Origin of the sequence: Cruoricaptor ignavus, assembly GCF_900141665.1 — a bacterium.
In the GTDB taxonomy this organism is placed as follows: Bacteria; Bacteroidota; Bacteroidia; order Flavobacteriales; family Weeksellaceae; genus Cruoricaptor; species Cruoricaptor ignavus.
Genome location: NZ_FQYI01000005.1, coordinates 57672 through 115342 on the forward strand (window position 1 = coordinate 57672; position 57671 = coordinate 115342).

Annotated in this window: 58 protein-coding genes (2 of these 58 cut by a window edge); 39 read left to right on the forward strand and 19 right to left on the reverse strand. The window is 46.4% G+C overall.

What is annotated here, in order from left to right:
• Nucleotides 1-319 carry the start of an AMP-dependent synthetase/ligase gene (locus BUB43_RS06255; RefSeq protein ID WP_073179355.1) on the reverse strand. 1457 nt of this gene lie to the left of the window's left edge, so only the first 319 of its 1776 coding nucleotides appear in the window; the start codon lies at nt 317-319; the stop codon falls past the left edge of the window.
• Between the two features lie 125 nt (nt 320-444).
• On the opposite strand from BUB43_RS06255, the gene BUB43_RS06260 reads away from it, so the two are divergent.
• Genes BUB43_RS06260 through BUB43_RS06270 form a run of 3 tightly spaced genes read left to right on the forward strand, consistent with a single transcriptional unit; the run spans nt 445 to nt 2432 of the window.
• A complete protein-coding gene (locus tag BUB43_RS06260) occupies nt 445-1587 on the forward strand; it encodes an acyl-CoA dehydrogenase (RefSeq protein ID WP_073179551.1) in 1143 nt (380 codons plus the stop codon).
• A 2-nt stretch (nt 1588-1589) separates the two neighbouring features.
• Nucleotides 1590-2027, forward strand: coding sequence for a hypothetical protein (locus tag BUB43_RS06265; RefSeq protein WP_073179357.1), 438 nt, complete (start codon nt 1590-1592; stop codon nt 2025-2027).
• Between the two features lie 54 nt (nt 2028-2081).
• On the forward strand, nt 2082-2432 hold the full coding sequence (locus BUB43_RS06270) for a MerR family transcriptional regulator (protein ID WP_073179359.1): 351 nt from the start codon (nt 2082-2084) through the stop codon (nt 2430-2432).
• A 3-nt stretch (nt 2433-2435) separates the two neighbouring features.
• On the opposite strand, the gene BUB43_RS06275 is transcribed toward BUB43_RS06270, so the two are convergent.
• A complete protein-coding gene (locus BUB43_RS06275; RefSeq protein ID WP_073179360.1) occupies nt 2436-4028 on the reverse strand; it encodes a peptide chain release factor 3 in 1593 nt (530 codons plus the stop codon).
• 57 nt (nt 4029-4085) lie between these two features.
• Here BUB43_RS06275 and BUB43_RS06280 point away from each other — a divergent pair, with 57 nt between their 5' ends.
• A complete protein-coding gene (locus tag BUB43_RS06280) occupies nt 4086-4949 on the forward strand; it encodes a CPBP family intramembrane glutamic endopeptidase (protein ID WP_143154052.1) in 864 nt (287 codons plus the stop codon).
• Between the two features lie 30 nt (nt 4950-4979).
• Entirely contained in the window at nt 4980-5555 is a 576-nt protein-coding gene (gene rdgB, locus BUB43_RS06285) for an RdgB/HAM1 family non-canonical purine NTP pyrophosphatase (protein WP_073179363.1), read from the forward strand.
• 12 nt (nt 5556-5567) lie between these two features.
• Here rdgB and BUB43_RS06290 read toward each other — a convergent pair whose 3' ends face one another.
• The gene (locus BUB43_RS06290; RefSeq protein WP_159430231.1) at nt 5568-5888 is read right to left on the reverse strand and encodes a hypothetical protein; all 321 of its coding nucleotides are present in this window, start codon (nt 5886-5888) and stop codon (nt 5568-5570) included.
• Between the two features lie 47 nt (nt 5889-5935).
• Between BUB43_RS06290 and BUB43_RS06295 the strand changes: the two genes are divergently transcribed.
• Together BUB43_RS06295 and BUB43_RS06300 are read left to right on the forward strand one after the other, a co-directional pair.
• A complete protein-coding gene (locus tag BUB43_RS06295; RefSeq protein ID WP_073179366.1) occupies nt 5936-6859 on the forward strand; it encodes a ribonuclease Z in 924 nt (307 codons plus the stop codon).
• Nucleotides 6856-7623 (forward strand): TIGR02757 family protein, encoded by a 768-nt coding sequence (locus BUB43_RS06300; protein ID WP_073179368.1) that lies wholly within the window; start codon nt 6856-6858, stop codon nt 7621-7623. Before BUB43_RS06295 ends, BUB43_RS06300 begins: the two co-directional genes overlap by 4 nt.
• A 9-nt stretch (nt 7624-7632) precedes the next feature.
• Here BUB43_RS06300 and rsmA read toward each other — a convergent pair whose 3' ends face one another.
• Nucleotides 7633-8409 carry a 16S rRNA (adenine(1518)-N(6)/adenine(1519)-N(6))-dimethyltransferase RsmA gene (gene rsmA / locus BUB43_RS06305; protein ID WP_073179370.1) on the reverse strand — a complete coding sequence of 259 codons (777 nt, stop codon included), beginning with the start codon at nt 8407-8409 and terminating at the stop codon, nt 7633-7635.
• A gap of 75 nt (nt 8410-8484) precedes the next feature.
• Between rsmA and BUB43_RS06310 the strand changes: the two genes are divergently transcribed.
• From BUB43_RS06310 to BUB43_RS06340, 7 genes are all read left to right on the forward strand, one after another.
• Complete coding sequence (locus tag BUB43_RS06310) at nt 8485-9384, forward strand: cell division protein FtsX (protein WP_073179372.1); 900 nt, start codon at nt 8485-8487, stop codon at nt 9382-9384.
• 5 nt (nt 9385-9389) lie between these two features.
• Nucleotides 9390-9683, forward strand: coding sequence for a DUF3098 domain-containing protein (locus BUB43_RS06315; protein WP_073179373.1), 294 nt, complete (start codon nt 9390-9392; stop codon nt 9681-9683).
• Between the two features lie 6 nt (nt 9684-9689).
• Nucleotides 9690-10505 (forward strand): undecaprenyl-diphosphate phosphatase, encoded by an 816-nt coding sequence (locus BUB43_RS06320; protein WP_073179375.1) that lies wholly within the window; start codon nt 9690-9692, stop codon nt 10503-10505.
• 204 nt (nt 10506-10709) lie between these two features.
• Nucleotides 10710-10967 carry a DUF6364 family protein gene (locus tag BUB43_RS06325; RefSeq protein WP_073179377.1) on the forward strand — a complete coding sequence of 86 codons (258 nt, stop codon included), beginning with the start codon at nt 10710-10712 and terminating at the stop codon, nt 10965-10967.
• Nucleotides 10964-11362, forward strand: coding sequence for a PIN domain-containing protein (locus tag BUB43_RS06330; protein ID WP_083541181.1), 399 nt, complete (start codon nt 10964-10966; stop codon nt 11360-11362). Before BUB43_RS06325 ends, BUB43_RS06330 begins: the two co-directional genes overlap by 4 nt.
• A 22-nt stretch (nt 11363-11384) precedes the next feature.
• Entirely contained in the window at nt 11385-12095 is a 711-nt protein-coding gene (truB, locus tag BUB43_RS06335; RefSeq protein WP_073179378.1) for a tRNA pseudouridine(55) synthase TruB, read from the forward strand.
• A 26-nt stretch (nt 12096-12121) separates the two neighbouring features.
• A complete protein-coding gene (locus tag BUB43_RS06340; protein ID WP_073179380.1) occupies nt 12122-13798 on the forward strand; it encodes a formate--tetrahydrofolate ligase in 1677 nt (558 codons plus the stop codon).
• A 1-nt stretch (nt 13799) separates the two neighbouring features.
• Here the strand turns inward: BUB43_RS06340 and BUB43_RS06345 are convergent, their stop codons facing one another.
• On the reverse strand, nt 13800-15416 hold the full coding sequence (locus BUB43_RS06345) for a ComEA family DNA-binding protein (protein ID WP_073179382.1): 1617 nt from the start codon (nt 15414-15416) through the stop codon (nt 13800-13802).
• A gap of 220 nt (nt 15417-15636) precedes the next feature.
• Here BUB43_RS06345 and rpsA point away from each other — a divergent pair, with 220 nt between their 5' ends.
• Nucleotides 15637-17442, forward strand: a complete 1806-nt coding sequence (rpsA, locus tag BUB43_RS06350; RefSeq protein WP_073179384.1) for a 30S ribosomal protein S1 — start codon at nt 15637-15639, stop codon at nt 17440-17442.
• A 95-nt stretch (nt 17443-17537) separates the two neighbouring features.
• Here rpsA and rplS read toward each other — a convergent pair whose 3' ends face one another.
• The 3 genes from rplS to BUB43_RS06365 form a co-directional block, all read right to left on the reverse strand.
• On the reverse strand, nt 17538-17891 hold the full coding sequence (gene rplS, locus BUB43_RS06355; RefSeq protein ID WP_073179386.1) for a 50S ribosomal protein L19: 354 nt from the start codon (nt 17889-17891) through the stop codon (nt 17538-17540).
• A 154-nt stretch (nt 17892-18045) separates the two neighbouring features.
• Nucleotides 18046-18552 carry a helix-turn-helix domain-containing protein gene (locus BUB43_RS06360; RefSeq protein ID WP_073179552.1) on the reverse strand — a complete coding sequence of 169 codons (507 nt, stop codon included), beginning with the start codon at nt 18550-18552 and terminating at the stop codon, nt 18046-18048.
• A gap of 111 nt (nt 18553-18663) precedes the next feature.
• Nucleotides 18664-19707 carry a TerC/Alx family metal homeostasis membrane protein gene (locus BUB43_RS06365; RefSeq protein WP_073179388.1) on the reverse strand — a complete coding sequence of 348 codons (1044 nt, stop codon included), beginning with the start codon at nt 19705-19707 and terminating at the stop codon, nt 18664-18666.
• Nucleotides 19708-20120: 413 nt separating this feature from the next.
• Here BUB43_RS06365 and BUB43_RS06370 point away from each other — a divergent pair, with 413 nt between their 5' ends.
• Nucleotides 20121-21164 (forward strand): M14 family zinc carboxypeptidase, encoded by a 1044-nt coding sequence (locus tag BUB43_RS06370; protein WP_083541183.1) that lies wholly within the window; start codon nt 20121-20123, stop codon nt 21162-21164.
• 34 nt (nt 21165-21198) lie between these two features.
• On the opposite strand, the gene BUB43_RS06375 is transcribed toward BUB43_RS06370, so the two are convergent.
• A complete protein-coding gene (locus BUB43_RS06375; protein WP_073179391.1) occupies nt 21199-22971 on the reverse strand; it encodes an aminopeptidase P family protein in 1773 nt (590 codons plus the stop codon).
• Between the two features lie 180 nt (nt 22972-23151).
• Here BUB43_RS06375 and BUB43_RS06380 point away from each other — a divergent pair, with 180 nt between their 5' ends.
• The 7 genes from BUB43_RS06380 to BUB43_RS06410 all read left to right on the forward strand — a co-directional run bounded on the left by BUB43_RS06380 (nt 23152) and on the right by BUB43_RS06410 (nt 28873).
• Complete coding sequence (locus tag BUB43_RS06380; protein WP_073179393.1) at nt 23152-23739, forward strand: ParA family protein; 588 nt, start codon at nt 23152-23154, stop codon at nt 23737-23739.
• Nucleotides 23740-23789: 50 nt separating this feature from the next.
• Nucleotides 23790-24011, forward strand: a complete 222-nt coding sequence (locus BUB43_RS06385) for a hypothetical protein (protein WP_073179394.1) — start codon at nt 23790-23792, stop codon at nt 24009-24011.
• A 40-nt stretch (nt 24012-24051) separates the two neighbouring features.
• Nucleotides 24052-25182, forward strand: a complete 1131-nt coding sequence (locus BUB43_RS06390; protein ID WP_073179396.1) for an oxygenase MpaB family protein — start codon at nt 24052-24054, stop codon at nt 25180-25182.
• Nucleotides 25183-25272: 90 nt separating this feature from the next.
• The gene (locus tag BUB43_RS06395) at nt 25273-25782 is read left to right on the forward strand and encodes a pyridoxamine 5'-phosphate oxidase family protein (RefSeq protein WP_073179398.1); all 510 of its coding nucleotides are present in this window, start codon (nt 25273-25275) and stop codon (nt 25780-25782) included.
• An 11-nt stretch (nt 25783-25793) separates the two neighbouring features.
• Nucleotides 25794-26783 (forward strand): SDR family NAD(P)-dependent oxidoreductase, encoded by a 990-nt coding sequence (locus BUB43_RS06400; RefSeq protein WP_073179400.1) that lies wholly within the window; start codon nt 25794-25796, stop codon nt 26781-26783.
• A 72-nt stretch (nt 26784-26855) separates the two neighbouring features.
• A complete protein-coding gene (locus BUB43_RS06405) occupies nt 26856-28115 on the forward strand; it encodes a putative DNA modification/repair radical SAM protein (RefSeq protein WP_073179401.1) in 1260 nt (419 codons plus the stop codon).
• Nucleotides 28115-28873, forward strand: a complete 759-nt coding sequence (locus BUB43_RS06410) for a TIGR03915 family putative DNA repair protein (RefSeq protein WP_073179403.1) — start codon at nt 28115-28117, stop codon at nt 28871-28873. The genes BUB43_RS06405 and BUB43_RS06410 overlap by 1 nt, the downstream gene beginning before the upstream one ends.
• A gap of 27 nt (nt 28874-28900) precedes the next feature.
• Here BUB43_RS06410 and BUB43_RS06415 read toward each other — a convergent pair whose 3' ends face one another.
• On the reverse strand, nt 28901-29488 hold the full coding sequence (locus BUB43_RS06415; protein WP_260200475.1) for an SRPBCC family protein: 588 nt from the start codon (nt 29486-29488) through the stop codon (nt 28901-28903).
• Between BUB43_RS06415 and BUB43_RS06420 the strand changes: the two genes are divergently transcribed.
• From BUB43_RS06420 to pafA, 3 genes are all read left to right on the forward strand, one after another.
• Nucleotides 29465-30493 (forward strand): nucleoid-associated protein, encoded by a 1029-nt coding sequence (locus tag BUB43_RS06420; protein WP_073179407.1) that lies wholly within the window; start codon nt 29465-29467, stop codon nt 30491-30493. The genes BUB43_RS06415 and BUB43_RS06420 overlap by 24 nt on opposite strands.
• A gap of 89 nt (nt 30494-30582) precedes the next feature.
• Complete coding sequence (locus tag BUB43_RS06425; protein WP_073179408.1) at nt 30583-31509, forward strand: malate dehydrogenase; 927 nt, start codon at nt 30583-30585, stop codon at nt 31507-31509.
• 63 nt (nt 31510-31572) lie between these two features.
• Complete coding sequence (pafA, locus tag BUB43_RS06430) at nt 31573-33228, forward strand: alkaline phosphatase PafA (RefSeq protein WP_073179410.1); 1656 nt, start codon at nt 31573-31575, stop codon at nt 33226-33228.
• Nucleotides 33229-33379: 151 nt separating this feature from the next.
• Here the strand turns inward: pafA and BUB43_RS06435 are convergent, their stop codons facing one another.
• The 7 genes from BUB43_RS06435 to BUB43_RS06465 all read right to left on the reverse strand — a co-directional run bounded on the left by BUB43_RS06435 (nt 33380) and on the right by BUB43_RS06465 (nt 41644).
• A complete protein-coding gene (locus tag BUB43_RS06435) occupies nt 33380-35158 on the reverse strand; it encodes an acyl-CoA dehydrogenase family protein (protein ID WP_073179412.1) in 1779 nt (592 codons plus the stop codon).
• A gap of 24 nt (nt 35159-35182) precedes the next feature.
• Nucleotides 35183-36361 carry a thiolase family protein gene (locus BUB43_RS06440; RefSeq protein ID WP_073179414.1) on the reverse strand — a complete coding sequence of 393 codons (1179 nt, stop codon included), beginning with the start codon at nt 36359-36361 and terminating at the stop codon, nt 35183-35185.
• A gap of 27 nt (nt 36362-36388) precedes the next feature.
• On the reverse strand, nt 36389-38794 hold the full coding sequence (locus tag BUB43_RS06445) for a 3-hydroxyacyl-CoA dehydrogenase/enoyl-CoA hydratase family protein (protein ID WP_073179416.1): 2406 nt from the start codon (nt 38792-38794) through the stop codon (nt 36389-36391).
• Between the two features lie 7 nt (nt 38795-38801).
• Nucleotides 38802-39257 (reverse strand): MarR family winged helix-turn-helix transcriptional regulator, encoded by a 456-nt coding sequence (locus BUB43_RS06450; protein ID WP_073179418.1) that lies wholly within the window; start codon nt 39255-39257, stop codon nt 38802-38804.
• A gap of 123 nt (nt 39258-39380) precedes the next feature.
• On the reverse strand, nt 39381-40097 hold the full coding sequence (locus BUB43_RS06455) for an ABC transporter ATP-binding protein (RefSeq protein WP_073179419.1): 717 nt from the start codon (nt 40095-40097) through the stop codon (nt 39381-39383).
• Nucleotides 40097-41083, reverse strand: coding sequence for an iron ABC transporter permease (locus BUB43_RS06460; protein ID WP_073179421.1), 987 nt, complete (start codon nt 41081-41083; stop codon nt 40097-40099). The genes BUB43_RS06455 and BUB43_RS06460 overlap by 1 nt, the downstream gene beginning before the upstream one ends.
• Nucleotides 41084-41644 (reverse strand): TlpA family protein disulfide reductase, encoded by a 561-nt coding sequence (locus BUB43_RS06465; RefSeq protein ID WP_073179423.1) that lies wholly within the window; start codon nt 41642-41644, stop codon nt 41084-41086.
• A 70-nt stretch (nt 41645-41714) separates the two neighbouring features.
• Between BUB43_RS06465 and BUB43_RS06470 the strand changes: the two genes are divergently transcribed.
• From BUB43_RS06470 to BUB43_RS06525, 12 genes are all read left to right on the forward strand, one after another.
• Nucleotides 41715-42842 (forward strand): ferredoxin--NADP reductase, encoded by a 1128-nt coding sequence (locus tag BUB43_RS06470; RefSeq protein WP_143154053.1) that lies wholly within the window; start codon nt 41715-41717, stop codon nt 42840-42842.
• The gene (locus BUB43_RS06475; RefSeq protein ID WP_073179424.1) at nt 42839-43465 is read left to right on the forward strand and encodes a SanA/YdcF family protein; all 627 of its coding nucleotides are present in this window, start codon (nt 42839-42841) and stop codon (nt 43463-43465) included. The genes BUB43_RS06470 and BUB43_RS06475 overlap by 4 nt, the downstream gene beginning before the upstream one ends.
• Nucleotides 43466-43508: 43 nt before the next feature.
• Entirely contained in the window at nt 43509-44138 is a 630-nt protein-coding gene (udk, locus tag BUB43_RS06480; RefSeq protein ID WP_073179426.1) for a uridine kinase, read from the forward strand.
• The gene (locus BUB43_RS06485; protein ID WP_073179428.1) at nt 44125-44478 is read left to right on the forward strand and encodes an FtsB family cell division protein; all 354 of its coding nucleotides are present in this window, start codon (nt 44125-44127) and stop codon (nt 44476-44478) included. The genes udk and BUB43_RS06485 overlap by 14 nt, the downstream gene beginning before the upstream one ends.
• Nucleotides 44479-44517: 39 nt before the next feature.
• Nucleotides 44518-44808, forward strand: a complete 291-nt coding sequence (locus tag BUB43_RS06490) for a DUF6364 family protein (RefSeq protein WP_073179430.1) — start codon at nt 44518-44520, stop codon at nt 44806-44808.
• Nucleotides 44783-45190 (forward strand): PIN domain-containing protein, encoded by a 408-nt coding sequence (locus BUB43_RS06495; RefSeq protein ID WP_143154054.1) that lies wholly within the window; start codon nt 44783-44785, stop codon nt 45188-45190. Before BUB43_RS06490 ends, BUB43_RS06495 begins: the two co-directional genes overlap by 26 nt.
• 6 nt (nt 45191-45196) lie before the next feature.
• Nucleotides 45197-46351 carry a class I SAM-dependent methyltransferase gene (locus tag BUB43_RS06500; protein ID WP_073179434.1) on the forward strand — a complete coding sequence of 385 codons (1155 nt, stop codon included), beginning with the start codon at nt 45197-45199 and terminating at the stop codon, nt 46349-46351.
• A gap of 46 nt (nt 46352-46397) precedes the next feature.
• Complete coding sequence (locus BUB43_RS06505; RefSeq protein ID WP_073179436.1) at nt 46398-46679, forward strand: hypothetical protein; 282 nt, start codon at nt 46398-46400, stop codon at nt 46677-46679.
• Between the two features lie 57 nt (nt 46680-46736).
• Complete coding sequence (locus BUB43_RS06510) at nt 46737-48116, forward strand: dipeptidase (protein WP_073179437.1); 1380 nt, start codon at nt 46737-46739, stop codon at nt 48114-48116.
• 107 nt (nt 48117-48223) lie between these two features.
• Nucleotides 48224-49222: a T9SS type A sorting domain-containing protein gene (locus tag BUB43_RS06515; RefSeq protein WP_073179439.1), complete on the forward strand. Its 999-nt coding sequence runs from the start codon at nt 48224-48226 to the stop codon at nt 49220-49222.
• A gap of 59 nt (nt 49223-49281) precedes the next feature.
• Nucleotides 49282-50262 carry a T9SS type A sorting domain-containing protein gene (locus tag BUB43_RS06520; RefSeq protein ID WP_073179441.1) on the forward strand — a complete coding sequence of 327 codons (981 nt, stop codon included), beginning with the start codon at nt 49282-49284 and terminating at the stop codon, nt 50260-50262.
• A 60-nt stretch (nt 50263-50322) separates the two neighbouring features.
• A complete protein-coding gene (locus BUB43_RS06525; protein WP_073179442.1) occupies nt 50323-51024 on the forward strand; it encodes an SDR family oxidoreductase in 702 nt (233 codons plus the stop codon).
• An 83-nt stretch (nt 51025-51107) separates the two neighbouring features.
• Here the strand turns inward: BUB43_RS06525 and porV are convergent, their stop codons facing one another.
• A complete protein-coding gene (gene porV / locus BUB43_RS06530; RefSeq protein ID WP_073179444.1) occupies nt 51108-52298 on the reverse strand; it encodes a type IX secretion system outer membrane channel protein PorV in 1191 nt (396 codons plus the stop codon).
• 25 nt (nt 52299-52323) lie between these two features.
• Nucleotides 52324-56286, reverse strand: coding sequence for a type IX secretion system sortase PorU (gene porU / locus BUB43_RS06535; RefSeq protein WP_073179446.1), 3963 nt, complete (start codon nt 56284-56286; stop codon nt 52324-52326).
• 157 nt (nt 56287-56443) lie between these two features.
• Here porU and gldJ point away from each other — a divergent pair, with 157 nt between their 5' ends.
• Nucleotides 56444-57671, forward strand: partial view of a gliding motility lipoprotein GldJ gene (gene gldJ, locus BUB43_RS06540; RefSeq protein ID WP_073179554.1) — the 5' portion only. 374 nt of this gene lie beyond the right edge of the window; 1228 of the gene's 1602 nt are visible here — the first part of the coding sequence; its start codon is at nt 56444-56446; its stop codon lies off the right edge, out of view.

Sequence of the window (57671 nt, forward strand, 5' to 3'; positions counted from 1 at the left end):
CCCCGGAATCATTGAAAATATATTCATACTCGTCCCGGGAGATGGTGGGGTAAATGGGCACCGTAACGGCACCTATCTGCAGGATTGCGAAGTCCATCACGGCCCACTCATTACGCGATGCGGAAGTAATTAGCGCAATTTTGTCGCCCGGTTTTATCCCCATTTTTAAGAGGCCTCTGGAGGTGGCATTGCCTATGTTTATAAACTGCTTCGTGCTGAGCGTCTGCCATCTGCCGCGATATTTCGAACCGAACATCACCTCTTGGGGAAATTTTTCTGCCTGAAAATATGGGATGTCAAAAAGCCTTTTTGGAGTCATATAAATTATTTTCGATAAAATTAAACTTTTTTGCAAAATATGCAAAATGTCATAAAACCATACCGGCACAGCAGGCGGTGGAGATTTGGGGGAAAAGCCTTACATTTACCAAAATTTTTTTGAAAATGAACTTTAATCTTTCCGAAGAGCAGCTGATGATACAGCAGGCTGCACGGGATTTTGCCCAGAACGAACTGTTGCCAGGCGTCATAGAGCGAGACAGGGATCAAAAATTCCCCCAAGAGCAGGTAAGAAAAATGGCGGAGCTTGGCTTCCTTGGGATGATGGTGGACCCGAAGTACGGCGGTGCAGGGCTGGATGCCATCTCCTATGTGGTGGCGATGGAAGAAATCGCTAAGGTGGATGCTTCCGCAGCGGTGATAATGTCGGTAAATAACTCGCTGGTGTGCGCCGGGCTGGAAAAATACGCCAGCGAAGACCAAAAAATGAAATACCTGGCGCCGCTAGCTAGCGGGGAGGTGATAGGCGCATTCGCACTTTCTGAGCCTGAGGCCGGCTCGGACGCTACTTCGCAGAAAACCACGGCGGAAGATAAGGGCGATTACTACCTGCTGAACGGCACAAAAAACTGGATCACCAACGGTGGTACGGCGCAGTACTACATCGTGATAGCACAGACAAATCCTGAAAAAAGACACCACGGCATCAACGCGTTCATCGTGGAGAAGGGCTGGGATGGTTTCCAGGTAGGGCCGAAGGAAGATAAGCTCGGCATCCGCGGGAGCGACACGCATTCCCTGCTCTTTACCGATGTGAAGGTACCTAAAGAAAACAGAATCGGGGAGGATGGTTTCGGTTTTAAATTCGCAATGAATGTGCTGAACGGCGGCAGGATCGGCATTGCCTCCCAGGCGCTTGGCATTGCGGAGGGAGCCTATCAGCTCGCGTTGAAGTACGCTCAGGAAAGAAAATCCTTCGGGACGGAAATTATAAACCATCAGGCGGTAGCTTTCAAACTTGCAGATATGGCTACAGAAATAGCCGCCGCAAGGATGCTGGTATGGAAGGCAGCAGCGGAAAAAGATGAGGGCAGGGATATCTCCGAGAGCGGTGCTATGGCGAAGCTTTACGCATCGAAAGTGGCGATGGATACTACCGTGGAAGCCGTGCAGATCCACGGTGGATACGGCTATGTGAAGGAATACCATGTAGAGCGGATGATGCGTGATGCGAAGATTACGCAGATCTATGAAGGTACTTCGGAAATCCAGAAAATAGTAATTTCAAGAGCAATTCAAAAAAAATAAAAATGGCAGCAACAATTTACACAGATAACCTTGAGCCGGAAAAAAAGTCTGGAAACGGCTTCAGGAAAACGCTCATCTGGCTTAGCCTAGTGGGGCTACTGATCCTGGGTGGCTGGATTTGGTACAAATATTATTTTGTCTTTGGCACCGGGGTAAAATCCGGATACCTGAACTATGCTGTTTACAAAGGCAACATCTTTAAAACCTACGAAGGAAAGTTGATTCAGCAAGGCTTCTCCGCAGGAAGCGGAAGGAATACGCAGATAGGCGGTGTGCAGAGCAACGAGTTTGAATTTTCGATTGAGAACGAGCAGATTTTCAAGCAGTTAGAAGGTGCAAGCGGAAGATATGTGGACCTGCATTACAAGGAATACCACGCAGCGTTGCCTTGGCGCGGAAACACACGCTATGTGGTGGACGAAGTTCGAAATATGAAGTAAAAATATTGATCAAACCGCACGGGAAAATGGTGCGGTTTTTTTATTTTCGCATTAATGAAAATTAATCTTCCGGATAAGCTCTATTATTCCATCGGCGAAGTGGCCGACGCATTTAAAGTAAATACTTCGCTGATACGGTATTGGGAAAAGGAATTCCCGATCATCCGCCCGAAGAAAAATGCGAAGGGCAACCGCTATTTCACGCCGGAAGATGTGAAGCATTTCCAGATGATTTACCATTTGGTGAAGGAAAAGGGCTACACTTTGGACGGCGCAAGAATCGCACTGACAACCAATGAACGCATCCCTGAAACCATTTCGGTAATAGACCGGCTGCAATTCGTAAAAGCAGAGCTGAACAAGCTCAAAGAAATGCTTGTGGAAAAGGTTGAAGAAACGCCATAAACCTTAATCCCTCCACTCACTAATAAAATGCAGTTTCACATTTGGAAACTTGTCCTGCGTCATTTGGATGGTGAAGGCGGAATCTGCAAGAAATACAAGCTGCCCGAATTTATCGCGAGCTAAAAAACGCTGCTTTAGCCGTGCAAATTCTTTAAACTCCTCCGATTTTTCATCGGCTTCTACCCAGCACGCTTTGTGGATGGAAAGCGGCTCATAGCTGCATTTTGCACCGTATTCATGCTCCAGACGATATTGTATGACTTCATATTGCAGCGCACCAACTGTGCCGATGATTTTGCGGCCGTTCATTTCCAGCGTGAAAAGCTGCGCCACACCTTCATCCATCAGCTGATCGATTCCCTTGGCAAGCTGCTTGGCTTTCAGCGGATCATCATTATTAATGTAGCGGAAATGCTCCGGCGAAAATGCAGGGATTCCCTTGAAATGCAGTTTTTCTCCAGCCGTCAAAGTATCGCCGATGCGGAAGTTTCCCGTGTCGTGAAGCCCCACGATGTCGCCCGGAAAACTCTCATCCACCACCTCTTTTTTATCCGCGAAAAACGCATTCGGCGAAGAAAATTTCATCTTCTTGCCTTCCCGAACCAGCAGGTAATTTTCATTTCGGCGGAAAGTCCCTGAAACTATCTTTACGAAAGCCAGCCTGTCCCGGTGCTTCGGATCCATATTGGCGTGAATTTTAAACACAAAACCGCTAAAGTTCTTCTCCACCGGCTCTACGGTGCGCTCTTCCGCTTCCTTTGGCTGCGGCATCGGTGCAATTTCGATGAAGGCATCCAACAATTCCCTCACGCCAAAATTATTAAGCGCAGAGCCGAAAAACACCGGCTGCAAATCGCCCCTCATATATTCTTCCCGGTTGAAAGGCGGGTAAACTGTTTCCACAAGTTCCGCTTCTTCGCGCAAAGTGGCTGCCGCTTTTTCGCCGATGAGTTCATCAACCTTGGCATCGTTCAGGTCGTCGATTTTTACGGATTCGCCTACTTTTTGCTTTTTTTCTTCCAGGAAAAATTCGATATTTTTCTCCCAAAGATTATAGATGCCTTGGAACTGCGCACCCATACCAATCGGCAGAGAAAGCGGCGTGACGGTGAGCCCAAGTTTCTGCTCCACCTCGTCCAGCAGATCGAACGCATCCTTTCCTTCGCGGTCCAGCTTGTTGATGAAAACCAGCATCGGAATTTTCCGCATCCTGCACACCTGTACCAGTTTTTCGGTTTGCTCCTCCACACCTTTTGCCACATCTATCACCACGATTACGGAATCTACCGCCGTCAAAGTTCGGTAGGTATCCTCCGCAAAATCTTTGTGGCCGGGCGTATCTAAAATATTGATTTTGTGGCCTTTATATTCAAAAGCAAGAACGGAAGTTGCCACGGAAATTCCTCTCTGCCGCTCGATTTCCATAAAGTCGGAAGTTGCGCCTTTTTTGATTTTGTTGGATTTCACGGCGCCTGCTTCCTGAATGGCACCTCCAAAAAGCAGCAGCTTTTCGGTGAGCGTGGTTTTTCCGGCATCAGGGTGAGAAATGATGCCGAAGGTTTTGCGTTTTTTTATTTCCTGTAGAAGGTCTGCCATCGTTTAATTTAAAACCGCAAAAATCGTGATTTTTACTGAACCGTAAAAGTTTTATATTTGCCTGAAATCCACCAGCGGATGCTGAAAAAATCGTTTCTGCCCGAATATATTTTTGATTTAAAATCGTTCCTGATAATGCTTGCAGGGATGTTTGCCGCAAGTCTCTTTCCTGCGCTGATAGCCGGGATCTGCCTTCTCGTGTTTCAGAAAGATTTGCAGACGGAGCCGTTTTTCATGATCGTCCTAAACAGCAGCGGGCTCCTTGGTGCTATCTTCGCCTTCGATTTTTTCTCATGCAGACCGGCTATAGGCGAAGCATTAAATTTTAATTTAAAACCTTCAAAACCAGAAGTTTACCTTGTCATTTTTCCGATGATGCTCGGGATGATGCTCATCTCCGAATTCCTAGTCTCGCTGGTGCCTGTCACCGGCCCGGTTTTTGGAAAATGGTACGACACCTTCGCCCGCGCAATGGAGATGGTCTCAATGGACACACCCACAATGCTAGTGATGACGGTCGGTTTCGCGCCGGTATTGGAAGAAATTATTTTCCGGGGGATTATTCAAAAAGGTCTGCAGAATAAAGGCTGGCAACCAATTTCCGCAATTATATTTTCTTCGCTCCTTTTTGCCATTATTCACGGAAATCCCTGGCAGGCGATAGGGGCGTTTCTGCTCGGCTTCGTCCTCGGCTTCGTGTACTGGCGTACGGGTTCGCTGCTGAATTCCATCTTGTTGCACGCCTTTAACAATCTGGTTTCCTGCCTTTTAATTCTCAGTTCAAATTCCGAAAGTTTTGAAATTGCTTTTAACATAGAAGGCTGGAAGTTATTTTTTGCAGGATGTTTAATTTTTGGTGTCGCATTTTATTTTTTTAATAAACTGCCTGCTGAAGATTCAAGGGGACAACAATTTGTTTAAAGTTTTCTAATTTTTAATTCGAAAAAAAGATTGATGAAATCTATCCTTATCGCCACGCACAACGAACACAAGAAAGATGAAATCCGCCAGATTTTGGGCGATGATTTTTTGGTGAAAAGCCTCTCGGATTTTGAGCTTCACGATGAGATTGTGGAAGACGGAAATTCGTTTGAAGACAATGCCCTAATCAAGGCGAAATATTGCTTCGAGAAAACTGGAATCCCAAGCATTGGCGATGATTCTGGATTGGTGGTGGAAGCGCTTGACGGAAGGCCTGGGATCTATTCCGCAAGGTATGCCGGCGACCACGATTTTGATAAAAATATCGCGAAAGTTTTGGAAGAAATGCAGGGGAAAACCAATCGAAATGCATATTTCATAACGGTACTGTGCTATTTTGATGAAAACGGCGCGCAGTTTTTCGAAGGTAGAGTTTACGGCGAACTTTTAACGGAAAACAAAGGCCATAAAGGTTTTGGCTACGACCCGATTTTCGTTCCAGAAGGCTGTGACAGGACTTTTGCCGAAATGCAGCCCGAAGAAAAAAACGCCATCAGCCACAGAAAAAGGGCGTTTGATAAGTTGATTGAGAAATTTGGAAGTTGAGAAATCAGGGATTTAGCGAATAAAATTAATTATCGCTAAAATCGCACCGATAATGGTGATAACTTGCCCCAAACCTACCATCACAATAAATTTCAGCGTATCATTCTTGTTGTCCGCCATTTCCTTTCTCAGCTGGGTCATCTCAGAATGAAGGTCATTTTTTGTCACAAGAATGTTAGATTTTTCGTCGAACTTCTGGTCAACGGTCTGCTCAATTCTCGAAACAAATTCCCGCGCTTTCTCAGCATCCGGAATAAATTCCTGAGTAAGTTGGAAAAGTTTTAAACTTGTTGCTGCATCCATCGCCAAGCATTTATGCAAATATAATGACAAAAATCAAAACTTTGTTTCGTAAATTTACAGCCTTTTAACAAAAAATTTTGAGCGCCTTTCTCACGATCCTCGGTTTTAATTCTGCGATTCCCACCGTCAATTCTTCGCCCACAGCACAGCTGCTGGAAATGGAAGAGCGCCACTTCCTCATCGATTGCGGCGAAGGCACCCAGGTGCAATTGCGGAAAGCAAGGGCGAAATTTTCGAAAATCAACCACATTTTCATCTCGCATCTTCACGGCGATCACTGCTTCGGTTTGCCAGGTTTAATTGCAAGCTTCAGGCTTCTGGGCAGGGAAACGCCGCTGCACATCTACGGTCCGAAAGGCATTCAGGAAATGCTGGAAACCATCTTCCGAATCACCGAAACGCAGCGCGGTTTTGAGGTGGTTTACCACGAACTTCAGGGCAGAAATTCCGAAAAGATTTTCGAAGACAAAAAGGTGGAAGTCTTCACGATTCCGCTCAATCACCGCATCTATTGCAACGGCTACCTTTTCCGCGAAAAGCCGAAGCCAAGGCATCTGGATATGCAGGAAATTGCCAAGTATCCGGAAATTCAAGTCTGCGATTATCAGAATTTGAAGGACGGTAAAGATTTTCTTCTGAGCGATGGCTATCTGCTTAAAAATGAATCACTTACAAAAAAACCAGACCGCTCCGTTTCCTACGCTTTCTGCAGCGATACCCGCTATTCTGAAAGCATCATCCCCATAATTCAGGATGTGGATGTGCTATACCACGAAGCCACTTTTCTGCAGGAACTCAAGGAAATGGCAGATTTTACAGGGCATTCCACAGCGCTGGAAGCCGCAAGAATTGCGCGGAAAGCGAATGCCGGCAAACTGATTCTCGGGCATTTTTCGAACCGATATCCCGATAGAAGCGTTTTCACCGATGAAGCCCGCGAAATTTTCCCGAACAGCTTTCTGCCAACGGCTTTGGAACGCATTGAAATTTTGCCGAAATGAATTTCGATGGGCTGAAAATTTTCCTCGATGAAAAGGCGGATTTCTACAATGTTCCTGATTTTATAGAAAACGACCCGATCAGCATTCCGCACCGTTTTTCGCAGAAACAGGACATCGAAATTGCAGGTTTTTTAGCGGCCACAATTTCCTGGGGAAACCGAAAATCGATTTTGAAATCAGCGGAAAAAATGCTGAATTTTATGGACAATTCGCCGTATGATTTCGTGCTGAATTTTAAGCCAAAAGATTTGCAATCCATTGAAAACCAGAGTATTCACAGAACTTTTAACGGTGAAGATTTTGCGGAATTCCTAAAAAATCTGCAGCGGCTTTACCGTGAAAATTCTTCGCTTGAAAACCTGTTTATCCTGGAAGAAAGTGAGGCTAATTTTTACCATTCGCTCGAAAGATTCCGCAATGCGTTTTTCGCTGAAAATCAGCAGCATAGAAGCAGGAAGCACATCAGCTCCACTTACAAAAATTCTTCGGCAAAGCGGATGATGATGTTTTTGCGATGGATGGTTCGCCAGGATAAAAAAGGGGTGGATTTCGGTATCTGGCAAGAGCTTTCACCGAAAAACTTATCGATTCCGCTGGATGTTCACACCGGAAATATTTCCCGAAAATTAGGACTGGTTTCCCGAAAACAAAACGACTGGAAAACTGTGGAGGAGCTGGATATGGCCATACGCAAAATGAACGCCGATGACCCTGCAAAATACGATTTCGCGCTGTTTGGCCTGGGCATTTCGAAGGAAATTTAATCGGGCAGATTACCGAACGGCGGAAATTTCCCATTCATTTGCAAAGCGGATAAAGTCTTCCACGGAAAGCTCTTCGGCGCGCTTTTCCAGGAATGGATGAGCCTTTAATTCTTCCGGGATGCTCAGCGGTTTCAGCGCGTTGGAAAGCTTTTTCCGCCTTTGATTGAAGCCGGTTTTCACAATCTGCCGGAAAAGATTTTCATTGCCCTGCAAACCGTCCTTCGGATTTCGCGCCAATCTTATCACGCCGGATTTCACCTTTGGCGGCGGACTGAACACATTTTCGTTCACAGTAAAAAGATAATCTACGCTGAAGTACGCCTGCACTATAACCGATAGTATGCCATAATCCTTGCTGCGCGGCTTTGCGGCCACCCTTTCAGCCACTTCCTTTTGGAACATCCCCACCATTTCAGGAATTTGCCGGTAAAAATCCACGATTTTAAACAAAATCTGCGACGAAATATTGTAAGGAAAATTGCCGATTACTGAAATTTCCTCATCATTTACAAAGGAAAAATCCGTCTGAAGAAAATCACCGATGAAGCTAGCAGCGTTCAGTTTTTGATAGTTAAACTGCAGATAATCAATGGATTCCTTATCAATTTCCGCTAGCCAGATTTTGCGGTCGGTTTCCAGCAGGTATTTCGTGAGAACGCCCATGCCAGGCCCTACTTCCAGAATGTGTTCCGCCTTGCAAAAATCCAGGGAATGCACGATTTTCCGGGCGATATTTTCATCCGTGAGAAAATGCTGGCCGAGATGCTTTTTCGCTTTTACACTCAATGCTTTCAGTTTTTGCCTGGCTGTGGAAGCGGCAAATTTCGCAAGATTTTTCTATTTTAGCCAAAAATTTTTTGAATGGCTAAAACAGTGGACGACTTAAATAGGAATAGGCTGCGTTCCAGCAACATTACGGTCGTGATTTCCATTTCGCTCGTTCTCTTCCTGCTCGGTTTGATGGGTATGATTCTCATCAATGCGCAGAAATATTCGGACTACATCAAGGAGCAATTGGTGGTGAATGCGTTTTTCAACGAGAATTATGACGCGAAAGACTCGGCGAAAATTGCGAAGCAAGAGCAGGAAGCCTTCCGGCAAATCCAAATTTTGTTGCCGGTAAAAAAGGCGACCTACATCAGTCGGGAAAAGGCTGCCCAAGAGGCGAAAGCCAGTATGGGAATTGATAGCGATGCGCTTTTCGACAAGAATATTTACCCATCTTCCGTGGAAGTTTCGCTTCGCCCAGAATATGTGGACCCGGCGAAAATCGATAGTGCGATAGCGCAGATTGCAGCGGTGCCAGGCATTGTGGATGTGAAGAACAACAGCACAATGATGGTGGAAATTTACAACAATCTCAGCCGAATTCTCAAGTGGATCCTCGGCTTCTCACTGCTGTTCCTGATTTTAGCTATCGTTCTGATTAACAATTCGATACGCCTGAAAATCTTCGCCAAGCGCTTCATCATCAAAACAATGCAGCTGGTAGGTGCAAAGCGTGGCTTCATCCTGCGGCCATTCATTACCGAAGCCGTTGTTTTGGGGTTGATTGGTTCCATCATCGCGATTTTATCCCTAGTTGGCGTTTGGTATTATTTTACGCAACAGATTGGGCAGCAGTTCGTTACGGAAGATCCTAAATACATTTGGCTAGGTTTGGGAATTTTAGCCTTGGGCATTATCATCACCGTTCTCAGCACGGTGGTTGCAACTTGGCGCTTCCTTCGTTCCAATGTGGATGACCTTTATTACAGTTGATTTCGATGGCAAAGCAAAGGAAAATTCAGCCGCAGCAAAAAATTCTTACTGACGAAAAATCGGAAGCTTTCTACTTCGGCAAAGAAAATTTCAGGTGGATGCTCATCGGCCTTGCGCTGATAATTCTCGGCTTCCTGCTGATGATGGGAAGCGGCGCCAATACAAGGCCGGATGGAACTTTTGACCCAAATTACTGGAACGACGGTATCTTTTCAATAGTCAGAATTCGCATCGCACCATTGCTCGTAGTTCTCGGTTTCGCCGTGGAGGCCTACGCCATTCTAAAGCGCAAAAAATAATTTTAAATGGACTTACTAAAAGCCCTCATCATCGCCATTGTGGAAGGCCTCACGGAATATTTGCCCGTATCTTCCACGGCACATATGATTTTCACCAGCTCTATTTTCGGCATCCAGGAAGATGAGTTTGTCAAAATGTTTCAGGTATCCATACAGTTCGGCGCCATACTCGCTGTCGTAGCGCTTTACTGGAAAAAATTCTTCAACTTCAGCAACCTCAATTTCTACCTGAAATTAGCCGTAGCAGTACTTCCAGCGCTGCTTCTTGGCTATCTTTTTGATGATTATATCGATGCAATTCTCGGCAAGCCCATCCCAATCGCCGTGATGCTAGTCATCGGTGGTATTTTCCTGCTCTTCATCGACAGGCTTTTTACCAACCAAACTATCGACGACGAAAAAGACATATCCTTCAAAAGCGCCGTGCTCATCGGCTTCTGGCAATGTATGGCAATGATGCCAGGCACCAGCCGAAGCGCCGCCTCCATCATTGGTGGTATGCAGCAGAAGCTCACCCGCAAGGCCGCTGCAGAATTCTCATTCTTCCTCGCCGTACCCACAATGCTCGCCGTCACGGTTTACTCCGTATTCCTCAAAAAATGGGATTACCAGGGCATAGAGCAGAAAGGCTACGAAATGCTGATGCAGGGCGAAAACCTCAAGCTATTCCTCATCGGCAACGCCGTAGCATTCATCGTCGCCGTCATCGCCATCCGTTTCTTCATCGGCGTTCTCACGCGTTTCGGTTTCAAGCCGTGGGGCTGGTACCGCATCGTAGTAGGCCTCGTGCTCATCATCTACTTCTCCTTCTTCCAGGCGTAGTTTTCAGGTGGAATTTTTACGGCGCGTGCCGATTGCCAGCGCTAATCGCGCTGCCATCGGCACCGGGCTATCCGCTCATACTCCTCGCTTCGCCGCTCCGCTTCGCTCCGCGGCTACGCTGCGGGGTATCCGCTACTATCCCTCGCGCAAAATCGCGCCGCCATTTTAATTCCTGAAAATCCTTAACTTTGAAAAAATAAAACGATGCACAGCGAAGAACTCACACTCACGATGGATGCCGCCGTCATTCGCAGAGCCAGGAAATACGCCTCCGCCCATAATACAGACCTTTCCAAGCTCGTAGAAAACTACCTTACCAATTTGGATTCGGAAGATGTTTCGGAAATTCCATTATCTCCGCAAGTCCAGAAAATACTTTCAGGGAAATCGATTCCTGGCAATCTTTCAGACGAAGAATTAAAAGAAATGTACTACGATTACCAGGAAAAAAAACACGGATGATTTCGAAAATCTTCTTCGATACCAACGCCATAATGGATTTTCTCGGTGAGAGAAAAGGCGCTTTGGAAATAGGCAAAATTATTAGCATTTCCGAAAATAGAGCTTGGAAAATCTTCATATCTCCCGTCAGCATTGCCACTACATTTTACCTTCTTACAAAAACCTTGGGCAAAGAAACTGCTCTGCAAAAAATTAAATTATTCAAGCAGTTTTCGTGCGTTTCAGAAATAAATGATGAGGTTGTTAACAAGGCTATAAACTCGGATTTTTCCGATTTTGAAGACGCGCTTCAGTATTCAGCGCCTTGGCTTCAGGTTGCGATGTCATCATTACAAAAAATGAAAAGGATTTCCGCAAAGCAGAAATTCCGGTTCTCAACGCTACTGATTTTTTAGCAGATTTGGATAACTTCTTGCAATGACCGCCCAGCAACTTCTCGACGGGCATATCTTCCTGATTGACAAGCCTTTGGATTGGACGAGTTTTCAAGCTGTCAACAAGCTCAAATATCTCCTTCGCCAGAAATTCGACCTGCCGAAAAAATTCAAAATCGGGCATGCTGGCACGCTCGATCCGAAGGCTACAGGCCTGCTCATCATCTGCACCGGGAAATTCACCAAGAAAATCCCGGAAATTCAGGACGCACCCAAAGAATACATCGCCGAAATAAAACTCGGCGCGCAAACCGAATCCTTCGACACGGAAAAACCGGAAATCCTCCACACCGATATTTCCCATCTTTCCCACGAAAAAATCACCGAAGCCATCCAAACTTTCATCGGCGAAATCGAGCAGGCACCGCCCATATTTTCCGCCATAAAAATAGATGGTGAAAGAGCCTACAACATTGCGCGTTCTGGCGAAACCGTGGAAATGAAAAAGCGCAAAACCACCATCCATTACATCGAAAATATCGAAATCGAAATGCCGATCGTACGCTTTACGGTGGGCTGCTCAAAAGGCACTTACATTCGAAGTCTTGCGCACGATATTGGTCAGAAATTGCAAGTCGGCGCATATTTAACCAAGCTTCGCCGCACGAAAATCGGCGATTTTAATGTGGAAAATGCGATGAAAATCGAAGATTTATCATCTAATATCGGAGAAATTCACGCCGGATTTTCGTAAATTTACCTAAAGAAAAATTGACAGATATGAGTTTCCCTACGGATTTAGAAATTGCGCAAAGTGCTGACATTCAGCATATTAAAGAAATTGCCGCAAAAATAAATATCGATAATGACGACCTTGAATACTACGGCAAGCACAAAGCGAAAATCCCGCTGAAATATATCGACGAAGCGAAAATCCGGAATTCCAAGCTGATACTGGTTTCCGCCATCAATCCTACGCCTGCAGGCGAGGGCAAAACCACCGTATCTGTGGGGCTTTGCGACGGATTGAACAAAATCGGGAAAAAGGCAATCGCCGTTTTGCGCGAGCCAAGCCTTGGCCCAGTTTTCGGCATCAAAGGCGGTGCAGCAGGTGGTGGCTATGCACAGGTTATTCCGATGGTGGATATCAACCTGCATTTTACGGGCGATTTTGCGGCTATTGAGAAGGCGAACAACCTGCTTTCTGCGCTGATTGACAATAACTTACAGAACAAAGAACATTCGCTGAACATCGATCCGAGAACCATTGTATGGAAAAGGGTGATGGATATGAATGACCGTTCCCTGCGCAAAATTGTGGTGGGACTTGGCGGACTTTCCGATGGCATCGTGCGCGAAGAAGGTTTCAACATAACGCCGGCCAGCGAAGTGATGGCGATCCTCTGCCTTTCCAAAGATTTTGAAGACCTAAAAACGCGGCTCGGCAATATTTTCATCGGGTACACTTTCGATAAAAAACCTGTTTTTGCAAGAGATTTGAAAGCGCAGGGTGCAATGGCAATCCTGCTGAAAGACGCCATTAAACCGAACCTGGTGCAGACTCTGGAAAGCAATCCAGCGATTCTTCACGGCGGGCCATTTGCCAACATTGCTCAGGGAACGAACACGATTATCGCGACAAAAACCGGGCTCTCCCTTGCAGATTTTGTGGTAACGGAAGCTGGTTTCGGTGCAGATTTGGGCGCGGAAAAATTCCTGCACATCAAGTGCCATTATGCCGGGCTGAAACCCGATGCTTTCGTGATTGTTGCCACAGTTCGTGCGCTGCGCTATCACGGCGGCGCGAAAAAAGGCGAATACGAAAAACCGAATTTGCAGGCCGTGGAAAAAGGCTTTGAAAATCTTGACAAACATATCGAAAATGCGCTGAAGCTGGGGCTGAAACCAATCATCGCCATCAACCATTTTGCGACGGATGCTCAGGATGAGATTGATTTTATCCAAAAAAAATGCGATGAATTGGGCGTGAAGGCGATTCTTGCCGATGAATTTACGAAAGGTGGAGAAGGAATGCGTGAGCTGGCGGCTGCTGTGGCGGAATCTGCGGAAAGTGGCGAAAATAATTTCCAGCCGCTGTACGATGTGAATGATACAATTGAAACGAAAATCGGCATCATTGCCCGGGAAATCTACGGTGCTGATGGCGTGAATTTTTCTCAGAAGGCGAAATCTCAACTGAAAACCATCAACAATTTAGGCTTCGACAAATTGCCGATTTGTATGGCGAAAACTCAGAAATCACTGTCGGACGATGAGAAGAAAATCGGCAGGCCAATCGGCTTTAAAATCACAGTCCGTGAGTTTGAATTTGCTGCCGGTGCAGGTTTCATCATCCCGATTCTTGGCGATATGATGCGGATGCCAGGGCTTCCAAGCGTGCCGGCTTCCGAAGGGATGGACATCGATAAAGACGGCAACATCACGGGATTGAGCTGATTTATTTGGTGTAAAGCCGCATCCTTGCTTCGTATTCTGGCTTCAGCTGCAGGAATTTCCAAATTTTCTTTTCGTCCGGGTGGCTTAGCCGGTAGAAAATTATTTTATCCGCCGAATTTTTGAAGTACGGATGCGTTTTCAGCCAATCTTCCGGCGCATCCACAAGGCTGTATTTTTGAACGCTTGTAGTATTGAGTTGAGTGGAATTTACCAATTTTGTCGCCAACTCTTTGTCGATTTCATAAGTATCCACAACTTGCTGAGTGTTCACAAAACCGCCAAGTTTTTTGCGGAAACTTAAAAGCATTGCCGCATCTTTCTCGGAAAAGCCAAACTCACGCAATTGTTTGAAGGTTATTTGGTTCAAATCCACTTTTGCGAAATCCGTAGGGCCAGGGCTTTCCGGTGCTGCAGGTTTCGGAGCGCTTTTCGGCGCTGCAGGTTTTGGTGCAAATTGCGCAGAATGCTGCTGTGTATTTCGTGGTGCTGTGCCTGAAAAATTCTCAGGATTCAGCCTGATGAACGGCTTGAGCTCCCAATATTTGTCCTCATTTATCACGAAGCAATTCCTGATGTCTTCCAAACTTCGGAAGCTCCCGCGCAAATTTCTGTCACGGTAATTCACGATAACCTGGGCCTGTTTCTCGCTGAAACCCAGCGCTTTCCATCCGTCAAAATCCAGAAGATTCGGGTCAAACGGCGCAAGCTCCACCTTCGGTTTCTCCCTTCTTGGAAAGCGCGAATAATCTTCCGGCGTTTTCTCTGGCAAAATCAAATACGGCGCAAGTTTAGCATAATTTTCATCGGAAATAATGAAGCATTCCCTAAATTTTTCCTTGCTCACGAAACTTCCGCCCAAGTAATTTTTGTACTTCAAAATTGCGGCAGACTGTTTTTCCGAAAAACCCATTTTTTCCCAATCTTGCTGTGAAAAATCATCAGGGTTAAACTTGCCCGGAATTTTCAGCTCTCGTTTTTCCCGCCCTGCAAATCGAGAATAGCTGGCAGGCGTTTTTTCTGGCAATATGAGATACGGCGCAAGTTTGGTGTAATTTTCCTGCGAAATAATGAAGCACTCCTTAAACTTTTCCTTGCTCACGAAACTTCCGCCCAAGTAATTTTTGTACTTCAAGATCGCGGCAGACTGCCTTTCGGAAAAACCGAGTTTTTCCCAGTCTTTCTGCGAATAATGATCCGGATTAAACCTGCCCGGAATTTTAATTTCTCGTTTTTGATAACCGACAAAACCGCTTTCAGGCAGCAGGATGTAAGGCTCAAGCTGCACATACATCTCAGCTGAAATGGCGTAGCATTTTTTAAACTGCTGCTTCGATTTGAAACTGCCGCCAACAACATTCTTATAGTTCAGAATCGTCTTGGCCTGGCCCTTGCTGAAGCCAAGTTTCTGCCAATCCTCCGCCGATAAATCATTCGGGTCAAATTCCGCGAGAAATTCCGGGTTAAGCTGCTCCGAAAGGAATTCCACCTCAATTTCCTTCGGTGGATTTTTCTTTTTGTAATACGAAAATCCCAGCTGAAACCCAAGCACCAGCAAAGCCAAAATTACCAGCGCAAAACTCTGCCTCCGGTACATCGTGCGAGCCAGTTTGGATTTCATAACTATTTAGTTTTCAGGCGAAGATAAAAATTTAACTTCAATGTACAAGTCAAAGTAAATACCTATTATCACTCATCGCTCATTCACAAATTATCTCTATCTTTGCAAAACTTTTTGCGAAGGGTCTGGGAAAGTGTAAGTTATTCACTATTAACAACTTCCTGAGTTTTCGGTTCGCCAAGGCAGACCGCCGAAAAGGAGGGAATACAAAATTTATTTTATGTCTGAATTACAAGACGAGGTTCTGATGAACCAAAATGTTTCACCTGAGGAGTTTGACTGGGATTCCTTCGAAAGCGGCCTGGATGCCGATGCAAGAAAGGAAAAGACGGACCTTCAGGAAATCTACAACGACTCCCTGAACGATTTGGAGGACAATGATGTGCTTGTTGGCAAAGTGGTGAGAATCACGGACAAAGAAGCGATTGTGGACATCAACTTCAAATCTGAAGGAGTGATTTCCCTAAACGAATTCCGCTACAACAATGACCTAAAAGTAGGCGACGAAGTGGAAGTGATGGTGGACAGAAGGGAGGACAAAAACGGGCAGCTGCAGCTCTCGCACAAGAAAGCGAGAACGCTGAGGGCCTGGGATAAAGTAAACGAGCTGAACGAAACCGGTGAGGTGGTGAACGGCTTCGTAAAATCCCGTACGAAGGGCGGTATGATTGTGGATATCTTCGGAATCGAAGCCTTCCTGCCTGGTTCTCAAATCGATGTGAAGCCTATTAAAGATTACGACCAGTATGTGGGCAAGACGATGGAATTCAAGGTGGTGAAAATCAACCCGGAATTCAAGAATGTGGTAGTGTCTCACAAAGCGCTCATCGAAGCGGATATCGAAGATCAGAAGAGAGAAATCATCGCTCAGCTGGAGAAAGGTCAGGTTTTGGAAGGCACGGTGAAAAACATCACTTCTTACGGTGTGTTCATCGACCTTGGCGGTGTGGATGGTTTGATTCACATCACGGATTTGTCTTGGAGCAGAGTGAACCACCCTTCCGAAATTCTGGAGGACGGCCAAACTGTGAAGGTGGTAATCCTAGATTTCGACGACGAGAAAACGCGCATCCAGCTGGGTATGAAGCAGCTTGAACCGCACCCTTGGGAAAAACTTTCCGAAGAGCTGAAGGAAGGCGATAAGGTGAAAGGCAAAGTGGTAGTGGTAGCAGATTACGGCGCTTTCGTAGAGGTAGCACCTGGTGTGGAAGGCCTTATCCATGTATCGGAAATGTCCTGGTCAACGCATTTGAGAAGTGCAGGAGATTTCGTGAAGGTGGGCGATGAAGTGGAAGCCGTGGTGCTTTCTATCGACAGAGAGGAGCGCAAGATTTCCCTTGGTATGAAGCAGCTGAGCAGCGATCCTTGGGAAAACATCGAGCAGAAATATCCTGTGGGAAGCAAGCATACAGGTACGGTGCGGAACTTCACGAACTTCGGTGTATTTGTGGAGCTTGAGGAAGGCATCGATGGTTTGATTTACATCTCGGACCTTTCATGGACGAAGAAAATCAAGCATCCATCCGAATTCTGCAATGTGGGCGATAAACTGGATGTAGTAGTTCTTGAGCTTGACACAGCAGCAAGAAGATTGTCGCTCGGTCATAAACAGCTTCAGGAAAACCCTTGGGATAAATTCGAGCAGAAATATGCCGAAGGCACGGTGCATACCGGAAAAGCGAGCGATGTGTTCGACAAAGGTGCACAGGTGCAGTTTGAGGATGCTGAGGTTGAAGCATTCTGCCCGGCAAGATTGCTGGAGAAAGAGGACGGCACGAAGATTAAGAAAGGTGAGGAGGCTGAGTTTAAAGTAATTGAATTCAACAAAGACTTTAAGCGTGTGGTGGTCTCTCACACAGGAACATTCCGTGAGGATGACCGCAGAGGAAACTCCGGAGGCGGCAGTAAAAACCAAAGCCAATCGAATAACGCTGCGGCCGTGGTATCTACCGGCGACGAAAGAGCGACGCTTGGAGACATAGATGCTCTGGCAGAACTAAAAAGAAGAATGGAAGAGGGGCAGTAAACCTTTCCCAAAAACATAAAACCGCTTCGAAAGAGGCGGTTTTTTTTGCAAAAAAACCACGCCGAAGCGTGGAATGTGGATTTATTAAGTGATGTTTACTTCTTAAACGGAGCGTCTTTAATTCTCGCTTTCTTACCGCGGAGATTACGGAAGTAAAAGATTCTCGCTCTGCGAACTTTACCTCTTCTATCTACCTCAATTTTCTGTAGCGCCGGCATATTGATAGGGAATACCCTTTCCACGCCCACTTCACCGCTCATTTTCCGGATGGTAAAAGTCTTCGTAAGACCTGTTCCGCGAAGCTGAATCACAGTCCCCTTAAAGAACTGCGTTCTCGTTTTCTGCCCTTCCTTAATTTCGTAGTACACCGTGATAGTATCGCCGGCTTTGAATTCAGGAAACTCTTTCTTTGTGATGTACTTGTCCTGTACATACCTCACTAAATCCATGATTTTGAATAAAATAAATTTAACGCTAAGCAACTTACACGGCTCTCGTCAGAGGTTGATTAACAGGCGGCAAAATTAAAACATTTACTCATAACAACCAAATTTTATTGAATACTTTTCAGCATCCGCTTAAAGCTTACAGCCTTGCTTTCTGCTAAAATCGCTGAGGCTCAAAACTTTTGAACTCCCCATTTGAATAAAACCAGACAATCTTAATAATATCCGCGTCTCCGCCGGGGTGGTGAGGTGTACTTTCCGCAGAGACGCTTGATAGCATATGTGCATTAGCCCGACCCGCTTCCGGAGTTCGTTTGTATGAAGCTGTCTCGGTGAGGGGACTCGTTGTGGGGGCATCCCCAGTAGATTCCTTCCCGAAGTTATCATCTTCAATTAGAGAAAACAAGTCGGGCAGGGAAGCAGGTTTTTGAGACTTATCTTCTTCAGATTTCTTCAGCATATCGCCCTCGCCATTGATAAGCCAATCCCATTCTATTTCAGGGAACCTCGTCTTTATTTTGGTAATAAATTCTAGCGAGGGTTTATTTCTGCCAGAGGTAATATGGGAGATAGAAGAACGCTGCACATCCACCGCTTCAGCAAATTCCGTAGCAGAGAGCTCAGAATATTGCATTATTTTTTCAATCCTTTGGTTGATATTCATTTTTTTGTTTACAAAAGTAACCAAAGTAATTTATATCTGCATTTACAAATGTAAATAATTGGATTTTACAAAAGTAAATTTAGAAAAACCAGATTGGCGCCGTCCTTTACTTTAAGCTTTTTTCTCTGGTATTACCAACGATGCAATGATGCTCGCTGCCAGTATCCCTACGATTATGAAGAGCGAATGAGCGGTTGTAAAGCCAAAATCTTTTAGATAGTCGTGGAGAAGCATTTTCGCACCGATGAAGACAAGAAGAGCTGCAAGACCCACCTGAAGGTAGCGGAATTTGTTAATAACTCCTGCCAGAAGAAAGAACATTGACCGGAGGCCTATGATGGCGAATATGTTCGAGAAAAATACGATGTAAGGATCCTTCGTCACTGAAAAGATTGCCGGAATACTGTCTACAGCGAATAGAAGATCGGTAGATTCTATCACCAGAAGCACCAGGAACAGGGGGGTTATTTTGAGTACGCCATTAATCCTGACAAAAAATCTGTCCCCGACATATCCATCGTGCATTCGGAGATGCTTGTAGGCAAACCTAACGACAGGATTTTTTTTAATGTCAACATTTTCTTCCCTGTTCCTGTTAAAGAACATCTTAATACCCGTAAGAACCAGAAAGATGCCGAAGACATACATTATCCAGCTGAATTTCTCGATGAGTGCTGCACCAGCGAAAATGAAAGCCAAACGCATTACGATCGCCCCAAGAATGCCCCACACCAACACCTTGTGATAATTCTCCCTGGCAACTCCAAAAGAGCTGAAAAGCATCACCATAACAAAAATATTATCCACTGAGAGCGCATACTCCACTATATAACCGGTAAGGAATTCCAAGCTGAGATTACGATTGTAAATTTCTAATGATTTCTCAAGATCTGAAGGATCAATTTTAATCGGGTGTCGGTATTTTGTCACAACTTCCTGCAGGTGGGATATACTGTGAATATCGTGTATCTCATTCCCGTAAAACCGCAGCAGAGCAGCAAAACCAAGCGAGAGAAGTATAACAAATGCACTCATTATACCCGCCTGAATAAGAGAAACGGTACCGTCCTTATTGCCCATAAGTTTCAGGTCAATAAATAGGATTACGCCAATTAGCAGCAGAAATCCTATCATAAAAATTAATTCGTGTGACATTTTAAAAATTTAAAGCCCAAATATAAAGTAAATACACAAAATAATTAAGATTTACAAAAGTGATAAAAGGAAAGATAGGCAAAACTATTAAGATTCTGAGTGCTTAAAAATTTTATTGCCATTCAACGAAAAATCTTAGTTTATACACTTAAAGTAATCCTAAACCAAAGGTTTATTAAAACTATGTAAACTATTGATTATCATTTAATTATAATTTTATTTTTAAATGAATACAATCAACAAAACTTTCCACCGACAAAAAGTCACACCTATATGTTTAATGCGTTTACAAATGTAAAATATTGTGAATGATTTTTATTTAAATTAAATTTGAAATTGTAAACTCCCCTGCGGTGAAAGACTTTATTTACTTCTGTAATGATAATTTTAGAGAGCGTTTTGTTCTCCCCGAGATGCTTTCTATTTATTTAGAGAAAAATTTTAAAGACAAAATTTTCCGGCTCGGAAATTCATTTCTGGGCAAACCTATCTATATGCTGAGGTTGGGAAAGGGCAGAATTAAGATTTTGGCCTGGTCACAGATGCACGGAAATGAAAGCAATGCAACGCTGGCTATGCTTGATTTTCTGGAGTCTTATAACAAAAACCCGGCACACTTTAGCAGATTATTTGACAAAATTTCGCTGGATTTTATTTTTATGCTAAATCCTGATGGCTCCGCAAAGTGGACACGCCACAATGGGCAGGGCATCGACCTGAACCGCGATTTTCATTCGAGAGAAAGCGTAGAGCTGCCATTGCTGCTGAAGTCGGTAGAAGATAAAAAGTACACTTATGCCCTCAATCTTCACGAGCAACGCAGCATCTTTTCCACCGACGGCGTACATCCTGCAACGCTTTCCTTTTTGGCACCTTCGGAAAATTTGGAAAGAGAGATCACCGATACCAGGAGAAAATGTATGGCAGTGATCGCTGAAGTTTACAGAAATATGGAAAATCTTTTGCCAAACGGCATCGGGAGGTACACAGATGAGTACTATCCCAACTCTGTGGGGGATAACTTCACTGCCATGGGAATCCCGACTGTTCTTTTCGAGGGAGGGCATTTCCCGAACGATTATTTAAGGAAAAACTCAAGAAAATTCTACACTATTGCCCTCTACGAATGCCTTACGGCAATTGCTAAACTGAACGGCTCCGAGGAAGGCTGGGAGGATTATTTCAAAATCCCGGAAAATAAAGAGTCTCATTTTGATATTATTTACCGAAATGTGACGCTCGATACAGATTTTCCCTGCAAAATGGATATTGCAGTGCAATACCGCGAAATCATCCGCGAGGGGGAAAGCGAAATTTCCTTCGTACCGATCGTGGTGCGCGCAGGCGACTGCAGCGATAAAAAAGGCTGGCAGGAAATAGACTGTACGGGGAAAAAATTTATCTCAGAATCAAAATTTCCCAAACTGGATGCTGAGGTAAATTTTAAAATAGAATAAAAAGGCAGCCCGTTTTGGACTGCCATTCAATTTTTTATAAAGGCTTTATCAGCTCGACAAACCATTCTTTCACCTCACCGGAAAGCAGCGGCAAGAGTTTTTCCCCGCACCAGCGATGATAATCGTTCAGCCAGCTCAGTTCCTCCTCGGCAAGCAATTCTTTTACAATGATATCCTTAAAAAATGGGCAGATGGTAAGCGTTTCAAATTCATAAAAATCACCGCTCTCAGAATTTTGCCATTCTCTCACGGCGATCAGGTTCTCGTGCCTTATCCCGTATTTCCCCTCAGCATAGAACCCGGGCTCGTTGGAGCATACCATTCCGGGCAGCAGCTCCTGAGGATTCAAATCCTTACGAATGTTCTGCGGTCCTTCATGCACATTCAGGAAGCTGCCGATGCCGTGGCCGGTGCCGTGGGCGTAGTCTTTTGCATCCATCCAGAGCGGCAGCCTGGCAATGGCATCCAGGTGTGTGCCGCGCGTTCCTTTCGGAAATTTCACCATTGAGAGGCGGATCATCCCCTTCAGCACCAGCGTGGAATCCCGTTTAAATTCCTCTGAAACCTCGCCCAGAGCCATCGTCCGCGTGATATCAGTGGTGCCCTCGAGATATTGCCCACCCGAATCGATCAGAATGCTACCCTCGGCCTCCACTTCTGCGCTGCCATTTTCAGGGGCAGAGTAGTGTACAATCGCGCCATTACCCTGGTATCCTATAATGCTCGAAAAACTTTCGCCAACGAAATTTTCTCCCTCAGCGCGCATCTCCCGTAGTTTCTCGCCAATGCTGTGCTCAGTCATCGCCTCCCTGCCGGCATTGTGCGTCAGCCAGTAAAGGAATTTCACCATTGCTACGCCATCCCGTACCATCACTTTTCGGAAACCCTCGAGTTCCGTTTCGTTTTTTATGGCTTTGAGCAGATTGCCCGGTGCAGGTGCTTCTATAATTTCGTTTTTATTTTTAATGCTTTCAAAAATTGACTGATTGGAATTTGGAGAAATCAAAATCCTTTCCCCCTCTAGTCGTTCTATTTCATTGAAAAAATCCTGATAATCAGATATTTGCACAGAAGATTCTGAAAGATGCCTGCTTACATCCTCGGAGATTTTTTCCAAATCCACAAACAATTTTGCAGAATTTTCCGTGAGCAGGATGTAGCCGAGGAATACCGGGTTCGCCTCCACATCGCTGCCGCGGAGGTTCAGCGTCCAGGCTACATCATCCAGGCTGCCGATGATGTGCGCCGTGGCGTCCTGCTCTGCCATCTTCTTCCGTATAGCCGAGATTTTTGCTGACACGCTTTGCCCCGCTCTATCCTCCGGATGAATGAAAACTGGTTTTATTACTTCGCCCGGATTCCTCCCTGTCCAGATATCTTTCAGGAGGGGCAGGTTTTTCAGGCCAATATTTTTATTGTTAAATTTATCCTCTAAAGCTTTCCAGCTGGCGTGCGAAGTCGCAAGCGCGTTCACGGCTACCGTGCCGCCAGCAGGAATTTCGGAGAGGATCCAGTCCCGGTAGTCGGGAGTGCCGATCACGCCGTCTTTCATCAGTTCTATGCCGCTACCGGCCAGCTCCGTTTTTGCCTGTACAAAGTAGCGCCCGTCCGTCCAGAGTGCGGCTTTGTCCCTGGTAAAAACCGCAAAGCCTGCAGAGCCGGTAAATCCCGTTATCCATTTTCTTTCCTGCCATTCGGTTGGTAGGTATTCGCTTAGGTGCGGATCTGCTGAGTATATTATGAAAGCATCTACGCCACTTTCTGCCATTTTATCCCGCAGTAAGGATATTTTTTCCTGTATTTCCATTTTCAATTAAAAACTTAAAAATACAAAATTCTTTGTCCATGACATAATATATAAAATCATATTTTTATTTTTGCATAATTAATTAATTAAAGTTTTATATAAAAATATAATTAATTAAGCTTTTAATGTATTGAGTATCAGTATAATATATGTGTTATTTAAATAAATTAATATTTATATATGGCAAAAATAATTCTTATTACACACCAAAAGGGGGGAGTCGGGAAGTCCACCCTGACTTTTAATCTCGCGGCCAACCTTCGCGAAAATGCCAAAACCTGCATAGTGGATATGGACCTGCAAGGTTCTTTGATGAATGTAAAAGGATTGTCCGAAGTAGAAATTTTTGGTGCTGATGATTTAAAAAAAGTTCTTACAGATGGTTATGATTTTGTTTTTATTGACACTCCGCCCTATCTCACGGACCAGCTGCCGGAGCTTTGCAATCTATCCGATGTCATCATAGTTCCTACCAAAGCGGGGGTGCTGGATCTGCTGGCGATAAAGTCCACGATAGATATTATCAAAGATTCTGGGAATAAAGAAAAAGCAGTTATCGTTTTTAATATGGTTAAACCAAACACTACGCTAACGAAAGAAATTGCCGACCAGCTAGCAGAGTATGAAGTAAAGGTGTCTAAAAACATGCTTTCTGATCTGGTTGCTTTTTCCAGATCTGTATTGGTGAATGGGGTGGAAACTCACAATAAAGCCCAAAAACAGATTGATAATCTTACGAAGGAAATACTTACTCTTTCAATTAAATAAATGTATAATAATATAAATATATAATTTTATTTTTATTAAAATGTATAATTATGGCAAAGGAAGATTTTTCGGCCTTAATCGGGAAGGCTAAGGAGGCGCAGACGAAATCGCCGGCGCAGAAGGTAGTACCACTGAAGGAGAAAAAGGAGGAAATACTCTTTTCCCTCCACATCCCGGCGGAAAATATGAAAAAACTGAAAATAATGGCAGCCGAGCAGGGCAGGACACTGAAAGACCTCATCAACTCTGCCATAGAGGAGGCATATTTTTAGGCAGCCTTTTTGTTTGCAGATGTTTTAAAATTTTTTTGAGATGATTAAATATGGCCATAATAATCTCTTCTGGCAGCGAGGCAACGGGAAAGAATTTATCCATTGGGCAGGGGTGGAGGTTCCAGAGACGGACTTCAGCACGGCGATTTTCTATAAAGTAGATGAGGAGATGGACGCATTGGTAGAGGGGTGGATGAAGAACGGGGAACTGAAATTCATTATGAAATCCCTGCACAGCGGCGAAGAAAAAAATCTTCCGCAGGATTATAAAGATTTCCTTGATGAAAATCGCGCCGTGCCTGGCTGGGTAGATTGGGAACTGATGGAAGCTGGCTGCAGTCTCTCGGAACGAAGCGGGCTTTCAGGATTGCTTGTTTTGAGGAATTTTGCTCTGCTTGGCGGTTACAATTTTGGGAACCTCACCAAGCCCCTCGTTGCAACCGGGGCGCTGGAGAAGGGTGCCGTGCACAGGCTTTATAACACGCTGGGCTTTTGGGTAGATGTCTCCCGCAACGGCGCAGAATCTCAGGAGAGGCGTCTGCGCGCCTGCATCCGGACGCGGATCGTGCACAGCGTATCCCGCCTCAGCATACTGAAAAAATACCCCGACTGGGACGGGGAAAAATTTGGCACGCCCATCAATTTTGCAGATATGATTGCCACCAATATCGCCTTCACGGTGTATTACCTCTTTGGCCTCAGCAGGATCCATTTCCAGTTTTCGGAGCAGGAGGAAGAGGGTACTTTTCACCTTTGGAAATATGTGACCTGGCTGCTTGGCGTGCCCCAGAATCTCATTCCCGAAAATAGGGCAGAAGCTCTCGCATTTTTCCGGTTTTGGACTCAATACCAAGCCTCTCCGGATGCTGATGCCCTGAAGCTTACCGAAGCATTGCTGCATGAAAACACGCCCATCAGCCTGCTGAAGCTGGACATCGTAAAGCGCAATATGGGCTACATCCATAGAAGCGTAGCCAATTATCTCATTGATGAAAATATCCGCCAAAACTTGAAAGTCCCTCCCGTGAGGTTTAAAAATGTAATTCCAAACGCGCTGAAAATCAGGAATGTAGTGCCTATAGACCGCGCAACCCAGATCGCAATCGGCGCCAGAGAGCAGCAGAGTGTGCTGGAAGATTATAAGGCACACACGGCGAAAATTTGGAAATAAACAATTTTTCAGGTTGATTAATTTTAACTAGATTCTGTGAGTTTTTCTCTCGGCTTCGTTTTTGCATTCATTTAAAACAAATCTCTTATTATGTCCACACAAAACTTACTTCACACCGATGCCATTAAAAAACTTAAAGAACTTTCCGAAAAAGCGCGCTTCTGTATGTTCGCCACCGATCTTGAGAAACTGCCGATTAATGCCCGGCCGATGACTTTGCAGGAGTGTGATGAGGAGGGAAATCTTTGGTTCATCAGCAGCCGGGAAAGCAATAAAAATTTCGACATTGCAGATGACAATAGGGTGCAGCTCTTCTTTATGAATAGCAGCCACCAGGAATACCTTTCCGTATTTGGTAATGCATTCATTTACAATGATAAGGCCACGATTGAAGACCAATGGAGCCCGATGGCTTCTGCCTGGTTTGAGGACGGGAAGGATGACGAGAATGTGACCATCATCCGTGTGCAACCCACAGAAACCTACTATTGGGATACTAAGGCAGGCAGGCTAGTATCGCTAATTTCTTACGCTGCCGCTGCAATTTCCGGCGGGAGGACCGATAATTCCGATGGAGTGGAAGGGCAGCTGACGATTTAATTTTTATCGAAATGAAAAATATCAACAAAAGCAATAGAGAACTTGCCGGAAAAACCGTGGTCATTACCGGCGGTTCAAGCGGCGTAGGCCGTGCTGCGGCAGAGGCTTTTGCTTTGGAAGGTTGCAACATCGTGATTGCGGCAAGAGGTGAGGAGGGCATTGCAGAAACCGTGAAACTTTGCCACGATTTAGATGTGACGGCCATCGGAATAAAGACCGATGTTTCTGATTTTGAACAGGTTAGAAGGCTGGCGGAAGAAGCGAAATCGCTAAACGGAAGAATTGACATCTGGGTGAATAATGCAGGCGTAATGGCAAGCGGGAAATTTGAGGAAATCCCCATGGAAGTGCATCACCAGACGGTGGGCACCAATCTGCTAGGCTACATCCACGGCACTTATGTGGCACTGCCGATTTTCAAAGCGCAGGGCGAAGGCATCCTCATCAACAATGTCTCCATCGGCGGCTATATGCCGGCACCATACAGCGCGGTATATTCCGCTACGAAAGGCGGCATCAAGATGATGATGAGCGGGCTTCAGGGCGAAGTTTCCAACGAGCCGAACATCCACATATGCAATATATACCCGCAGATTCAACGCAGTACCGGCAATATGCATTCCGCGAAATATTCCGGGCTGGAGTTTAAAATTCCGCCGTTTGCTGCGGACCCAAGAGATACGGCGAAAGCGATGGTAAGCCTGGCGAAAAATCCGCGAAAGGATTTATTCCCGGATTTTATGTCGAAATTCATCAAGAACACTTACCAAAGCTTCCCAAGTCTTGTGATGAACGGTGCTTCCGCTGTGATGAGGCTGGGAATGCAGGTGAAAAACGCGCCTGATGACGGTGGAAATATCCTGAAACCGAGTGAGGAACCGCACAGGATTTATGGCGAAACCATGCTGCCCGTTCCATCTAAAAAGACTAAGAAAATCGCTTTGGCGGGATTGATTTTGGCGGCGGGTATTTGCGCATTTCGGAGGAAGAATAAGGATTGAATCAATTTAGATTGATAGAATTTAGGGCAAATACTCTGATAGTCTTTGCTCTTTAGTTTATTATTTTTGACGATGAATTTCGACCGGATTAATGAAAAGCTGAGCATCCTGGCTGATGCGGCGAAGTACGATGTCTCCTGCTCTTCGAGTGGAGGTAACCGGAAGAATACAAGCGGCGGGCTTGGAAATTCCGCAAGAAGCGGCATTTGCCACAGCTATACGGAAGACGGCAGGTGCGTTTCGCTGCTGAAAATCCTGCTGACGAACCATTGCATTTACGATTGCATCTACTGCGTTTCCCGAAAATCGAACGATGTGAAGCGCGCCGCCTTTACGGTGGAAGAGGTGGTGGAGCTTACGATGAATTTTTACCGGAGAAATTACATCGAAGGGCTTTTCCTGAGCTCAGGGATTTTCAAAAGCCCGGATTATACGATGGAAAGGCTGGTGAGAATAGCGCGCGAACTTCGCACGAAGCACAAGTTCAACGGCTACATCCACCTGAAAACCATTCCCGGTGCATCGGACGAATTGCTGCAGGAAGCCGGGCTTTACGCCGATAGGCTGAGCATTAATCTGGAGATTCCCACAGTTTCCGGGCTGAAGCTTTTGGCACCGGACAAGAGCCACGAGCAAATGAAACGGCCGATGGAATTCGTGAAAAACGGCATCGTGCAGTACAAGGCTGAAAGGAAAATCATTAAATCTACGCCGAAATTTGCGCCGGCTGGTCAAAGTTCGCAATTCATCATCGGTGCTGCCGGTGAGAACGACATCCAAATCATCCGCAGTGCAGATTTTTTCTACAAGAATTTCAATCTGAAAAGGGTGTATTATTCGGGATATGTGCCTGTGACCGAAGATGCACGGCTGCCAGCAATTTCCACACCTGTTCCGATGATTCGCGAAAACAGACTCTATCAGGCTGATTGGCTGATGCGGTTTTACGGCTTTGATGCCACGGAAATTCTTGACCCGAGAAGCCCGTTTCTCGATTTGGAAATCGACCCAAAATTAGCCTGGGCATTGAGAAACCCGGATAAATTTCCAGTGAATTTGCAAACGGCACCGTACGAAATGATTTTGCGGATTCCTGGCATCGGTAGGACTTCTGCTATGAAAATTGTGAAAGCGAGAAGGTTTCAAACTTTAACCATAGACCATCTGAAAAAAATGGGTGCCGCTGTAAACCGCGCCAAGTATTTCATTGATTTTCAGAGTGGTAATGCGTTTTTGAAACATCTGGATACGATGAATTTACGGCAAATTATTCTCAGCGGTTCAAGTTCGAAATATAAGGCAAATTTCTCTCAGCAACTTTCGCTGTTCTGATGACAAGGCTGGTTTACGACGGTAGTTTTGAAGGCTTGCTCACGGCAATTTTCGAAGTTCACGAATATAAATTTCGTGATGCGGAAATTGTGGCGGAAGCCTTTCCCGATGAGAATCTTTTCGCGGAAAAGCATCAGGTTTTTACCGATGAAGCAAAAGCGAAGCGCATTGAAAAATTTGTGGAAAAATATTCAGGAAGTGAAGGCGTGCGAAATTTGCTGCGCGTTTTTCTTTCCGAAAGTGAAGATAGGGAGCGTTTAATCTTCTTTTCCTTAAATTATTTAATTCAGGAAAAAGTGAATATTTTTGACAATTATGCAAATAAAAAAATTGCGGAAATTTCTAAAATTGTAAAATCTGTAGGCAGGGAAACTCACCGGATGAAGGCTTTTGTGAGATTTATAAAGCTGGCTGATGATAGTTACTTTGCGCATATTGAGCCAGATTTTAATGTGCTGCCTTTAATTATCAATCATTTCAAAAATCGCTATACCGATCAGAGATGGATGATTTATGATTTGAGAAGAAACTACGGTATTTATTACGATTTAAATAATGTAGAATTTTTCTCGCCAACTTCAGAAATGCGTGAAAGACTTCTAAAACCGTCGGAATTTCTGCACGATGAAGAGCTGCAGTTTGAGAATTTGTGGCGGAATTATTTCCGTAGCACGAACATTCGGGAGCGCAAAAATCCAAAGCTGCATTTGCAGCACTTGCCGAAACGCTACTGGAAATACTTGACGGAGAAGCAATGATTTGCCATCGGAAGAGTTTACTGATGTTTAATCCGGGAAGATTTGGCGGAGGACTCTGTAGCGGTTTTCGAAGATGTATCTTACACGATGGACCACGGCTTTCCCTGCAATTAAATCGCCGAGAAAGCCGAGCGGTAATTTGAACGAGACGATGTCCTGCATTTCGGTTCTGCCACTGGAAATTTCGCGGAAATGATGTTCGTGGTGCCACATTGCATAGGGTCCGAAACGCTGCTCGTCCACGAAAAATCTGCGCTCATCAAACTGGGTGATTTCCGTAACCCAACTGCTTTTTACCAGTGGAAAAATCCCGATTTTGTAGGTGATAATCTGCCCGGCATAAGTGAAATCCGGCGGATTGTTCGTGATTCGGAAAGCCATATCAGGCGGCGTAATGCGGTCGAGATTTTTCGGATTCGAAAAGAAATCCCAAGCTTCGTCCAAGCCCACCGGCAGAACTTGCACCGACCGCAAAATGTAAATCCCGGACTGCTTTTCTACTGAAATATTCATCGGAAATCGTTTCACCAAAGATAAGCCATCACCAAAAAACTCGCCGAAATCAAATATCTTTGCAGCGGAAAATTCACTATGCTGCAGAAAATCATCATTCATAAAGTTGGGAATAAAATCAATCAGGAGCCGCTGGTTTTTGGTTCGGAAGTTGTTGATTTAGAGGAAGATATGAAGGATTTGCTTACGGATTTTTTCTTCAAATCTTTCAAATCGGAGGAGCAGTTTCAGTTTTACAGCGAGAATTATTTGGCGAATAATTCGGTTTATTCTTCGGTTGCGAAAATTTTTGAAAATCCGGAAAATTTTGTGGAATCATCCAAAGAGATTGCGCAGCATCTTTATGATATTACCGAAAATCCGAGGGTTCAGAATGGTGAATTGTTCGTTGTGTTGTTTGATGATGCTAATGAAAACGGCGATATATTACCTAAAATAGGAATTTTCAAAACTGAAAATAAATTGCCTTTTCTTAAATTATTCCGCAAAAATGACGATGAGAACGAGGCAGTATTTCAGCTCGAAAAAGATTTCGGGATTTCTTTGGCAAAACTGGATAAAGGTGCGCTGATTTACAATGTTTCCAGGGAAGATGGTTTTGCGGTTTCCGTAATTGATAACAATAAAAACGGCGATGAGTATTACTGGTTTGAAGATTTTTTGAAAGTTCGGCAAAGAAATGATGATTATTTTCAAACGCAGGAAACGCTGCAGGTTTACAAGGATTACATCACGAAGCAACTGCCGCAGGAATTTGAGGTTACAAAAATGGATCAGGCAGATTTCCTGAATCGCTCGCTGGAATTTTTTAAAGAGAAGGAGCAGTTTTCCTTTGAGGAATTCACGAAGCAAATCCTTCAGGATGAACAGGTTATCGAGAGTTTTGAAAATTACAAAAGCGATTATGAGCAAGAAATGCAGCTTTCGATAGAGGAAGATTTCCCGATAAATAATGCCGCGGTGAAGAAAAATCAGCGGTATTTCAAAAGCGTGATAAAGCTGGACAAGAACTTCCACATCTATGTGCACGGCGACCGAAAGCTGATAGAAACCGGGCAGGATGAGAAGGGAAAATTCTACAGGCTGTATTTCGAAGAGGAAAATTAAAGAAAAATTAACAATTATACTGACATTCCTCATAGCCTAAGCCAGGAAGACTTTCGTAAATTTGAGAGAATTTAAAATCACCAAACAAAATGAAAGTCACAGTAGTAGGCGCCGGTGCAGTAGGCGCGAGCGCAGCGGAATACATTGCTCTGAAAAATTTCTGTTCGGAGGTGGTGCTGCTCGACATTAAAGAAGGCATCGCGGAAGGCAAGGCTATGGACCTGATGCAGTGCGCATCTCTGAACGGTTTCGACACGAAAATCACCCCAAGCTCAAACGATTATAGCAAAACCGCAGGCTCCGAGATTGCGGTCATAACCTCCGGGGTGCCTCGCAAACCGGGCATGACGCGGGAAGAGCTAATCGGAGTAAATGCTGGAATTGTACGCACTGTTGCAGAAAATCTGGTGAAGTATTCACCGGAAGTTATCATCATCGTGGTTTCTAACCCGATGGACACTATGACTTACCTTGTGCACAAGGTTTCCGGGCTGCCAACACATAAAATCATCGGGATGGGTGGCGCGCTGGATTCTGCAAGATTCAAATACCGGCTTGCGGAAGCGCTCGATTCCCCGGTGGCAGATGTGGATGCAATGGTCATCGGTGCCCATAGCGATACGGGGATGATCCCTTTGGCGACCAAGGCATCGCTTCGGGGCGTGCCTGTAGCAGATTTGATTTCTGATGAAAAACTTAAAAATGCCGTAGAAGAAACCAAAGTAGGCGGCGCTACGCTCACTAAACTGCTCGGTACCTCGGCGTGGTATGGCCCGGGCGCTGCGGTATCTGCTGTGGTTCAGGCAATTGCCTGCGATCAGAAAAAACTTATCCCGAGCTCTGTAATGCTGAATGGTGAGTACGGCGAAAGCGACATCTGCATTGGTGTGCCGGCAGTTATTGGCAGAAATGGCGTTGAGAAAATTTTGGAAATACAGCTAACGGAAGAGGAGAGAGCTCAGTTCAAAGCATCTGCTGATGCGGTGAGAAGCGTAAACAACGATCTTTCGATTTAACAATTACTTAAACTCAGTCCGCCGGATTTTTCAATAAATTTGGCGGATAATTTTTTTTGTTTTATGAAGAAACTTGCAATTTTTGGCCTCTCCGCACTTTTTGCAGTGCCTGCAATGGCTCAGCGGCAAAAAAGGCAGCCGCAGCAAAATACCCAGCTAGAAAGACCAAAGCTGGTAGTGGGCCTTGTGGTGGATCAGATGCGCTGGGATTTCCTTTACCGGTATTATAACCAGTATGGTAGCGGCGGTTTTAAGCGGCTGCTGAATGATGGCTTTGCGCTTCACAACACCCATATCAACTATGTTCCAACGGTTACTGCCCTGGGCCACACCTGTGTGTATACCGGCTCCGTGCCATCCATCCACGGCATTGCGGGCAACGATTGGTTCGACAGAACCACGGGCAAGGGTGTATACTGCACCACCGATGAAGGCGTGAATCCTGTAGGGACGGATGACCGCAAAGTAGGCAGCCATTCACCAAAAAATCTTTGGAGTACTACCATTTCCGATGAGCTTCGCCTTGCCACAAATTTCCAGGCAAAGGTCGTAGGCGTGTCTCTGAAAGACCGCGCATCCATCCTCCCGGCAGGGCATAACCCTACCGGCGCCTACTGGTTTGACGGGAATACCGGAAACTTCGTGACGAGTTCCTATTACACCCACCAGCTGCCGCAGTGGGTGAGCAATTTTAACAGCCTAAAACTGGGTGAGCAGCTTTTGGCAGGCGGGTGGAATACTCTGTATCCCATTTCCGAATATACACAGAGCTCCGCGGATAATGTAGAGTGGGAAGGCTTGCTCGGCAGCGCAAAGGCACCCGTATTTCCTTACAGCAACCTGGCGGAGGATTATAGGAAAAATCCGGATGTGATCCGAAGCACGCCGTATGGGAACACGCTTTCCCTGAAAATAGCAGAGGCGGCCATAGAAGGAGAAAATCTTGGCAAAGATGCTGTAACGGATATGCTTGCCATTAACCTTGCATCCACGGATTATGTAGGTCACAAATTTGGTCCAAATTCCGTAGAAATTCAGGATACTTACCTCAGGCTTGATAGAGATCTGGAGGAATTTTTCAATTATCTTGATAAAAATGTAGGCAAAGGTCAGTACACGGTTTTCCTTACCGCCGACCACGGTGCAGCACATTCCGTAGGCTTCCTGCAGCAGCACAAGATAAAAACCGGCTATTTCGGCGAGGGTGCGCAAAGAGAGTACAATACCAGGATGAAATCCAAATACGGAGTGGATAACCTGCTGACATCCATCACCAATTACCAAATTTACCTGAGCGACGAGCTGGTGGAGAAAAACAAAATGGATATGAACAATACGGTGGATTATCTGGTGGATCAGCTCAATAAAGACCAAAGCATCCTATATGCCGTAAATATGAAAAAAATCGCTACCGCGCCCATACCGGAACCAATAAAAACCAGAATGATAAACGGATATAACTGGCAGCGCAGCGGCGATATCCAGCTTGTTTCGCACGATTCTATGCTGCCCTCCGGGCTGAAGAAGGGCACCACCCACAGCGTCTGGAATCCCTACGATGCCCACATCCCGCTGATATTTATGGGATGGGGGATACCTCGTGGCGAGAGTAATGCGCCGTATGATATGACGGATATTGCACCAACTATTTCCGCATTGCTGAAAATCCAGTTCCCGAGCGGTAACATAGGTAAGCCGATCACGGAAATAGTGAAATGATTTTTGAATAATTTCTTCTTAAAAAAAGCTGTCCGAAGTTGAGACAGCTTTTTTTATTTGATTTCACTACTACATTTGGAAAAATCCGGATTCCTCCAATTTACCGGATAGTTTTGCAATAAAAAATCCGGTATTAAACCGGATTTTTGTCTTAGTAAGAACCTTTTTCAAGGTAGTGGGCGGCGATCTCTTCGGTGAGTTTTATCGGGTTCGGAGTGTTCACATATTTTGTGAATCTTCTCAGCCCGGAAAGCATCATGCGCTGCTCATCGCCCTCCGCGAAGGAGATAATTGCCTCTTTCGCCGCTGCGATGGTTTTCTCCACAGCTTGATAAAGGTTCAGCTGAGCCATTTTCGCCTGAACAGAATCTGCCCCGAAATGCTTCTCAACGCGAAGAACTGCGGATTCTGCCATATAAATCTGGTTAAGAATTTCTGAAGCATTCAGAAGAAGGTGCTGTTGCTGCTCAATTTTGGAGGTATATTTCTGTAGTGCCGCTCCCGAAACCATCAGGAATACTTTTTTCAGGTTGGCAATCATTGCCTTTTCCTCACTCATAAATTCGGAGTAATCCGGAGTATCGAAGGATGGGATGCCTGTAAGTTCCTTAGCAATTCCTTTCGCAGGAGTAAGCAGGTCTATCTGCCCCTTCATTGCACGCTTGATGAGCATACCCACCGCAAGGAGCCTGTTGATTTCGTTAGTACCTTCGTAGATTCTCGCGATGCGCGCATCTCTCCACGCAGATTCCATCGGCGCATCTGCAGAGAAGCCCATACCACCGTAGATCTGGATGCCTTCGTCCGCCACATGCTGAACAGCTTCTGAGCCGAAAACTTTCAGAATAGAGCACTCCACTGCGTATTCCTCCACACCTTTCAGCTCAGCCTCCTGGTGGTCAGCTCCTCCTGCTACGAGTTCATCAATTTTAGACTGGATGTCGCTGGACGCGCGATAAACTCCGGACTCGGAAACATAGGCAAGCGTAGCCATCTCACCGATTTTCTTGCGGATAGCGCCAAATGTGGAGATCGGCACCTGGAATTGCTTTCTCTCATTAGCATAAGAGATGGAATATTTCAGGATTTTCCTCATACCATCCAGCCCGGCAGCTGCAAGCTTGATGCGGCCTACATTCAGCGCGTTCAGCGCGATTTTAAAGCCGTTGTTCCTCTCGCCCAGAAGATTGCCCACCGGCAATTTCAGATCGTTGAAAAATACCTGGCGGGTAGAGGAGGAGTGGATGCCGAGTTTGTGCTCCTCTTCGCCGAGCGTAAGGCTCTGAGGGTCTTCAATCTCAGAACGGTTCACTACGAAACCGGTGATGTTTTTATCATCCTCAATCCTTGCAAAAAGTGTGAATGTATCCGCAAAACCTGCATTGGAAATCCACATTTTCTGCCCATTGATGATGTAATGCTGCCCATCCTCAGACAGTCTCGCCTTCGTTTTCCCGGAATTGGCATCGGAGCCAGCATCAGGCTCGGTGAGGCAGTATGCGCCAAACTTTTCTCCGCTTGCCAGCGCAGGCAGATATTTTTGCTTTTGCTCCTCGTTTCCGTAAAGAACTATTGGCAGCGTGCCGATGCCCGTGTGCGCGCCGTAGGCTGTACCGATGGAACCATTCGCCCCGGAAACTGCGTCGCAAACGAGAACGGTTTCTACAAAGCCCATACCCATACCGCCGTACTCGGCAGGCACGGAGATCCCAAGGGCGCCCATCTCGCCAAGTTTACGCATAACCTCTTCGGTAAGGGCGTAATCTTTCTTCTCAAAACGCTCATTCACAGGCATTACCTCCCGGTCGATGAATTCTTTCACGCTGTCGCGGAGCATGCGCTGCTCCTCATTAAGGTCTTCAATGGTGAAGATTTCCGTGGCAGGTGTTTCATTTACAAGAAACGCCCCGCCGATTAGTTGTTTGCTCATTTTTATTTTGTTTAAATAGTTGAATTAAAGAAGCTCAAAAATGCTTGCCGCACCCTGGCCGGTACCCACGCACATCGTTACCATCCCGTACTTATTCCCGCGCTGGCGCATTTCATCCAAAAGCTGCACGGTAAGTTTTGTACCGGTACATCCCAGTGGGTGCCCGAGCGCTATGGCTCCGCCGTTTACATTGATGATTTCAGGGTTCAGATCCAGCTCTTTTTTAATGGCCACAGATTGCGACGCGAATGCCTCATTCAGCTCTATGAGTTCGATGTCCTTCAGTTCTAAGCCTGCCTGCTTCAGCGCTTTCGGGATTGCGTATACCGGCCCCATGCCCATCACGCGCGGCTCAAGGCCTGCTGCCGCGTAGGAAACGAGGCGCGCCTCTGGCTGTAGCCCGAGCTCCTTTATCATTTCTTCACTCATCACGATCACAAAGGCAGCCCCGTCGGACATTTGTGAAGAATTTCCTGCTGTCACTGTACCACCGTTAGCGAAAACGGGCTTTAATTTCGCCAGACCTTCTAGCGAAGTGTCTTTCCTAGGACCTTCATCCACTGAAAACTCATAAGTTTTGGTTTGGGATTTCTGGTTTTCGTCCAGGAAATTATATTCGACATTTATCGGGACAATCTGATTCTTGAATTTCCCTTCCGCATTGGCTTTCAGCGCCTTTTGGTGGGATTCGAAGGCAAACTGATCCTGCTCTTCCCGGGTGATGCCGTACTCCTTAGCCACCGCTTCCGCAGTATAGCCCATACCCCAGTAGTAGTCCGGGTTGTCCTTGGCAAGGTCTGTTTCCGGAACCGCCTTGTAGCCGCCCATCGGGATGTAGCTCATGGACTCCGTTCCGCCTGCGATGATGCAGTCCGCCATTCCGGACTGGATTTTAGCCGCCGCTATGGCGATGGCTTCCGAGCCGGATGCGCAGTAGCGGTTTACCGTTACGCCGGGTACTTTATTCGTATCGAGACCCATCAGGGAGATGAGCCTTGCGACATTGAGCCCCTGCTCGGCTTCCGGCATCGCGTTGCCCACGATGAGGTCATCTATTCTGTTGATGTCCAGCTGCGGAACATCCGCCACAAGTTTTTGGATGACGGTAGCCGCCATCACATCCGGCCTTGTGAACCGGAGACTGCCTTTCGGGGCTTTGCCGACTGCAGTTCTGTATCCTTTTACGATATATGCCTGTTTCATTTTGTCTAATTGTATGATTATTATTGATTAATTCCTCAGCGGCTTGCCATTTTGAAGCATATACTGAATTCTCTCTAGCGTTTTGCGTTCGCCGCAGAGGGAAAGGAATGCTTCTCGTTCAAGATTCAGCAGGTAGCGTTCTGTAACCAAGGTTGGCTCGGAAAGGTTTCCGCCCACCATTACATAGGCGAGCTTATCTGCAATCTTCTTGTCGTGCTCGGAGATATAGTTCCCTGCCAGCATCTGGTCAGTGCCTACATAGAACATGCCGAGTGCTTCCCTGCCGAGTACCGTAACTTTCTGCTCTATTGGCTGCGTATATCCGTGCTCTGCCATACTTTTTGCAAGCATTTTCGCAGTTTGGATTTGCTCGGCCTTATTCACCACCACGATGTCTTTGTGCTCCTGCAGGATGTTCATATCAAAGGCTTCGTATGCAGAGGTGGAAACTTTGCCCATAGCGATATTCATAAATGCATCGCGGAGCCTGTTGTTCTTCACATCATCTTTCTGGAACTCTCTGGAGGTACGCAGCGTCATTTCCTTGGTACCGCCACCGCCCGGGATCACGCCCACGCCCACTTCCACCAGGCCGATATAAGTCTCAGCCGCTGCCACGGCCCTGTCGGCGTGCATCGTCATCTCGCAGCCGCCGCCAAGAGTCATTGCAAAAGGTGCTGCCACTACAGGCACTGCGGAGTAGCGTACGCGCATCATCGTGTTTTGGAAGGTTGCGATAGCCATATTGAGATCATCCCAATCCTGCTCTATTGCCATCATAAGGATCATGGCAAGGTTGGCTCCCGCGGAGAAATTGGCTCCCTGGTTGGCAATCACGAGACCGTCATATTCTTTTTCGGCAAGGTCAATGGCGCGGTTCAGCCCATCCAGCACCTCGCCACCCAGCGAGTTCATTTTTGAGCGGATTTCAAAGTTGATGATGCCATCTCCCAAATCCTGGATTGCCGAGCCGGAGTTGCTCCAGAGCGTTTTGTTTTTCCGGATATTGTCAAGGATGATGAAGTTCTCCTGCCCCGGGATGTTTTTGTAGGAAGTATCCAGCTGGTCGTAGAAGGTTGATTTGCCATCATCATCTACCTTGTAGAAGGTTTCGCCTTTCTCAGCCATCTGTTTTGCCCAGTCTGCCGCTTCGTAGCCGGCCTCCCTAGCCAGCTCGATACCTTTCTGTATGCCGATGGCATCCCAGATCTGGAAAGGACCGTTTTCCCAGCCAAAACCGGCGCGCATAGCATCATCGATTCTGTAGATTTCATCAGAGATTTCCGGCACTTTGCTGGAGGCGTAGGCGAAAAGGGAGCCGAACATTTTTCTATAAAGCTCGCCCGCCTTGTCATCCGCTTCCACCAGAACCTTAAATCTGTCGATCGGTTTTTCTATGGACTTTGTTTTTTCCAGAACGGGGAAGTTGGTTTTGCCTTGCGGCTCGTATTCCATAGTTTCCAAGTTCAGCCCGTGGATTTCAGATTTCCCGCCCTCACCTTTGATTTTTTTGAAGAAGCCGCTTTCGGTTTTGCTGCCGAGCCATTTATTGTCAAGCATCTTCTGAACATATTCCGGCAATTTGAAGACATCATTAAAATCATTCGCCTCCGCATTGCTGCTGTACACGCCGTTTGCCACGTGGATGAGGGTGTCAAGCCCCACCACATCGGCGGTGCGGAAGGTAGCGGATTTCGGCCTGCCGATTACCGGGCCGGTCAGCTTATCTACATCCGTTACATTAAGTCCCAGCTTCTGCACATTGTGAAAGAGATCCATAATGCCGAAAGTCCCGATTCTGTTGGCTATAAACGCCGGCGTATCCTTTGCAAGAACTGTGGTTTTGCCGAGATATTTCGCGCCGTAATCCATGTAGAATTTCACGATTTCCGGATCGGTATCCTTTGTCGGTATGATTTCTAGAAGCGGCAGGTAGCGCACCGGGTTGAAGAAGTGCGTGCCTGCGAAGTGCTTTTTAAAATCCTCGCTGCGGCCTTCCGCCAGCTGATTGATCGGGATGCCGGAGGTGTTGGAGGATATCAGCGTGCCCGGCTTGCGGAATTGCTCAATCTTCTCGTACACCTGTTTTTTGATGTCGATTCTCTCCACCACTACTTCAATGATCCAGTCCGTATTTTTTATTTTCGGGAGATCGTCATCAAAGTTTCCGATGGTAATTCTGTCTGCAAATTTCGGTGAGTAAAGCAGCGCCGGGCTTGCCTTCTTCAGCTTCTCGAAATTTTCCGCAGCGATGCGGTTGCGCACAGCCTTGTCCTCTTTTGTAAGGCCTTTTTTCTGCTCCGCCTCGTTCAGTTCAAAGGGCACAATATCCAGCAAAAGCACTTCCACGCCTATGTTGGCGAAGTGCGCCGCGATACCGCTGCCCATGATTCCCGAGCCGAGGACGGTCACATGCTTGATTCTTCTTTTCATATTAAAACTATTTGTTATTTCTGTTAATTTCTGTTGCAACTTTCTGAATTTCAGTCATTACCTCCTTGAAAATTTCAAGTTTGTTCTGAGGAATCCGCTCTGCCACCATCCGGTTGAAATCCATTACAAATTTTTTGGATAAATCCCTATGGTGCAGGCCTTTCGGCGTAAGTTTAAGTATCACCTCCCGCTTGTCCGCCCCGGATTTATCTTTGTAGATGTAGCCCTCGTCTGCCAGGAGTTTTACGATCCTCGTAAGCGAGGTTGGCTCTATCGCCATCTTCGGGCCAAGGTTGGTGCTGCGGGTACCGTTTTTAGGATCAATCTTCAGGAGTGCGAGCCCCTGCACCACGGTGGCATCCATATTCTGTGCCTGCTCGGAGAACATCCTGTTCAGCGCCAGCCAGGTCGATTTTACGATCAGGTCTACATTTTCGGCTTTAGGCCTTTTTGCTTCATCCATCAGGAATCAAATATAAAGATTTACTATGCACGCATAGCATTTAAAAGTACAATAATTTGCAATATGTTGAAAATCAGCGCATTAAATTGTATGAGATGCATAATGTTATGCACGCATAGTATTTTATAGCTGGGATATATCCAGTTTTAGCTCCGGGAATTTATTAAAAAAATCATCAGGGCGGCTCTCTGAGATCTCCCGGTTGGATATGAGCCAGATTCTGTCCGCGAAGTGCATGGCCAGCCGCCAGTCGTGGGAGGATAGGAGGATGGCTTTAGAATTTTCCTGCGCGAGCCTCCGCAGCAGTTTCAGGATCATCAGTTTGTTTTTTTCATCCAGGTGTGCGGTGGGCTCATCCAGGATTATGGCGGGTGAGTTTTGCGCCAGTGCTCTGCCGATGAATGCCTTCTGCAGGTTCCCGTCGGATAGCTGCCTCAGGGGGGTGTAGGAATATTTTTTTAAACCCAAGTCAATTAAAATTCTCTCCACCATTTCGTTGTCATCTTCCGAAATTTTGAAATAATACGGGTAATGGATGAACCTGCCGAAAGCCACCAGATCCCGCGCCGCCAAGTGTGCGGGGATGGCTCCGCGGGATAGTACCGCTGCAGCTTTCTTGGCGATCTCCTTGCGGGAAAGACGGGAAATATTGGCATTATCCAAAAAAATCCCGCCCCCCCGTAGCGGCACGGAATTGAGTATCGATTTAAAAAGTGTGGTCTTCCCGGAGCCGTTATCGCCGATGAGAAGGACCACCTCGCCGCGCTCCAGCCCGCAATTTACATTGCGGATGAGTGGCTGTTGGTAGCCTATTTCAGCATTGTTGAATTTTAAAAACATCAGTAGCCGATTTTAGTTGTTCTCCCGCGAAGCATCATAGCAAAAATTACAGGAATCCCCAGCAGCGAGCTCCAGATATTGATGGGCAGGAGGCTGATTTCTGATAAAATAGAGAGAGATTCCATCACGAGGATGCCCATCAGAACATTTAATACCCCCTGATGCCAGAGTTTTGCAGGTCTGAAAATGAGCCGGCAGAAATGCGGCACCACGATCCCGATGAACACCACCGGCCCGAGAAAAGCCGTAGCAGAGGCACATAGCAGCGAAGATGCGATGATGATGTGCGTCTTTAGCCGAGCGGAATCTACCCCCAGGGTAGCGGCGTATTCTTCCCCTAAAATATTGCCAATCAGTGGATTGATACTTTTTAATGAAAAAATGATTCCCCCAATGGTGAATAGTGCAAAAATTAATAGCTGAGATCCCGTCAGAGCCGTAGTACTGCCAAATGACCATAGGATGAAATTCCTAAGGCTCTGGTTGTCAGTATAATATTGGAATATAGACATCGCGGCGCCGCAGAATGCAGAAATCAGGAACCCGAATATGATGAGAAAATTTGAATCCTGTAGCCGCGCCGCAAATGTGAGGAGAACCAGTACGGAAATCAGGCTGCCTGCCAGGGCAGCAGTCGCTGTAAGGCTGCCGTCCAAAAACGCGGGCAGCTGCAACCCAGAGGAAAAAGCCATGTACAGAGCTACCCCAAGCCCGGCTGCGGAACTTATTCCCATCACAGAGGGGCCTGCTAGCGGATTCCGGAAGAATTCCTGAAGCAAGAAGCCCGATGCTGGCACAGAAATCCCTGCCAGTACCATGGCTGCTACTCGGCGGAGGCGCATCCCGGCAATGGGAGATTGGGGAGTATCATAAAAAAAATCCGCAAAAGATAGGCCGATGTATCCCGTAGCAAGATTGCAGAGGACAGAAATTATTATGCCAACCGAGAGGAGACGCACTAGGTCACGGAATCTTCTGAAAATCAATTATTTAAAGCTTTGGATAAATGTATTGAGCTCTCCTTCGGAGATACCGCCCAGAAACTCTTTCGTTTCATTGCCTTTGCGGAAGTGGGTAAAGGGTATCGCCGTTCCATCCCATCCTGAAAAATTTTTTTCGAAAAAGTCCTCCGGAAGTTTTTCGCCGTCCAGCAGTACCACATTGCCGTTTACGCCCATTTTTTCCGCAAAAGGTTTTACTTGGGAATCCCAGTCTTCGCGGGCATCCAGTGAAACAAAGGTGAATTTTACCTGGCTACCCTTCAGGCTCTCCATTTTCTTTGCAAAGAGTGGCATCTCCCTCACGCAAGGGCCGCACCAGGTAGCGAAGAAGTTGGTAATATATAAGGTGTCATTTTTGGTATTAATAAGCTCACTGATTTTTTGCGGAGGCAGCTCTTGGATTTCAGCTAAGGCAGTTGGCGTAGGCTCCAGCTCTGGTAGCGCTGCAGTGTCCTGTGCCGGTGTATGCATTGCCACATTCTCACTTGTTTTTTTGCAGGAATAGAGTGCTGCACCGAGGAAATATATATAAATTAATTTTCTCATATTTATATATTTATATAATTATTGTGTTCTTTCTGACTTGATTTAATAAAAATTCTGTAATTTTGGGTGAATGATGGATCATTTCAGCAGCCCCAAACATTTGCCCGAATTTTATCCGCTAAAATTAGCAAAAAAAAAATGGATCACACCCAGCGTAGTAGCGGCACAATTTGATGTACCGGAAGATTTATCCTCGCAATTCAGCTTTCTTGCTGGGCAGTATATCACTTTGAAGATAGAGAAAAACGGTGAATATTTTTTCAGAGATTTTTCTATCACATCCGCGCCCTATGAAAATTCGCTGGCGATAGCCGTGAAGAAAACAGAGAAAAATTCGCCTTCCGATTTTTTTTGCGATAATTATAATGTAGGAGATGAGATTGAAGTTTCCGTGCCGCAGGGGCGTTTCACCTTGAAGTCCAAGCCGCACGAATTTCGCACTATTCTCGGCTTTGCTGCCGGGATCGGCATATCACCGATCTTTAGTCATTTTAAAAATATCTTAAAAACTGAACCGCGAACCAGGCTTTTCCTTTTCTATAGCAATAAAAATTTGGAAAGTATCGCATTCCGTAGCGAGCTGAATGCTCTTTCGGAAGCCTCGGGAGGGAGGTTGCAGGTTTTCAATTTTCTGACGCAAAAACCTTCGCCCAACAGTTTTTTTAGTGGAAGGCTGGATGGGCAAAAGCTTGAGCTGATCATCAATCAGCTGCTCCACCTGGACGAAACGGACGAGGAAAGCACCATTTGGGATTCTGTGGACCAGGTGCTGATCTGCGGTCCTGGGGAGATGGTAAAGTCCCTGGCTAACGCCTGCCACAGCAACGGAATACCGAAGAAAAACATACATTTTGAGCTATTCGGAGAATTTGCAGAAAATATTTATCCCCTGGAAAAATCCCTGCCGCTGATTCAGGATATTGAGGTAAACTTCAGGCTGAACGGTAAGTGGCACCGCGCCGTGCTCCCGGACAACCGTACGAATATTTTCAGCCAGCTGGCTGCGATGGGTTATAATGTCCCATATTCCTGCAGGGCGGGCATCTGCGGCAGCTGCATTTGCCTGCTAAACCGTGGGAGTGTGGAGCTCCTTGAGAATGAATACCTTACCGAGAGCGAAGAGAAAGCCGGTAAAATACTGGCTTGTATGGCTTTGCCTCTTTCCTCCGATCTGGAACTTGATTTTGACCTCGTTTGAAGCGCCTGAAAAGCATATTGAAAACCCTGGTGTTGCTCACGGAATTTGTGCTGCTGTTCGTGCTGGCAGCCAATATCTGGGTGTATGCGCTTACCAACGGGCGTACCTACTCCAGGGTATCAAGAATCCCGCCGAGGGATACTGCCCTGGTGCTCGGTACATCTCCCAAGACCAAATCCGGGGCATACAACCCGTATTTTATCTCGAGGATGCAAGCGGCAAGCCTGCTTTATCATCACGGAAAGATTAAAAAAATAATCGTGAGCGGCGAGCGGTCTACCGGCTACAACGAGCCGGCTGCGATGAAAAATTTCCTCGTGAATCAGGACGGGCTGCCGGAGGAAGCAATTACGGAAGACCCCGGCGGATTCCAGACGCAGATAAGCGTGCGGCGGTGCAAGGAGATCTACGGCGAAGATGAGGTGATCATCGTATCCCAGGGCTACCACAACCTTCGCGCGCTTTTCTATGCGAGGAATGCAGGGATGAACGCGCTGGGCTTTGATGCGCAGGAAATTACCCGGCCGGAAAGCTATTACAGAAACCAGACGCGGGAGATTTTCGCCCGGGTGCAGGCGGTGATCTACTATCTTTTCGGCATTGAAAAGAGTTTTGGCCGCTGATTGTATTTTTTTTATAAAATTTTATCTTTGTAAAAACTTAAGAATGCTTACGATAGGCATCGCAGGCGGGACGGGAAGCGGCAAAACTACGGTGGTAAATAATGTGCTCCGGAAATTGAATGTGGATGGGGTGAATGTCCTTTCGCAGGACAATTATTATCGGGATAATCAGCATCTTCCGCTTGCAGACCGGGAGCTGCTGAATTATGATCACCCGAAATCCATAGATTTCGAGCTTTTAACGCAGCATGTGCAGGCGCTGAAGAGGGGGGAGAGCATCCATCAGCCTGTGTACAGCTTTGTAACGCATTCCAGGACGGGGGATTATACCGTGGTGCAGCCGAAGGAAGTTTTGATTGTGGAGGGCATCCTGGTGCTTACCTCCAAGGAACTGCTGAAGGAGTTTGACCTGAAAGTGTATGTGCAGACCGATTCCGACGAGAGGCTGATCCGCAGGATCCGAAGGGATACGCAGGAGCGGGGCAGGGATCTGGAGGAGGTTTTGCAAAGGTACCAGACTACCCTGAAGCCTATGCATCAGGAGTTTATCGAACCATCTAAAAATGAGGCGGATCTCATCATCCCCAATATGCGGCAGAATCTGATGGCGATAGAAATTCTCACCACAGTTATTTACCATTCATTAAAAAAAGAAAACAATGCAGCAAGATAATTTGATAAAAGACATAAAGCCAAAATCCCGCGCCTGGCGCCTGCTGAGGCGGTATTTCCTGAATAAGTATATTATCACCGTGCTGCTGTTTCTGGTATGGATGACCTTTTTCGACAGTACCTCGTTTCTGGTGATCAACGAAATAAACAAGGAAATCGCCCGCTACGAAAAGCAGCTGGAGTACTATAAGGAGGAGTACCACAAAAACGACAGCTTCTACAAAAAACTTATGAATAATAAAGAGGAAAAAGAAAAATTTGCCCGCGAAAATTATTTCATGAAAAAACCGAATGAAGAAATCTTCATCCTTGTTGCGGACAGCACCAGCGTGGACAGATGATTTCAGATGATTTATGAAGACGAAGAGAAATTATAATTGATGAAAGGAAAACTTACTCTGACATTAGAAAAGGATTTGATAGAAAAAGCAAAAGTTTTTGCAAGGGAAAACAAACAGAACCTTTCGGAAATTGTCGGGAAATATTTAGAAGAAATCGACCAGAAACAACAGCCCCATCCTCCCGCAGAAGAAGGCGAAATCGTAAGCTCCCTGAAGGGTCTTTTTGCGCCAAAAGCTACGGAGAAAAGACAGGATAGCCCAAAAAGACGCGGCAGAAAGCCCGGAACCAAAAACAAAAAGAAAAATGGAGAAGGTACTGATAGGGAGTGATGTAATTCTGGATTTGCTCTTTAGCAGAGAGGGCGTGGAAGATGTAGCAAAACTGCTTAGCCACTGCGAAAACCGAAGGCTGCAGGGCTGCATATCGTCGGTAGCGCTCGCGGCGGTCTGCAGCGAAGTTTCCGCAGCGGTGCCGTTTCCGGAGGCAGCAGAAAAGATCAGCCAGCTCCTGGTATTTCTGGAAACTATGGAGTGCAGCAGGGAGGATATGGTAATTGCCTTAAATTCGGAATATCCTGATTTCGAGACCTCGGTAAACTGCACCCTGGCGGAGCGCTGCTACAGCATCACCGCATACATCACGGGGCGCTTCGCAGATCAGCAAAGCCGAAAGCCGGTGCTGAGTGCTAAAGATTTTCTGCTCCGCCTCTGAATTCTTATGCCAAATAAAAATATTCTTGCAGAGGATGTCCAGGCATTCATCGAAGAAAATCTCAATGCCGACCTACACAAACTGATCCTGAAAAAACCCGTATTCCCGGGCATCACGATGCAAGAACTTGCCGCGCAGATACACGGCAGGCGCACGGCGCAGAAAAAATATCCCTTCCTCAGCCGCAGCGGTATCCTGCATCCCGCGTGGCTCAGCACGGAGCAGGCTAGCTCCGAGGCGGCAGCAAGGTATAAATCAAACATCGCGGGCAGCGGGGAACTTTTCGCAGACCTTACTACAGGATTTGGCATCGATGCCTGGTTTATTTCACAAAAATTCAGGGAGGCAATTCTGGTGGAGCAGGATGGGGAATTACTCGGCACGGTGGCACACAACTGGCAGATATTGGGCAGGGAGGCACGGTTCATTAACACAAAACTTGAGGAATTTATAAGTGAGACGCAGGAACATTTTGATTTAATTTACCTAGATCCTGCGCGCCGGGATAAGAATAAAAAAAAGGTATTCCACCTGGAGGATATGTCCCCAAACATCCTGGAGATCCAAGGGCGGCTGTCTGAAATTTCGGAAAGAATTTTAATCAAGCTATCACCACTGACCGACCTTGCATTGCTGAAAGAAAAAATCATAAATCTCGCTGAAATCCACATCGTTGCCTTGAAAAATGATGTGAAGGAAGTTTTAGCCCTCTGCAGAAAAAATGCTGCCTGCAGCGATGTATCCGTATTTGCTGCAGACCTTGCCGATGATACGGTTTTCAGTTTTTTAATGAATGAAGAGGCAGCAAGCCAGCCGGAATATTCATCACCGCTGAAATACATTTACCTCCCGAACAATGCACTGCTGAAAACCGGCGCCTGGGGAGCCATCTGTAAAAAATTTACCCTGAAAAAACTGCACCCGAACACTCAGATTTTTACTTCTGAAGAGCTGCTTGAGGAATTCCCGGGGCGTATTTTGGAAATGAAAACCATTAGCCCAAAAGAAATCCCTAAAGGCGGAAAATTTAACATTATTTCAAAAAATTACCCGCTCACTCCGGACGAAATACGAAAAAAATATAAAATAAAAGACGGCGGCGAAGAGTACCTGATTTTTACGAAAACCCTTTCCGGGAAAATTATTTTACAGTCGGTTTGAAGAATCTGAGAAAATATTTTTTAAATTTGCCGTAAACAGATAAACAATGAAAAAACTGATATTCGCAATGGCGATCGCCAGCCTGGCGGTTTCCTGCAAAAAAGTGGCTGCCGGAGGCAATAAAAACGCTATAAAAATGGAAGAAGGCGTGGAGCGTTATAACGACGATAAGGAGCAGGTGAAGCTTCAGCCGGTGCGAGATTCCGCCGGCGCAGTAGCCGCTGCCCCGGTGGTAGCAGACAGTGCAGCAGCCGCCAGCCCCGCAGCGGTGGAGACCAAGCCAAGCACGAGCGCACCGGTGAACAATGCCACCACTCCGGAAAAATAAATAAGTCAGATATTCACAATATGTCTCGCCAGAGGGTGAGGCTTTTTTTTTAACAAAATGGAAAAAACATTAGAATTTATTCAGCAAAATCGCGAAAGATTTGTAGAAGAATTGTTTGAATTGCTTAGGATACCATCCGTTTCAGCCGATCCGGCTTACAGAAATGATGTGATCGCTTGCGCCGAAAAAGTCGCGGATTTTCTGCGTTCTGCGGGCGCGGATGCTGTGGAGCTCTGCAGTACTTCGGGCAACCCCATAGTGTACGGCGAGAAAATCATCAGCGATACGCTGCCTACGGTATTGGTGTACGCGCATTACGATGTTCAGCCTGCCGATCCGCTGGAGCTATGGAGCGAGCCACCCTTCGAGCCGTATATAAAAAAGACAGACCTTCACCCGGATGGTGCCATTTTCGCCAGAGGTTCCGCAGATGATAAGGGCCAGTTTTTTATGCACATCAAAGCCTTTGAGGCAATGATGAAGACAGATTCCCTGCCGTGCAATGTGAAATTTATTATTGAAGGCGAGGAAGAGGTAGGCTCCGTAAGCCTTGGCGGATTCGTGAAGGAAAACAAGAAAAAACTCCAATGCGACTGCATCCTGATTTCTGATACACACATCTACTCCAGTGAGCAGCCTACCGTGACCACCGGGCTGCGCGGCCTCAGCTATGTAGAGGTGGAGGTGGAAGGCCCGAACCGCGACCTGCATTCCGGGCTGTATGGTGGCGCGGTGCCGAATCCCATCCATATCCTCAGCCGTATGATTGCGCAGCTGATTGATGATAAAGGCCACATCACCATCGACGGATTTTATGATAATGTGGAAAATGTATCCGGCGAAGAGCGAGCCGAGATGAACAGGCTGAAGGACAACCCAGAGGAGTTTAAAAAATCCATAGGCCTGCGCGGTGTGGAAGGCGAGGAGGGATACACCACGCTGGAGCGTACCTCCATCCGCCCGACCCTCGATGTGAACGGCATTTGGGGAGGCTACACCGGGGAGGGCGCAAAAACTGTAATCCCGAGCAAAGCCTATGCAAAAATTTCCATGAGGCTGGTACCTTACCAAACCCCGGATGAAATTACTGAAAAATTCTCGGCTTATTTTGAGAAAATCGCACCAGAGAATGTGAAGGTGAAAGTAACCCCGCACCACGGCGGAATGCCGTACCTGCTCCCCGCAGATTCCAAAGAGTTTCTGGCGGCTAAGGATGCGATGTCCCAGGCATTCGGCAAGGAGGTACTGCCATATAGGAGCGGGGGCAGCATCCCTATTACCGCGCTTTTTGAGGAGGTCTTAGGAGCTAAATCTGTGCTGATGGGCTTTGGGCTGGATAGCGACGCTATACATTCCCCGGATGAGCATTTCGGGCTTTATAATTTTTTAAAAGGTATTGAAAGTATTCCCCGTTTCTTTGAAAATTTTTCAAAATAGGATGTTGCAAAAAATTGGTTCCCTCGGGAATCAATTTTTTTTTAAAAATATTTGCATTGTTAAGAAAAGTTAATATATTTGTCTTGCAAACATTAAATTTTTTTACAATGAAAAAACTATTATTTTCTGCTGCGTTGCTTACCGCAACAATCGCGTCAGCGCAGGTTCTCATTACCGAAACCTTCGATGATATGAAACCTGGCAACCTTACTGAAGGGATGACTCTCGCCGGGCAAAATGGTTGGAATGTTTACAGCGGCTCCGTTGCAGATTATCAGATTATGGATACCGGGGATGATCACGGGAAAACGCTTTTCCTTACAGGGGGTGCCGGTACTACAATTGCTGACATCCGCTGGGCATTCAAGGATATTGAAGCATCTTGGGCTGCTAGAGACAATGATAAAAACATTCTCGTAGGCCAGTTTGAAATCTACACAGGTAAGCCTACTGGCAGCCACCGCCTGGGTGCAGTACTTTATGACTCGAAGGGGAGTACTATTGCAGGAATCACTTACGATACCAAGGCTAAAACTGTGCGCGGCCTGGCATCATTGGTAAAAGATGGTGACACGCAAGCCACTGCATATAATATTGGCCTTTGGAGTGACCAGTTTCAGGAAGATACTTGGATAAAAGTAGGTTTTTCATATAATAAGACTGATGGTGAGATTGCATACCGCGTAGGGGATAAGCAAACGCTTCTTCAGATAGACGGATACTCCGTAGCAAAGGATATTGATCCAGCAGAATTCGATTTCTTCCTGCCATACAGTACCGGAAATAATGCAAAATACACCGGCGCTGTGGATAACCTGAAGCTGCAGGCGGTGGATAAGCTGGAAACCTTCCTGAGCACAGCTACCGCAACTATAGAAAGTGCAGTAGCAGAGGTGTCCGTATTCCCGAATCCTGTAACCGATGTGCTGAATATCCGCACAGCAGATAAGGTGCTTTCAGCTAAAGTATTTGATGCTTCCGGTAAGGCTGTACAGACCGCTGCCGCTTCCAAGATTCTGAATGTCAGCAAGTTACCGAAAGGTGCCTACATTCTGAAGGTTGAGACTTCCGGCGGGGTATCTACGCACAAGTTTATTAAGAAGTAAATACTTAAAAAGGTCAGTTTAAAATCTGACCTTTTTAATTTATTCAAATTTTGTAACCTATGAAAAATATTTTATTAATTATAACCCTCTTATTTATTGTAAAGGTTAATTGTCAAATAATTCAGAAAGAAGATTTTGAAATTTTAAATCTAGGTGATTTAGGTTCTCCGGCTAATGGCGTTGTTGCAGGTCAGGGAAATTGGTATTCTCAAAATGGATTGCCAACAGACTACCAAATCGTAAGCTATGATGAGCAGCACGGAAAATCAATCCAGTTGATTGGCAGCAAAAACAAGCCGAAATATGTTTTTAAGGGTAATTTTTCGGTGGCTGATTTGCAGGAAGGAAATAACATCATTAAGGTTACTTTCGATGTCCATACGGGCAGAAACTTTCCGGGCGGTTCAGGAAGTTTAAGGTCTATGCTCTATGAGCCAAACCGATGGCTTGCCGGAATTGGCATCGATTATGCTACAGGTGAAGCCAGAGGATATATTCAGGCAAAAAGCACCGCTGGTGAGGGCCTGCATGTTGTGAAACTTGGTAAACAAAAATATCCTACAGATTCCTGGGTTAGCTTGGGTTATTATTTTGATTTGGTGACGGGAAATGCCTACTTCCAAACACCTGAAGGAACTTTTGGCTTGCCCGCTACCTTAACTCCAATTGGTGGTGGTTCCAAGCCTGATGAGCACGATTTTATGAACTATGTTCCAACAACCGGAAGCTCAATTGCACATACTATCGGTTTTGATAACTACTCAGCGGAAGCGATTGGTACTGTTCCACTCGGTTTAAGGGAAGCAATTTCTGAGGAGAGATTAAAAGTAGAAATTTATCCAAACCCAGCATCAGAGTTCATCAATGTCATTTCTGAAAATATAATAAAGTCCGTGACCATTTTTGATGCAACAGGAAAAAGTGTCAAGTCTGAATTTAGTGGGAAAAAGCTGAATTTGAGACATTTATCACCAGGGAATTATATTTTGAAAGTACAAACAGATAGTGAAATAACTACTCAAAAATTCATAAAAAAATAATTTGTTAAATATATGCGCCCTGGACTTCAGGGGTGTGGAATTTAAAGAAAATTTTAAACAATGGAAAAAAAATCAGCCTACATTACTGGCGGTACAAAGGGAATAGGATTTGGAATTGCCAAAGCATTGCTGCAAAACGGTATCGCCGTGGCTTTTACCGGCAGAAAAGCGCAAGATGTGGAAAGAGCAGAGCAGGAGCTCTCTCAGTACGGGGAAGTTTTCGGTATTGTCTCAAATGCTAGAAATCTTTCTGACGAACAAAAGGCCGCAAACCTCGCCGTACAGAAGTTCGGCAGAATCGATTACACCATCGCCAATGCTGGCCTGGGGATTTTCAAGCCTGTGGATGAGCTAAGCGAGGAAGAGTGGAACGATATGATTGATACCAACCTCACGGGCTGCTTTTTTACATTAAAAGCCACAGTGGAGCAACTGAAGAAATCCGAAGGTTATTTCATCACAATTGCGAGCCTTGCCGGCACCAATTTTTTTGAAAACGGAGCAGGCTACAATGCTTCAAAATTTGGCGTGGTAGGCTTCACGCAGGCTGCGATGCTGGACCTGCGGAAGCACAATATAAAGGCAACCACCATTATGCCGGGCTCAGTGGCAAGCTACTTCAACGGGCACACGCCCTCTGAGGAAGATGCCTGGAAAATTCAGCCAGAAGACATCGGCCAGCTGGTAGTGGATCTGATAAAAATGAACCCGAGAACCCTGCCGAGCAAAATTGAGGTAAGGCCGGCGAGGACCTCTAAATGAAAGATTGAAACACACTTGCTTTCCCATTTAATAAAAAAGACAGCCGATTTCAGGCTGTCTTTCTTATTTCTGTATAATACGAATTAATAATCTGCGTTGGAAGTCGGCTGCCCGAAGTTCCAGGTAAGGCCGAAGCGAAGAGTATTATCCAATGCGGAATTTTCCTTCGCCGTATTAATCAGGTAGGAAATATCAAGACCAAAATTTTGGTATTTTAAACCAAGACCCACAGTAGCAAACTGCCTGCCGCCCTGCTCCTTGCTCTCGTGGAAGTAGCCGGTGCGGATGGCAAATGCATCGGCATAGGCATATTCCAGCGCGCCGCTGAACATTATGGATTTTGGATTGCTGCTGCTGTTGAAGGACTTCCCGATGCCTTCCATCACCCCATAGTTGGGAATTTGGTATATTGGCGTTTTTATAATTTCCCCATCGATTTCTTCCTCGTTGTAGTCCACAACCTCTGCGCCAGGCACCAGAAGTTTAGAAGCTTCCAGCGTGATTCCTATTTTATTTTGATCATCAATGAAAAGATCATAGCCTGCGCCGAGCCTCATAGTAGTCGGCAGGTAGGATTTTGACTCCTCATCTCCGGAATAATCGAGCTTAGGCCCAAGGTTCTGGAATGCGAACCCCCCGCGCACCTGCCCTTCGTAATCGCCGAAGCTGTCGTGCCTGTTGGATTTGTAGAAACCTGAAACATCAATACCAAAGGTGTTTGCCGCCTTTAGCGTACTGTTGGTTCCGAAATTCCCGCCAAGATCGGAGCGGATGTAGCGGCCGGTAACCGCCATTGCGTAGGTATCGGAAAGTTTCAAGCCATAGGCTACATCCAGAGAGAATTCATTAGGTTTTGATTTTCCTAGGGAAGCAATCTCGCTGCCCACAAGCTCGTTGAGCTCTACCTCGCCCATATTAAAGTAGTATAGGCTGGCAGAAATGGTAGAGCGCTCATCCTGCCCCAGAAACTGATGATAGTTGGCATACAGAAGGAATACATCGTTCGTAAGCTTGCTCATGTATGGGGTATAATTCACGCCCACTGCCGCCGAGGTATTGCTGAAAGGAAACTTAGCAGCGTTCCAGAATTGCGAAAACGCATCCGGAGAGGTAGCTACACCCTGGTCCCCCATACCGCCGGAGCGTGCATCGGGCGCGATTCTTAAGAAAGGTGCCCCGGTAAGTACCGGCCCGGGACCTGGATCTTCCTGCGCAAAAGCAAGTACACATACGCCTAAGCTAAGGCTGGCAATCAGTTTTTTTGTAATCTTCATCACTCTTTTCTTTATATATTTTAAATTATTTCAAAATTACCAATTTTTCCACTGCGGTAGCGCTTCCGCGGCATTTTTCCTGGTCGGGGCTTTTCACATTCACCTTGTAGATGTAAGTGCCTCTGCCCACCGCGCTACCGTGATCGTCCCTGCCATCCCACATAATCGCCTGGCGCGGCGTGCGGTAGCCCTGAAGGAACCTCTCCGAGGATACATGCTGGCGGATGCTGCGCACAAGCTTCCCAGTGATGGTATAGATCTGCACGCTGGCTTCCAGAACACTGTCACAATTGTGTTCAAACTGGAAATAAGTTTTATCCGTAAAAGGATTTGGCCAGTTCAGCAGCCGGTTGATTGCCAGTCCCTCATCTTTTGAGTCCCGCACTACAAAGTTTAACGATGCCGTGGAGGAATTATTGTTAATATCCCAAACTTTCATCGTAAGCTGGTGATCTCCCGGGCGAAGGTTTCGCAGCGGATAGGAGACGCTGCCCCTCTGAAAATCTGCAAGATTGCCGGGGTTAGTACAGCCATTGCCGTCCCCCGGCGCGTAGAAGTCATTCAGCACCTGGGTATTTACCACCTCGCCGTCCAGTATCAGCGTTATGTCATGCCCAATGCCAGCTCCGGTGGAGTTGATGCCGGAATTGTCGGAAAGGCACGCGAGCACCACCGGATTTTCGTTTGCAATACCGCCGTCAGCAAAATTGGTGTTGTTCAAATAGAGCTGTATTTTCGGTGCCTCGGTATCGTTGATGATTTCCGAATTTTCATTAATTTGGCCCACTTTTACCGGTTTGGAGGCAAAGACATCGAATGCCTGCGATTTTGCCGTCTCGAAGTTATCAGCATAAACCAGAATTCTGCCGTCGCCGATATTGTAATCAATATCTTTCGGGATATAAAAATCCACCTCGAATCTGCCGCTTTCTACCTTCCCTGATGCCTTTACCAGGGCTGAGGATTCTTCGCTGTATTTCAGCACAGGCGTAAGGTCGCCATCGTTGTTTCTGGTTGTTTTTTCAGTTTTTTTATCATAAATATTTACCACTACTCTGCCGTTAAAACCCTGGTTGAGTGTGCCGTCATCATTTTTAATGAACCCCTTTACCACAACTTTATCCAAAGCGCGGAGCACCCCGGTAGGCGTATTGATTTCCTCTATTACGATGTTTTCCTTCGGCCTGCTGAGCCTCATCGCAGGATCGCCGAGGAAGTTTACCTTCAGGTGGTTAGAGTCGTAGCCGTGCTCTTTCTTCGCGGCGAGGTGCGCTTCGCCCAGCGTACGGAATTCGTTCTGGGAATTCTGTTCAAAAATGTGGTTGGTAAAGGTGTTCGTAAACCTCCTTCCGTAGCTTACGCCTACCGCGCGGCTGGAGGTGATCAGGGTGGCTGCGCCGCCGGTGCGAAGCTTCATCAGCTGCTCGCCGGCGCTCTTCATATCCGGATCATCCCAGAGAGTAAATTCGCAGGTGATGGTAGAAACCAGCGGCAGGTGGGTAAATGCCGGGTTAAAGTTGTTAAAGGCTTTGATTTCATCCAGGGTCAGTACGCGCTCCTGCGCCCACCCGTTGATGCCGCCGTGCCCGAAGTAGAAGAGGTAGAGGCTGTTGTTTATGTCGCTGCTGATCGCCTGGTTTACCAGCGGGTATCTCTGGCCGCCCGCGCTGGATTCTGCCGGGAAAGCATCCAGGTATAGCTTGCGGATGTTGTACTCTGTACGCCTGTCTTTTTCAAAATTGTTTTTGATGACAAAATCCATCACATCGTGGAAGTTCCCGTTCAGAATAGGGTTGAAAGGCTGCCCGCCCGTGTTGCCTATGCGGTCGTCATTATCATCATCCACCACGAAGTCCAGCTTCATGCGCCAGTCCCCGAAAGGGGAGCTTTGCCCGGGCAGTGCGTTGTAGTAAGCCAGCGTTTTATCCACCAAAACCTTGGCTTCCGAAAGGCTGGCAGCGGGCAATCTGCCGATGGGCAGGTCCGGCACATTGCTGCCCATAGAGGAATTTTCCCTTGTCATCACGAAATAATCATCCGTCACATAGCTTGAGATAAAATCCCCGCTGTACTCGCTCTGGTAGCTGGAAACAATGTTGTCATTCCCCTGCACGCGGTTTTTAAAATCATAGCTGGTATCCCCTAAAATCAGAACATATTTCAGGTTGCCGGTCTGCCGGTGCAGGCGGGTCACGAAGTTCCGTATTGCCGTAATGTCCCTGCTGCCGCTGCCGAATTCATTGTAAATTTGCTCCACATCTGCCACGGCTACATTAAATTTGCTGCTGTTTTCGTGATAGCTTTTCAGGCGGTTGGCTTCGGATAGAAAATTTTTCCCGGTGATAATGAGGTAGTCGATGTTAGTAAGGCTCATCAGGTCCTTGCCGCCGCCGTACTGCACCTTGCCCACGAATTTCGGGAGGTAGGCAGCGCCTGCCTTGAAGGCTACAAACTCGTTCTGAAAATCATCCCGTACGGTATGGCCGAAGCGGAAATTCCCGCTGCCGGCGGCATTCAGCTTGCGCACAGGGTTTACATTGTCGGATACATCCCACACCTGCTCCAGCCCGCTATTTTCTGTGAAGCTGAATGTATATGTGCTCCCGGGATATTGATCAATGCTGTATTTCCGGAAGTTCATCTGGCTGCCGTTGAAGTTGAGATCCTGTGGATACATCACCTCGGCATAGTCGAAATAAAAGACGCCATTCGGGTTACCGGAAATATTCGGCACGGCGCTGAACTCCAGCGTGCTGGTACCGGGGGAGCTTAGTGTGCCAGTCTTTAGCATTTTGGAAAAATCGCTGCCGGACTGGTTTGCCACGCGCTGCGTGTATTTTGCTGAATTATTGATTGTGGTAGTGATGGAATTTCCCTGCGATTTATAGCCCACATAAGATGTCCTGTAATATACGGCATCCTCCTGCCTGAGGGGGGTTCTCAGCTTGAAACTTATTTTTTTCTCATTCCGCACCGCTTCCTCCACCCACACGCGGCCGAGGCGCATCAAGTTTAGCTTGTCATTGTTTATAAACTGATAATCATCATAGCGTGTAATGTTCTCCCCGCCTGCGGGAGATTGTACTTCCGGAATTCTTTTTCCCGGGATGCCATCAAAACTGATAAAATAATAGGCTGCGTCCTCGTAGATGTTTTTTATATGGCGGGAGGCGTCGAACCTGGTCTCGGTGCGCGCAGCGGGGCTTTGGTTGCTGCTGTTTCTGTAAAGGTTGAAGGCATCCGGCCCCTGGGCGTAGAAGAGCGCATAATCCCCATCGTCCCACTTCCCGTCATCTTCCCCCACCACCTGTATCGCCGCCTCCTGCAGGGCGGGGTACTGGAAGTCCGCATTGTACTCCGGCAGCATGGCTCCGCCATTGCCGTAGATATGCAGGTTTTTAGGGTTTACGCTGTTGGCATTTATCCCCATTTCCTGAAGGAATTTTTTCGTGATTTTAAAAACCCCGCTTTTGTCAACCCTTATTTTGTAGAAAGTATTTTGGGATGCAAAAGGGTTGCCGTAGTCTACCTTGGCGCGCCCGGTCCCGAGCCGCTTTGCGGTTTCAGAATTTGCCGATTTGCTCTCATCTTTGTTTATTACAAATGACTTCAGGCGGAATGCCTGCCCGTTTTCAAATTTGTAGGTGGGTATCCTGATAATGGTCTCCGCGCTGCCCGCCGCTGCAAAAGTAGTGTATGGATAGGTGCCGGCGGGCGCTTCCCCGGATTCTTCTATACGGAGGTCGTACACCTCTTCGGTTTTTTCCCAGACCGGGTTTTGCACCACAGGATTTTCTACTGCAGTCTTATAATTAAGATAAACATTGATGCCGTCGCTGTCGTAGCCTTCGTTTTTAAAATCGGGATAAGTTCTTTTAGTGCTGCCAAAATCGGCAATCCGTGGTTCCCCCCACTGAATTTCAACTTTTTGTGCCGCCAGGCTGCTGCCAAGGGCAAGGAGTAAAATACTAATAGGGCGCTTCCGCATCAGAGATAATTTTAAGGTTTCAAATTTAATGCAAAATAGTTAATACTGGGCTCAAAAATATTTGTTTCTTTAATCTTACCTGGAAAAACATCCAAATACTTTTTGTAGATTGGAGAAAATGCTTTTTCTTTGTACGCGAATTTTTTCAAAACCGATCATGAAACGACCAAGGTTCTTAGCCGCCTTACTGATGACCTCCGCGATGCTGCTTACCGGCTGCGGAAATGTAAAAAAAGGCGGTGGTACTAAGCGCTTTACCAGCACGACAGGCTGGAAGCCAAACGATCAGAAAGGCTGGTTTTTCACCGGTAGGCAGCAAAAGGTAAAAGGCTGGCCGGGGATGGTATATGTAGAAGGTGGGACATTCACCATGGGGCTGGTTCAGGACGATGTAATGCACGACTGGAACAATACCCCACGCAGAATGCAGGTGAGCTCATTTTTTATAGGAGAGGCGGAAATCACCAACTACGAATACCGTGAATATGTAACCTGGCTGAAATATGTATTTCCACCAAGCGATCCGCAATTTAGGGACATCTACACCGGGGCGCTGCCGGATACCCTCGTATGGAACAATAAGCTCTCGAGGAATGATTTTGCAGAATCTTATTTCCGGGGTCCGGAGTTTGATTTTTATCCCGTAGTGGGCGTATCCTGGACGCAGGCAAACCGCTATTGCGACTGGCTGACCGATAGGGCAAACGAGAAAGCCCTTATGGACAAAGGCCTTATATCTAAAAATCTCTATTCTGATGCTGCCAACAACTCCGGGTATGCTTCTTTTACTTTGGATAAATATAAATCCAACGATCCGGAAATGCAGCAATACCTCAATACGCAGAGGATGCAGAAAAGTACCGGAATCCGTACCAATAACGAGCGGATCCGGGCTGCGAACATGAATTCCACTTCCGGCGCCGTTACAAAATTCCGACTGCCTACAGAGGTAGAGTGGGAATTCGCTGCGCTCGGCCTGCAGAAAAACCGCGACTATAACAACTACCTTGGCAAGGATCCAAAAATTCAGGATCTGCGCGGTAAAAAAGGGAGAACCAGAGGAATGTTCCTGGAAAACTTTAAATACGGCCGAGGTGACTATTCCGGTGTCGCAGGCTGGAAGAATGACGGCTCGCCCATTACCTCCGATGTACGCCAATATCCTTCCAACGACCTTGGAATCTACGGTATGTATGGAAATGTAGCAGAATGGACTGCCGATGTGTATCGCCCGATAATAGATGAAGAAGCAAGTGATTTTAACTACTACAGAGGGGCGAAGACCACTGAAATCGTAAGAAATGGCGACGGCTCATTGAAAAAAGTAGAAGCCGGCTCTGTTAAATTTGATACCCTAGCGGACGGGAGACTTGTTTACCGGAATA

Coding starts and splice junctions, on each gene's coding strand:
- BUB43_RS06490 (WP_073179430.1), top strand. CDS start 44,518: ATGAAAGGAAAACTTACTCTGACATTAGAAAAGGATTTGATAGAAAAA.
- BUB43_RS06265 (WP_073179357.1), top strand. CDS start 1,590: ATGGCAGCAACAATTTACACAGATAACCTTGAGCCGGAAAAAAAGTCT.
- BUB43_RS06500 (WP_073179434.1), top strand. CDS start 45,197: ATGCCAAATAAAAATATTCTTGCAGAGGATGTCCAGGCATTCATCGAA.
- BUB43_RS06405 (WP_073179401.1), top strand. CDS start 26,856: ATGAATTTCGACCGGATTAATGAAAAGCTGAGCATCCTGGCTGATGCG.
- BUB43_RS06325 (WP_073179377.1), top strand. CDS start 10,710: ATGCACAGCGAAGAACTCACACTCACGATGGATGCCGCCGTCATTCGC.
- BUB43_RS06525 (WP_073179442.1), top strand. CDS start 50,323: ATGGAAAAAAAATCAGCCTACATTACTGGCGGTACAAAGGGAATAGGA.
- BUB43_RS06510 (WP_073179437.1), top strand. CDS start 46,737: ATGGAAAAAACATTAGAATTTATTCAGCAAAATCGCGAAAGATTTGTA.
- BUB43_RS06340 (WP_073179380.1), top strand. CDS start 12,122: ATGAGTTTCCCTACGGATTTAGAAATTGCGCAAAGTGCTGACATTCAG.
- BUB43_RS06485 (WP_073179428.1), top strand. CDS start 44,125: ATGCAGCAAGATAATTTGATAAAAGACATAAAGCCAAAATCCCGCGCC.
- BUB43_RS06440 (WP_073179414.1), bottom strand. CDS start 36,361: ATGAAACAGGCATATATCGTAAAAGGATACAGAACTGCAGTCGGCAAA.
- BUB43_RS06400 (WP_073179400.1), top strand. CDS start 25,794: ATGAAAAATATCAACAAAAGCAATAGAGAACTTGCCGGAAAAACCGTG.
- BUB43_RS06300 (WP_073179368.1), top strand. CDS start 6,856: ATGAATTTCGATGGGCTGAAAATTTTCCTCGATGAAAAGGCGGATTTC.
- BUB43_RS06385 (WP_073179394.1), top strand. CDS start 23,790: ATGGCAAAGGAAGATTTTTCGGCCTTAATCGGGAAGGCTAAGGAGGCG.
- BUB43_RS06370 (WP_083541183.1), top strand. CDS start 20,121: ATGCTTTCTATTTATTTAGAGAAAAATTTTAAAGACAAAATTTTCCGG.
- BUB43_RS06260 (WP_073179551.1), top strand. CDS start 445: ATGAACTTTAATCTTTCCGAAGAGCAGCTGATGATACAGCAGGCTGCA.
- BUB43_RS06390 (WP_073179396.1), top strand. CDS start 24,052: ATGATTAAATATGGCCATAATAATCTCTTCTGGCAGCGAGGCAACGGG.
- BUB43_RS06415 (WP_260200475.1), bottom strand. CDS start 29,488: ATGAATGATGATTTTCTGCAGCATAGTGAATTTTCCGCTGCAAAGATA.
- BUB43_RS06345 (WP_073179382.1), bottom strand. CDS start 15,416: ATGAAATCCAAACTGGCTCGCACGATGTACCGGAGGCAGAGTTTTGCG.
- BUB43_RS06435 (WP_073179412.1), bottom strand. CDS start 35,158: ATGAGCAAACAACTAATCGGCGGGGCGTTTCTTGTAAATGAAACACCT.
- BUB43_RS06520 (WP_073179441.1), top strand. CDS start 49,282: ATGAAAAATATTTTATTAATTATAACCCTCTTATTTATTGTAAAGGTT.
- rpsA (WP_073179384.1), top strand. CDS start 15,637: ATGTCTGAATTACAAGACGAGGTTCTGATGAACCAAAATGTTTCACCT.
- rplS (WP_073179386.1), bottom strand. CDS start 17,891: ATGGATTTAGTGAGGTATGTACAGGACAAGTACATCACAAAGAAAGAG.
- BUB43_RS06445 (WP_073179416.1), bottom strand. CDS start 38,794: ATGAAAAGAAGAATCAAGCATGTGACCGTCCTCGGCTCGGGAATCATG.
- BUB43_RS06450 (WP_073179418.1), bottom strand. CDS start 39,257: ATGGATGAAGCAAAAAGGCCTAAAGCCGAAAATGTAGACCTGATCGTA.
- BUB43_RS06270 (WP_073179359.1), top strand. CDS start 2,082: ATGAAAATTAATCTTCCGGATAAGCTCTATTATTCCATCGGCGAAGTG.
- porU (WP_073179446.1), bottom strand. CDS start 56,286: ATGCGGAAGCGCCCTATTAGTATTTTACTCCTTGCCCTTGGCAGCAGC.
- truB (WP_073179378.1), top strand. CDS start 11,385: ATGACCGCCCAGCAACTTCTCGACGGGCATATCTTCCTGATTGACAAG.
- BUB43_RS06495 (WP_143154054.1), top strand. CDS start 44,783: ATGGAGAAGGTACTGATAGGGAGTGATGTAATTCTGGATTTGCTCTTT.
- BUB43_RS06275 (WP_073179360.1), bottom strand. CDS start 4,028: ATGGCAGACCTTCTACAGGAAATAAAAAAACGCAAAACCTTCGGCATC.
- BUB43_RS06515 (WP_073179439.1), top strand. CDS start 48,224: ATGAAAAAACTATTATTTTCTGCTGCGTTGCTTACCGCAACAATCGCG.
- pafA (WP_073179410.1), top strand. CDS start 31,573: ATGAAGAAACTTGCAATTTTTGGCCTCTCCGCACTTTTTGCAGTGCCT.
- BUB43_RS06330 (WP_083541181.1), top strand. CDS start 10,964: ATGATTTCGAAAATCTTCTTCGATACCAACGCCATAATGGATTTTCTC.
- udk (WP_073179426.1), top strand. CDS start 43,509: ATGCTTACGATAGGCATCGCAGGCGGGACGGGAAGCGGCAAAACTACG.
- BUB43_RS06465 (WP_073179423.1), bottom strand. CDS start 41,644: ATGAGAAAATTAATTTATATATATTTCCTCGGTGCAGCACTCTATTCC.
- porV (WP_073179444.1), bottom strand. CDS start 52,298: ATGAAGATTACAAAAAAACTGATTGCCAGCCTTAGCTTAGGCGTATGT.
- BUB43_RS06320 (WP_073179375.1), top strand. CDS start 9,690: ATGGACTTACTAAAAGCCCTCATCATCGCCATTGTGGAAGGCCTCACG.
- BUB43_RS06455 (WP_073179419.1), bottom strand. CDS start 40,097: ATGTTTTTAAAATTCAACAATGCTGAAATAGGCTACCAACAGCCACTC.
- BUB43_RS06365 (WP_073179388.1), bottom strand. CDS start 19,707: ATGTCACACGAATTAATTTTTATGATAGGATTTCTGCTGCTAATTGGC.
- BUB43_RS06310 (WP_073179372.1), top strand. CDS start 8,485: ATGGCTAAAACAGTGGACGACTTAAATAGGAATAGGCTGCGTTCCAGC.
- BUB43_RS06505 (WP_073179436.1), top strand. CDS start 46,398: ATGAAAAAACTGATATTCGCAATGGCGATCGCCAGCCTGGCGGTTTCC.
- BUB43_RS06470 (WP_143154053.1), top strand. CDS start 41,715: ATGATGGATCATTTCAGCAGCCCCAAACATTTGCCCGAATTTTATCCG.
- BUB43_RS06410 (WP_073179403.1), top strand. CDS start 28,115: ATGACAAGGCTGGTTTACGACGGTAGTTTTGAAGGCTTGCTCACGGCA.
- BUB43_RS06360 (WP_073179552.1), bottom strand. CDS start 18,552: ATGAATATCAACCAAAGGATTGAAAAAATAATGCAATATTCTGAGCTC.
- BUB43_RS06375 (WP_073179391.1), bottom strand. CDS start 22,971: ATGGAAATACAGGAAAAAATATCCTTACTGCGGGATAAAATGGCAGAA.
- BUB43_RS06420 (WP_073179407.1), top strand. CDS start 29,465: ATGCTGCAGAAAATCATCATTCATAAAGTTGGGAATAAAATCAATCAG.
- BUB43_RS06380 (WP_073179393.1), top strand. CDS start 23,152: ATGGCAAAAATAATTCTTATTACACACCAAAAGGGGGGAGTCGGGAAG.
- BUB43_RS06395 (WP_073179398.1), top strand. CDS start 25,273: ATGTCCACACAAAACTTACTTCACACCGATGCCATTAAAAAACTTAAA.
- BUB43_RS06425 (WP_073179408.1), top strand. CDS start 30,583: ATGAAAGTCACAGTAGTAGGCGCCGGTGCAGTAGGCGCGAGCGCAGCG.
- BUB43_RS06315 (WP_073179373.1), top strand. CDS start 9,390: ATGGCAAAGCAAAGGAAAATTCAGCCGCAGCAAAAAATTCTTACTGAC.